Genomic DNA, 47,921 nt, shown 5'->3' with positions numbered 1-47,921 from the left:
ACACGTAGTATTTATTTATTTTTTCTTTTTGTAATTTTTTAAAGAAAAACCATAAGCTATTCTAATTCCAAGTTGATCGGTGTGGTAGTCATTATAATGTTCATAGCGCAAACTGACATCAATATACTTGTTTGCAAAGCCAATAGAAGGGCTTAAAATAAGAGTGTTCCCCATTCCTTTATGTGTACCGAAACCGGCTCCGGCTTCGCCCATCGCATAAATATTTTTGCTCATGAAATGTTTAAAACCAGCTTTGACTGGTACAAAACCTAAATCTCCATCATCTCCATTAAATAGGTGTGTGTATCCTGATGTAAGCGTAAATGATGTTTTCTTACTGACATCATATTGTAGTCGAGCATCTATACCAATGGTAGCATCGTAATCTCCATCGGTTGGGACTCCCGCATTTAAGCCTAAGCCAATTCTAAAACCTTTAGGATAATAAGGTTTGTCTTTTTTCTGTGCTATAGCTGGTGAGGCTATAAATAGAGCAGTTGTTAGTAAAGTAAAAGTAAATTTTTTACTTAATGCAATCATGAATTATTGAGTTTTATAAGTTATAATGGATACTAGTAAGCAAAAAACTTGCCGTTTGAGAATTGATTTTCGCAGATTCAGTTAAGTTAAAAAGTTTAATTCGCCTTCAAGACTGTATATTTGCAAAAAAGTACAACAATGAATTTATCTATTTATTACAAAGAATTTAATTATAACATCCGATTGGCGTATCCTATTATTTTAGCAATGTTAGGACATACAATTGTAGGTGTTGTAGATAATATCTTAGTAGGTAAAATAGGAGCAACTGAATTAGCAGCAGCTTCTTTAGCTAATAGTTTTGTTTTTATAGCAATTTCACTAGGTGTCGGATTTTCAACAGCTTTAACGCCTTTAGTCGCACGTAGTGATGCTGAAAATGACACTGAAGGTGGAAGATCTGTATTTGTCAATGGTTTGTTCTTATGTACTATAATAGGGGTGATTTTATTCTTTTTAATATTTTTTTCAAAGCCATTATTAGCCTATATGGGGCAGCCAAAAGAGGTTACTTTGTTAGCAAAACCATTTCTTGATGTAGTCGCATTATCACTTATACCGATGGTAATGTACCAAGCGTATAAGCAGTTTGCAGATGGTAAATCAAAAACAAAAAATGCTATGTATGCAACTATTATAACTAATATTACTAATTTAATATTGAGTTATTCTTTGATACATGGTGTGTGGATTTTCCCCAAAATGGGAATGCTTGGTGCAGCATACGGGACATTAATAGCACGTATTGTTATGCTTGTTTATATGCATTTTGCATTGCGTAAACAGTCGATATTTAAAGCTTTCTTATGTGATCTTAAGTTTAGTGAAATTAAAAAAGAAATGGTACAGAAGATTACAAAGATTGGTTTACCTTCTGGTATGATGAGTTTCTTTGAAGTAGCTTTATTCGTTGGAGCTGTATGGCTGTCAGGAATGATTGGAACAGTAGCGCAGGCAGCAAATCAAATAGCATTAAGTATGTCTTCTATGACTTTTATGTTTGCTAGTGGATTGAGTGTTGCAGCTATGATTAGGGTCGGTAATCAGAGAGGTTTGAAAGATTATGTACAATTAAAAATTGTGGCTAGGTCTATTATTTTGATGGCGGTTATGATATATACTGTTTTTGCCATTTTATTTGTGGTTTTTCATCAGTATATACCAATGTTATTTATGGATAATAAAGATATTGTAAATGCTGAAATCAATAGTGAAGTTATAAGTGTCGCAGGTAAATTATTACTGGTAGCAGCGATATTTCAAATCTCTGATTGTATACAAGTTGTAACCTTAGGTGCCTTACGTGGATTACAAGATGTCAATACACCTATGATTATTACTTTTGTTTCATATTGGATTATAGGATTCCCAGTATCAATTTACTTAGGACTATACACAAGCTTAGAAGCAACTGGAATATGGATAGGATTATTAGCAGGTTTAACAACTGCAGCTATTTTTTTATATCTTCGCTTTCATATACTGTCAAACAGATTAATAAGAAACAATTAATATATTTAATATGGAATTACCAAAGTTTGTTTTAGCTGATAATACTGATACTTCAGATGATATTTTTATTATCCACCTTGAGTTTCCTCGTTTTATAGTAAACTTAAACACGGATGAGATTGAGTTTTTAGAAGCAATTGAAGAGTCTGAAGAGTCTGAAATTGAAGCAGAAATGGAAACTCTATTAGTAAAAGCAGGTGAGTTTTACGAGAGAGAAATGGAACGTTATGTAGAAGATGAAGATTTAGAAGACTAATCTAATCCCCTTCTTTAAAATAAAGTTTTAAGATTTGTTGAGCAGCTGCAAAAGGTGATAATTCATTATTTTGCACTGCTTTTTTATTTACAGCAATTTGTTCTTTTATAGAAGGAGAATTGTAAAATTGCATTAATATATTTTCATTGATTGTCTCCATCATCCAATATTGATTCTGTTCTCTGCGCTTTGTATCAAAATAAGTATTTTCTTTTGTAAGGGAAATATAGGATTCAATTAATTCCCATATTTCTTGAATACCAGTATTATTAATAGCACTACAAGTACTAACTTTCGGTGTCCATCCTGATGCTTTTTTTGGGAATAAATGCAGTGCTCTATTAAAATCTAGTTTTGCTAATTGTGCTTTCTTTGTATTCTCCCCATCAGCTTTATTAATTATAACTGCATCTGCCATTTCCATAATACCTCTTTTGATGCCTTGTAATTCATCTCCAGCACCAGCAAGATTTAATAGCAAAAAGAAATCAACCATACTGTGGACAGCTGTTTCACTCTGTCCTACGCCAACAGTTTCGATTAATATTACATCAAATCCACATGCTTCACATAAGATAATACTCTCACGTGTTTTTCTAGCAACTCCTCCTAGACTATCACCTGAAGCAGAAGGTCTGATATAAGCATTCTCGTCTTTCACTAAATCTTCCATGCGTGTTTTATCGCCCAATATACTCCCTCTACTAATACTACTGCTAGGATCTATTGCTAATACAGCTACCTTTCTACCCATACTGGTTAACAGTTTACCAAAGGATTCTATAAATGTACTTTTACCTACACCAGGTACTCCAGTAATCCCTATTCTTACGGAATTATTGGCATAGGGTAGGCATCCTTGTATTATTTTTTCAGCTTGCTGGTAATGATTTGGATTTAAACTTTCAATAAGTGTTATTCCTTGGCTAAGTGCTACTTTATCCTGATTAATGATTTGCTCGATAATTTGCTCTACAGAGCGTTTTTGTTGACGTCTTAATTGAAATTTTTTAATAACATCGGTATCGGTAGTGTTTGGTTGTTCAATACCTTTGTTTTCTTTGAGCGCTGAATTGTTCTTTTCTTTATCTGTAGTAGACACTTTATAGGAATTGATAAATTGATAAAGTAAAAGTAATAAAATAAGTTTCAAATAGAAATTAAAAGGAGTAAAGAGTCATTTTTACTACTTATAAAGGATTTTTATATTAATTAAAATTATGCATGAAAACCAATGAGTAACATAACTTTCTTTGATCAGAGGATTTGTCTTTTTTGATGAAAGATTTTAATGTACTTTAATATCTTACTGTCAAGGTAGAGTTTTTTATTTTAGATGCTTGATAGTATAAGATCTAGTTTTTTTTCTTATTTGTTATTCTGTTATATGTTACTGTGTCTTAAATTGTCATAGTTAATAATGGTTGAAAACTCTCATTTATAAATCATTCTCAGACTTTTTCTTTTATAATCTTTTAAATGCTAGTGAGCTATTTTATATGATTGTTTTATCTTTAGGGTTTTTTAAAAAAAGCAACAACAAAAAACAACAACAATATGAACTCAATTTTAAGTTTACCTAAAGCTCTATTAGAAAAGGTAAATCAACAATCCCTCGCTCAAAAAACAGTATACCCTATTTTATTAGCTATTAGTTTTGGTCATTTGTGCAATGACTTTATACAAGCAATTGTACCAGCGATGTATCCAATGCTTAAAGAAAATTATACGCTTTCATTTGCACAAATAGGGATGATTACCTTTGCATTTCAAATTTCATCTTCATTATTACAGCCTTTAGTAGGTAATTTTACCGATAAACATCCCCAGCCATTTTCACAAATCTTCGGAATGATATGTTCTGCAATAGGTGTTGTAATGTTGAGTTATGCACCAAATTATGCAATTGTTTTGTGTGCCGTAGTAATGATAGGAATAGGTTCTTCTATTTTTCATCCAGAGTCTTCACGTGTATCATATGTAGCTTCTGGTGGCAAGCGTAGTTTAGCTCAGTCCATTTTCCAAATAGGTGGAAATACAGGAACTGCCTTAGCTCCCTTATTTGTAGCATGGTTAGTTATTCCAAACGGTCAGACTCATTTATTGTGGTTTGTTTTAGTTGCTGTGATAGCACAGTTTTTTTATTTCTTTATAGGTACTTGGTATAAGGGAGTATTAAATCACCCTACACACAAGAAAAAGAAAGTTATACGAATTCCTGAATTATCACAATTCAGAATAACATCTTCTATTGCAGTTTTACTATTATTGATATTCTCCAAATACTTCTATGTCGCTAGTATTTCAAGCTATTTTCAATTCTTTACAATGGAAAAGTTTGGAATAACTGAAGTGCAAGCACAGATTTATTTGTTTTATTTTTTATTATCTGTTGCTGCAGGTACACTAGTAGGGGGATTTTTTGGTGATAAAGTTGGACGTAAATATATTATCTGGTTCTCTGTATTAGGAGCAGCTCCATTTACTTTATTACTGCCTTATGCAAGTCTTTTTTGGACAGGCATCTTAATTGTTATTATTGGTTTTATTATTTCTTCAGCATTTCCTTCAATATTAGTTTATGCACAAGAGTTATTACCAAGAAAGATTGGAATGGTATCAGGATTGTTTTATGGTTTTGCTTTTGGTATGGGAGGATTAGGTTCTGCAGTACTAGGGTGGTGGGCAGATCACACTTCTATTGAAAATATTTACCATATCTGTGCTTATCTTCCTCTAATAGGTATTATTGCTTGTTTATTACCTAATATGAAAAAAGTGAAATTCAGAGAGGAAATATAAAGCAAATAAATTATATTTGCTTATAATCAATGTTTTATAAGTATGAAATATTTTGTTGTAATAATATTAGTGGCTATTTTTAGTATAAGCTGCAACAGTTCAAAACAAGTATATGCTACTAGTTTTGATGAAAATTATAAAAAAGAGTATGAAGTTAGCATTGCTGAATTTAATGAAAATGCAGATCCACAGATTTATATGAATATTGATAAAAATGTTTATTTCATTAAAGAATATAAGATGTATTCATTCAAAAAAGATTTAGTGAATAATATTAATCATTACAGCGATACAGTACGTCCTAGAGTATTTGATAAAGGAAATAAGGACGTATTCTTTATGAAAGAAAAAATTAATACAAGCAATTGATATAAAAATTAAAAGGCGTAAAAACATCAGTTTTACGCCTTTTAATTTTTTATTTAAGAAATAGAATTGTCTACAGAATTTTACCACTTAAGAACATTGCTGCAATGCTAAAGTAAATTATCAGTCCAGATACGTCTACTAAAGTGGCAACAAAAGGAGCCGATGCAGTGGCAGGGTCCATGCCAAATCTACGTAATATAAAAGGAATTAACGAACCCGATAGTGTTCCCCATAACACTATAAATAACAGCGATACTGAGACACTCATTCCTATAGCAAACCAATATTCTCCATAGTCATATATACCTGCTTCTTGCCAAATAAATATCCTGATAAAACCTATAATACCTAATATTCCTCCAAGCATAACCCCTGAGGCAATTTCTTTACGCATTACATACCACCAGTCAGAAAGTTTTAATTCCCCTAATGCCATTGCACGTATAATTAAAGAAGCTGCTTGTGATCCTGAGTTACCTCCACTAGAAATAATTAAAGGGACAAATAGAGCTAATACTACTGCTTTTTCAATTTCATCTTCGAAATGTCCCATAGCTGAAGCTGTAAGCATTTCTCCTAAAAACAATATAATTAACCATCCTGCACGTTTGCGTACTAATTCGAAAAGAGGTGTATGTGTATAGGAAAGATCTAATTCTTCCATACCCCCGAATTTCTGAATATCTTCTGTATCCCTCTCTTTAATTTTGTCTAAAATGTCGTCAAATGTTACAATCCCTACTAGAACACCTTTTTCAGTAATAATAGGAAGAGCAGATCTATCATATTTCTCGAATATATCAAAAGCCTCTTCCATTTCCGTCATTGTTTTAATTGCAACAAAGTTATGGTCAATTAATTCTGAAATTAATGTGTCTTCATCTGCTAGTAGAAGTTCACCGACTTTTAAGTCATCGATAAGAACATTGTTATCATCTACAACATAAATATAGTTTAAGGTTTCTGCCTTCTTTCCATATTTTTTGATGTGTTGAAATACTTGTTTGACTGTTCTATTAGCTTTTGATTGAATATACAGAGGTGTCATTAATCTAGCTATACTATCTTCTTTATAGCCAATTAAATTAAGAGCTATTTGTTTCTCTTTGTCATTAAGCAGATTAATAGAGTATTTTATTAATTCATCTGGAAAATTCTCAAGTAATTCGGTACGGTCATCAGGTTCAAGATTATTTAATACGTCTGCATAATCTTCTTGTGTCATGCTTCGTACAATCTCTTCTTGAATATTAATGTCTAAAAAAGAAAATACTTCAACTTTCAGATCAGGCGAAAGTTTTAGGAATTCAAGATTTCGCTCTTTTCTTTTCATTTCAGAAATAGCTTCAGCGATATCGGCTGGGTGCATATCTATAAATGTCATAGATTGAAGTTTTTAAAGATTAGAATTATATGTTTTTTACAAAGTAGTGCAAAAGTACGCTTTACTATCTTTACTTAAAAATTTCTAATGATATTATAATAAAAAAGATAGATGTTTGTGAAGTAAATACTTAAAAATTATAAGTTATGTTTTGTTTTATTTAATAAAAAACGTTTTAAAGTATTAAAATAAAGATGTTTTAGTACACAATAATGTTTTTTTGATAGTTGGTATGGGGGTTGAGTGTTTTCTAAATTACAGCAGATTAGTATCGATAAAAAAAATAAGGGAAGCTATATAGTTCCCTTATTTTTTGTTATTCATTGTTTATAATAGATTTATCAAGTAATGGTGCATCCAAGCTTTTTTTAGCTTTAGCTCCCATTTCTTTTAGCTTGTGAACGGAAGTAATTAAGTTCCCTTTTCCTTCACTTAATTTATTAAAAGCATTGTCATATTCGTTTTTAGTTTCGTCTAGCTTTTTCCCAACCTTAGTAAGGTCATTTATAAGGCCTACAAATTTGTCATATAGTAGTCCTGCTTGTCTAGCTATTTCATATGCATTTTCTTGTTGTTTGTGCTGACTCCACATTGTTTCTATTGTTCGTAATGTAGCTAATAGAGTAGAGGGAGTTACAATTACAATATTCTTTTCAAATGCCTTTGTATATAATGAATTGTCACTATTAATAGCAATAGAGAATGCTGTTTCTATTGGGATAAATAATAATACAAAATCAGGACTAGTCCCTTTATATAGCTCGTGATAGTTTTTTTCTGAAAGTCCATCTATATGTCTTTTAATAGATAATAAATGTTCTTGTAGGTAACGTTTTTTTAAAGCTTCATCTGTTTCATTAATATATTGTTCATAGGCTACTAATGATACTTTGGAATCAACGACCATGTGACGTTGATCAGGTAGATGAATAACTACATCGGGTTGTAATCGATTGCCATTATCAGAAGTATAGCTTTGCTGTGTTTGATATTCGCGCCCTTTTTCTAAACCTGATTTTTCCAATACACTCTCTAGAATCATTTCTCCCCAATTTCCTTGCATCTTATTATCTCCTTTTAGAGCTTTTGTAAGGTTAAGGGTCTCCTCGCTCATCTTTAAATTAACTTTTTGTAACCCAAATATTTGTTCGCGTAGAGCTGCATGGTGATCAATACTTTCTTTATGTGTCTGGTCTACTTTTTGTTCAAAGGCTACTATTTTTTGTTGTAGAGGATTAAGTAGCGTTTCAAGATTTACTTTGTTTTGTTTGGTGAACTTCTCACTTTTTTCTTCTAATATTTTATTAGCGAGGTTTTCAAATTCAATAGTAAAGCGTTCTTGTAGAGCAAGCGTTTCTTTTTGTTGAAGTTCTAAACGTTCTTTTAAATTGTTATTTTCTGTTTCACGTATAGAAATACGAGCAATTAATTCTTGATTGTCATGTCTTAGAATCTCATTGTTTTCTTCAATTGCTAATTTCTCGTGTTGCAGTTGTGAAATCTGTTTTGACAAGTAATTGCTTTCTGCTTGTAGCTTTATTATCTCATCTGTATTAGATGATTTCGCTTTACTAGCTTTTCCTATGATAAATGCAATGACTATTAAAACGGCTAATAGACCAATAAGAATTTCTTGTGACATACTCTAGTGATAATTTATGAAAGTGTGTATTAATGGTAAACAAAAATAGTAATTTATAGTTGTATTAGTTGAGTGAAAGTTGCTACGGTTTTTAGCAAAAAAAAGAAGGGTTAGCAATAGAGCTAACCCTTCAGATGTATTATTTAAGATTTAAAATCATTATCTACTTAAGTACATTTTTCTTCTAGAATAGATTTCGTAGAATTGGTCATCTCTTAAGTTATCGATAAATAAAATGCTTTCTCCTGTAGATTTCATTTCAGGTCCTAAAGCTTTATTTACATTTTTAAATTTATTAAAAGAGAATACTGGAGTTTTAATTGCATATCCTTTTAATTGTGGATTGAATTCAAAATCAGTAACTTTTTTCTCACCTAGCATTACTTTAGTAGCATAGTTTACATAAGGTTCACCATATGCTTTTGCAATGAAAGGAACTGTTCTAGATGCTCTAGGGTTTGCTTCAATGATGTAAACTACATCATCTTTAATTGCAAATTGAATATTGATTAAACCAACTGTTTTTAAAGCTACAGCAATTTTCTTAGTGTGATCTATAATTTGATTTAAAACAAATTCCCCTAAGTTAAATGGAGGTAACATAGCATGGCTATCTCCTGAGTGTACACCACAAGGTTCTATGTGTTCCATAATACCAATTATATGTACATTCTCTCCATCACAAATAGCATCTGCTTCTGCTTCTATAGCACCTGCTAAGTAGTGGTCAAGTAATAAAGAATTACCAGGAATTGAGTTTAATAGTTCAATTACGTGCTCTTCTAATTCTTTTTTGTTAATTACAATTTTCATTCCTTGACCTCCAAGTACATAAGAAGGACGAACTAATAATGGGAAGTCTAATTCATCTGCCAACTTATTCGCTTGTTCTGCTGTTTTTGCAACACCAAACTGAGGGAATGGTATTTGTAATTCTTCTAAGAGAGTAGAAAAACGACCACGATCTTCTGCTAAGTCTAATGCATCATAGCTTGTACCAAATATCTTAATTCCATATTTATGTAGCTTTTCTGCTAATTTTAAAGCAGTTTGCCCACCTAATTGTACAATTACACCTTCAGGCTTTTCATGTCTGATGATATCGTATATGTGCTCCCAGAATACAGGTTCGAAATATAATTTATTTGCAGTATCAAAGTCTGTAGAAACAGTCTCGGGATTACAGTTAATCATAATTGTTTCATAACCACATTCTTCAGCAGCTAATACTCCGTGTACGCAAGAGTAATCAAATTCAATACCTTGTCCAATTCGGTTAGGTCCTGAACCAAGTACTACAACTTTTTTCTTATCAGAAACGATACTCTCATTAGATACATATCTCGTACCATCAGGTCTTTCTATTTCCGCTTCAAAAGTAGAGTAGTAATAAGGTGTTTGTGCAGGGAATTCAGCCGCACATGTATCTACTAATTTAAATACACGTTGAATATTCATAGTATCACGTAAATCGTGAACTTTACTTTCAAGAGTATTTAGCATATGTGCTATTTGTCTATCTGCAAAACCTTTTTGTTTTGCTTCAAGTAACAAATCTTTTGGTAATGTGTCAATATTATATTTAGAAATTTCTTTTTCTAAAACATATAGTTCTTCATATTGTTTTAAGAACCACATATCTATTTTAGTAATTTCATGTATTCTACTTAATGGAATACCATGCTGTATCGCATCGTATATAGTGAATACTCTATCCCAGCTAGCATTAGTAAGTTTGTCAATAATTTGGTCATAGTTGGTATATCCTTTACCATCTGCACCAAGACCATTTCTTTTAATTTCTAATGATTGTGTAGCTTTGTGAAGCGCTTCTTGGAATGAACGTCCAATACCCATTACCTCACCAACTGATTTCATTTGAAGACCTAACGTGCGATCAGCTCCTTCAAATTTATCAAAGTTCCAACGAGGTATTTTTACAATTACATAATCTAAAGTTGGCTCAAAAAGAGCTGAAGTAGATTTAGTAATTTGGTTTTGCAATTCATCAAGCGTATATCCTAAGGCTAGTTTTGTTGCAATTTTTGCAATTGGATATCCTGTAGCTTTAGATGCTAAAGCAGATGAACGAGATACACGAGGGTTGATCTCAATCGCTACGATATCTTCTTTTTCATCTGGTGAAACTGCAAATTGTACGTTACAACCTCCAGCAAAGTTTCCAATGCTACGCATCATTTTGATAGATAAATCACGCATTCTTTGGAATGTTCTATCAGATAGAGTCATAGCTGGAGCTACAGTTATACTATCCCCTGTGTGAATACCCATTGGATCCATATTTTCGATAGTACATATAATAACTACGTTATCATTTTTATCGCGTAATAATTCCAATTCGTATTCTTTCCATCCAAGTAAAGCTTTGTCTATAAGAACTTCGTGGATAGGTGACGCTTCTAATCCGTAAGTAAGCAGGTCATCAAATTCTTCTGCAGTATGTACAAAAGCCGCTCCTGTACCTCCAAGTGTAAATGAAGGACGGATTACTAAAGGAAAACCAAATTCTTGTGCGATTTCCTTACCTTCTAAAAATGATGTAGCAGTTTTTGCCGGAGCTACTGGTACATCTATAGTTGCTAGAAGTTGTTTGAATTGCTCGCGATCTTCAGTAACATTAATTGCGTTAATATCTACTCCGATTAGTCGCACTCCAAAGTCAGCCCAAATACCTTTCTCATCACATTCTAAACATAGATTCAATGCAGTTTGTCCTCCCATTGTAGGTAATACAGCATCGATTTCGGGATGAGCAACAAGAATTTCAATAATTGATCTTGCAGTTAATGGTTTTAAGTAAATATGATCTGCCATAGAAGGGTCAGTCATAATTGTAGCGGGGTTGGAGTTGATCAGAATAACTTTGATTCCTTCTTCTCTTAATGATCTAGCTGATTGTGAACCTGAATAATCAAATTCGCAAGCTTGTCCAATAATTATTGGTCCCGAACCAATAATTAAAACCGTTTTGATAGAAGTGTCTTTAGGCATCTTTTTTTTGTGTTGTTATGTTAAATACTTTATTATTAGTAAAGTAAGTTTAGTGTTGTGTGTGTGATTGTGTGTGATTGCTTCCGACAATGTATAAAAAAAGGCGTTACAACTAATAGTAACACCTTTATTTATGCTTTTAATAAAACATTATTTTTTATGTCTTGTTTCACAAGAAACAGATATTTTATGTCTTCCTTTAGCTCTTCTTGCTGCTAATACTTTTCTACCGTTTGGTGTAGACATTCTTTCCATGAAACCGTGTTTGTTTCTTCTTTTTCTATTCGATGGTTGAAACGTTCTCTTGCTCATTGCTTTTATCTTTAAATCTTAAATTTTACTATTTCTCGCCAGCTTTGAAAGTGTTGTCTCAAAACCGAGTGCAAATATATAAAGTCTTTTTTCTCTTACAAAACCTTTTTTGAAAAATATTTCAAAATATCCTATTATCACTAAGAAATACAGCAGAAAAGAAAGTAGGTACTTATAGTAATATAACAAAAATCTTATTATTACTTTTGCAGCTCGCAATATAACATATAAAAAGATATGAATTTAAGTTTATTTAGAAAAGTTTGTTTAAACGGTATAAAATACTTTCTGTATTTCCTATTTGTATTTTTTATAGGACGTCTTTTCTTCTTACTTACTTATGGTAATATGTCAGAATTATCTAATTTCAAATTAGGGATAGCTGAAGCTTTTATAGTAGGAGCTCGTTTTGATGTATCTGCAATTTGCTATGGATTTTTACCCATTGCTTTACTATGGTTAATAGCTCTATTTATACCTAGTAAGTGGAATACCTCTTATATTAAGTTCTATCACTTATTTGCAAAGTACTTTTTGTTATTGGTATTATTACTCTTCGTATCGTTAATAATTATAGATTATTTCTTTTATCAGTTTTTTCAATCTCATATTAATTTATTGTTTTTTGGAATTTTTGAAGATGACACTACTGCTGTACTTAATTCTGTATGGACTGATTATCCAATTTTTAAGATCATTGGAGTCTTTATTATTGCTGTAATAGGCTTTTTATTTATCTCGCGTTTGATTAAAAAATCATTACTCAGACCTATTACTTTTCAGAGTAAGATTATCAGCCTTGTATTATTATTAATATTTCCTTTGTTTTTTGTAGGAATGAGAGGAAGTTTAGGCGTTTTTACTTTAAGAAGAGAGCATACCAATATTACTGTTAATGAGTTTGTTAATTCATTGTGTTATAATGCTCTTTATTCTCTAAAGTTTGCAAATTCAGAGCGCAAACAAAATGCAATTATACCTGATATAGATAGAGAACTTAATAATAGTGGTTTTGCAAGCAAGAAAGATGTATTAAAAGAGTATCAAGGAGATTTGCCTCCTATGTTTGATGAAGATTTAAATGTTGTAACTGCCTCTAATGAGTTTTTAGAAAAGAATCCTCCTAATGTTATTTTCCTGCAAATGGAGAGTATGAGTAATCATTATTTTGATATGAATTCAAAAGAGCTAAATCTTTTGGGTGATTTAGCAGATGAGTTACCAAATTTATATTATTTCAAAAATGCTCTTTCGGCTTATAATGGTACAATACAGACTTTAGAAAACTTTTTAATAGGAACACCAAAAACGATTATATCTCAATCTTTATATTTCAATACCCCTTTTAGCACCTCTATTGCATTACCTTTTAAATCTAAAGGTTACTCAACATATTTCTTAACCGGAGCTAGTATTTCATGGCGAAATATTGATAAAATGATTGAGCGACAAGGATATGATTTTATAGAAGGTAAAAATAATATTCTAGAAAAAAATCCAAATGCGGAAGAGTTTGCATGGGGCGTACATGATGGTTATTTGTTTGATTATATTATGGATAAATTAAAGGAAAACGAGGGTACACCTAAGTTTATCTTTGGATTGACTATTAGCAATCATACTCCATTTGAGATTCCAAAAAATTATAAAGCTTACCCAATAAAAATGTCTGATAGTCTAAAGCAGACAATTAGAGTAGATGAGGAAACAGCATATGCTAACTTTTATTCACATCAATATGCAGCTTCTGAATTAGCACGCTTAATTAAGATGATAAAAGAATCGCCTTATGGAGAGAATACTATTATTGCTGCTTCTGGAGATCATAATATTAGACAAGTTTTTGAATATACACCAGAGGAAGGTTTTTTAAAAAGAAGTGTCCCTATCTTATTTTATATTCCAGAAAAGTATAAACCTGCTTTCTATAATAATGAAGTAATAGGATCGCATAAAGATATCTTTCCTACTTTATTTAATTTGAGCCTTTCAAATGCTAAATATTCTTATACTGGTGATAATCTGTTTAGTAAAGAAGTGCCTTTCCGTTTTGGTATTAATGATTATAACTTTATTGCTGATTCAATAGGAGTAGTGTCCATAGAGAATAATCAACCTTATTATTATGAATGGGTAAATAATCAAAAAAGAAAACTAAAAGTAAGCAATAGCGATGCTGGGCATGCAAAGTATTTGTTAAATAAAATGAATTCGTTTAAAACGATGAAGACAATTAATATATACGAAGATATTCTCAAGGCTCAAGAACAGAATAAATAACATTTTTAGTGTAATTTATCATTTTAACAGGTTACTTTCTTGCAAGAAAGTAACCTGTTTTGTTATAGAAGACATCTTGCCCATTTCGTTTATTAGGACAGGTGTTAACTATTATTTCTTTACTTCTAACAATTTTTCTAAGGTTCTATGAATCAAAATCAGCATTAATAAATTAATCCTAGTAGAGGTATTTCATCATTAGTTAATTACTTAGTTATGTATGCAGAATAGAATTCTATACCTAATACATCTTTTACATATCAATAGGTTAGAAGGTTTTCTGTGAATACTTTAATTATCAAAGCACAACAAAAAAATACCTCACTTTTTTTAATCATAAAAAGCGTATCTATTTAATTTATAATGATTTATGTTAAAAATGATTTATTGAGGTAAAATTGGAATACTTGTCAAGACTAGTATTCATAAGGGTTCGAGCGAAATGCTTCAACACTTCTTCAACACTTTCCCATGATTGCTCCATATAGAGGGTTATTTGTTGAAGGAATCTTGAAGAAGTGTTGACGCATTGTTGAAAAAATCATTTTATCTATAGTAATTAAGGCGCATGTCTACTGTAATAAAGGCATCTATGAAATCAAAAATTCTATGAATTATTTTAGTCACTTCTATTCAAAAAAGGCCTTTGAATAATTAAACGGTTATAATGAATTGGATGAGTAATAATAAGATGAAGTCACCTTGATTTTTTTGTTTTCTGAAATTTCTATAGTTCTGCTTTATTTTACAAAATTCAAGACAACTTCATAGTTATTTTCTTATGAGAACTTAAAAATCAGGATAGTTCCATTTGTTATTCAGCCAGTTTTTATATCACTTAGTAATTAAAGTTGTGATATAAAGCAGTGTTAATGTGTTTTTTAGCAAATAAGTACTATGTGTATTTATTTTGCTCATTAAATGTAAACTGCTGTTCATTTAATAAATGTATAGTGTAAAAACTCAGTACAGTGTTTTAGAATAAATTACTATTTTACATCAACGATATTCAATACAGTTGTGTGAAGAAGCTAGACTGTGACAATTTACTATAATAAAAATAAGAGGTAGTTAATAAAGTTTTACTTATATTCGCAGGGTAATTCTTAAAAAAAATAAGGATTACAGACGAAGATAGGTTATACTTAGTTGTATATGAAAAGGGAATCATGTGTAAATCATGAACTGTCGCGCAACTGTAAGTAACACAAAAGATTTTTATCCATAGTGTTCCACTGTTATTTATAATGGGAAGGACGATAAAAGTTGTTACAAGTCAGGAGACCTGCCTAATTCTTTTAAAGACTATGCTTTCGCGGTTTAGAGCTTAATGTCAAGTTGAATACGTAGATTAGTTATTTACTCTCTATTTTTTAAGAATAGAGCAATTTATTTTATTGTCCAATACTTGTTGGATATTGCGTATTTATCTTTTCGTTAAATCATCTTTTCCTATCATTTTCTTTTAAAAGTTTTAGTGCTATATACCATTAAGATTTATATAAGTATTATTCGTTTTTTAATTATTAATTATAAAAACAATTATAGCGTTGAGTGATTTAATGGTTTTAGAAGAATCTGTAGATGCCCGCAAAATAAAAGCGGAAACACATGTGTTTAAAGTGGTTTTTCCTGATACGACGAACCATCATAATACAATGTTTGGTGGTAGAGTAATTATGATGATGACAGAAACTGCTTTTATGACAGCAACTCGCTTTTGCCGTAAGAATTTCGTAATTGTTAGTAGTGATAGAATTGATTTTAGTAGACCAATACCGGCAGGTTCATTAGTTGAATTAGTTGGTAATGTGGAGTCAATAGGTAATACTAGCATTAGAATTAAAGTCGATGTGTTTAGAGAAAAGATGAAAGAGGAGTATCGACAAAAAGTTGTTTCAGGTATTTTTACTTTAGTAGCTTTAGATGATGATTTTACACCTATCCCAATATTGGATAAGGTAGCACGATAATAAATTTTGTAAGCATCTTACATTTTTTAGTTTTTGGTAGAAAATAGCTCTTTAATTAGAGCTATTTTCATTTGTATTAATTTTTGTTACTTTTCTTCCTCCTTGGTTTTATAGTTTTTAAATACTTATATTTAAGTAGATAACATTTTTTTTTAATTCGTATTGTAACTTTAACAGATGTGTAATTGAAAACTTTTATGGATAAGATATTAGTATTGCTAGATTTTAGTTAACTAGAATAGAAGATAATGATATAGTGATAAAATCATAAATCTGTGGTTTGTGCTATTTAATCTCCTGAAAGAATAATATATAATGATTAGAACGCAATTAGTTTTGTAGTATCAAAATAATAGCGTTTTTTTATACTATACAACGTTATTGTTTTTTAATTAAAATTTAGAAATGGAAAGTACTTTAGATTTCGATAATTTAGAACGACCAGTTTTATTACAATTTTATGCTGATTGGTGTGTTCCATGTAGGACATTATCTAATGTAGTTGATCATATAGAAGATGATATTAGAGCGTATGTTGATTTTGAACGTATAAATATAGACGAGAATAGAGAGTTGAAAGAAGAATTCTTTATACGTTCTGTTCCAACGATAATTTTATTAAATACTAGCGGGGATATTTACTGGAGATATACGGGTATAGTGACTCCTCAAGAGATAATGAAACATGTAAGGTCGGTAGGTTAGTAATAAACTATATTATCTAATTTTTTAATTATCTAGAACTAGTGAGGGAATTGATTTATATAATAAAAACAATCCTATCTGGTGAAGATAGGATTGAATTAAAAAACTATAGAAAACTAAAAATAAAATAATAAATCACAGAATAGCTAAATAATGGTTGATTTACTATGTGGGACATTATCTTGATATCTCAAACCTGTTCTGTATTTTATATGATGACATATAAAATCTCCTACTTGAATAGTTGAGTATTGAGATGATTTATTTAAATCGGGTGTAAGTACGCCTGCATAAATACAATATTGTACTGCATCTCGGATTGCTTCTGCTGCTTCTTGTTCACCTAAATAGTCTAGCATCATAGCGCTACTTAATATTGAGGCAATTGGGTTAGCAATTCCCTTACCTTTTGCCTGTGGATAAGAACCGTGTATTGGTTCAAATAAAGCAGTCTGCTCACCAATAGAAGCAGAAGGGAGTAAACCTATAGATCCACCAATCACACTTGCTTCGTCAGATATAATATCGCCAAACATATTTTCGGTTAGTATAACGTCAAATTGTTTAGGGTTTAATATTAATTGCATTGCAGCATTATCTACAAACATAAAATCTACTTCTACATCTGGATATTCAATAGCAATAACTTTTACTACTTTTCTCCAAAGTCTAGAAGTTTCTAAGACATTTGCCTTATCTATTAATGTAAGTTTTTTATTTCTTTTTTGTGCTGATTTAAATGCTAAGTGTGTAATTCTTTCTATTTCTTCTTGATGGTAAGTACAAATATCAGTGGCTGATTTACCATCGTCAGAAGTATATTTTTCTCCAAAATAGATACCACTGATTAATTCTCTATAAATGATCAAGTCTGTATCTTTTATAATTTCTTCTTTTAATGGACTTAAGCTGCTTAATTTACTGTACGATTTTATTGGTCGAACATTAGAAAAAAGACCTAATTCTTTTCTCAATGCTAATAAACCTTGTTCTGGGCGTACTTTTGCATCTGGGTTGTTATCATATTTAGGATCACCAATAGCACCAAATAAGATTGCATCTGCACTTTTACAAATTGCTAAGGTTTCTGGAGGTAATGGTTTATCTGTTTGATCAATTGCTTGTGCTCCTATTAAGGCATAATGATAGTTTAATTGTACAACGTATGTTTGTGCAACTGTCTTTAATACTTTGATTGTTTCTTCTATTACTTCGGGACCTATCCCGTCACCTGGAAGAACTGCTATTTGGTATGTTTTTGTCATAATTTTAGTTTTTTAGTTTGTTCTCAAAGGCTTCAATTTTACTTTTTTGACTTAGTAAATAATCTATATCATCGTATCCATGTAATAAACATAGTTTTTTATATGGATCAATATCAAAGTGTTGTTTCTGGTTATTTACTTCAATATATTGTTGTTTGACATCTACAATAATTTTAGTTGCAGGGTTTTGTTCTATTTCTGTTAATAAGTAATTTAGATACTCAGTGCTAACAACAACAGGGAGTAGTCCATTATTTAAAGCATTTCCTTTAAATATATCGGCAAAATAACTACTTACCACAACTCTAAAACCGTAATCAGTTAATGCCCAAGCTGCATGTTCTCGACTACTACCACAACCAAAGTTATTACCTGCTACAAGAATTTTTCCACTGTATTTTAAATTATTTAAAGGGAAGTTTTGTTTAATTGCTCCATTGTTTTCATATCTCCAATCCCTAAATAAGTTTTCACCAAAACCAGCTCTATTTATACTTTTTAAAAAGCGAGCAGGAATGATTTGATCAGTATCTATATTTTCTATAGGCAATGGTACCGCTGTTGATTCTATTTTAATTAATGCTTGCATATTCATTTAGTTTTTGGTAGGTAATTTTTCCTTCTATTGCTACTATTGCTGCTGTAAGGGGACTCGCTAATAACGTACGAGCTCCTTGTCCTTGTCTACCTTCAAAATTTCTATTAGAGGTCGAAACGCAATAATCGCCAGCAGGTATCTTATCATCATTCATTGCCAAACAAGCTGAACATCCTGGTTGACGAATTTGAAAACCTGCCTCTTCAAATATCTTATCTAATCCTTCTTCTTTTATTTGTTGTACAACTTGCTGTGATCCCGGAACTATTAATGCGTTTATTTCTTTAGCTATTTGCTTTCCTTGGATATATGATGCCGCAACTCTAAAATCCTCAATTCTGGCATTGGTACAACTTCCTATAAAAATATGTCTGACAGGAATACTTTCTAGAGATTGCCCTCCATACAAATCCATGTACTGGAGTGCTTTTTTTTCAGATTCGCTACTACTTTTTGGAATAGCGTGATTGATTGAGATCCCCATGCTAGGATTTGTTCCATATGTAATCATAGGTTGTATATCCTCAGCATTAAAAACATATTCTTTGTCAAAAACAGCTTCTTTATCAGTCGGTAAAGTTTTCCAGTAGGCTACTTTTTTATTCCATTCATCTCCTTTGGGTGCAAACTTACGTCCATATAGATAATCAAATGTTGTTTGATCAGGTGCAATCATTCCACCACGAGCACCCATTTCAATACTCATATTGCAGACAGTCATTCGTCCTTCCATACTCATTTCTGTAAATACGTTACCAGCATATTCGCAAAAAAATCCAGTTCCTGCGTCTGTGCCTACTTTGGAAATAATGTATAGAATAATATCTTTTGGCTGTACAAAATCATTAAGCTTTCCATTAACTGTAACTCGCATCGATTTAGGTTTATTCATTAGCACACATTGACTAGCAAATACTTGTGCTACTTGACTTGTACCTATTCCAAAAGCAATAGTACCAAAAGCACCATGAGTAGAGGTATGACTATCTCCACAAACCATACTCATACCAGGTTGTGTAATTCCTAGTTCAGGAGCTATAATATGAACAATGCCTTGATAAGGGTGGCCTAAACCATAAAGTTCAACACCATTTTCGCTGCAATTATCTGTTAACTGTTGAACTTGTTGTTTTGATAATTCATCTTTTATAGGTAATTCCTGATTTAGTGTTGGAACATTATGATCTACAGTTGCTACAATCTGTTTTGGTCTAAAAAGCTTAATATTTCTTTTTCTTAGTTCATCAAATGCTTGTGGACTTGTTACTTCATGAATTAGGTGTTTGTCTATATATAAAATTTCCGGTCCATCTTCTATACGCTCTACAACGTGAGCGTCCCATACTTTATCAAATAAAGTTTTAGGTAGATTATTCATCTTTACTATTTGTTATGCGTGGTTAATTAATTGCTTTTTACTATAAGAATTCATTAATGTAAAAAGATCTTTTTCTGTTACTTCTTTCTTAGTATCTGCCAACATTAAAAAATGTTGATACAAAATATCTAATTCTGTTTTAGTAACGTCATAACCTATATTCTTAAATCGATAGGCTAATGCTGAACGTCCGCTTCTGGCAGTTAATACTATTGAAGATTCATTTATCCCAACTTCTCTAGGATCAATAATTTCATAAGTATCTCTTCTCTTGATTACACCATCTTGGTGTATACCAGAACTATGTGCAAAGGCATTAGCACCAACAATTGCTTTGTTGGGTTGTACAAACATTCCCATTGTCGTGGATGTAAGTGTACTTAATTCATTTAGCATAACTGAATTAATATCTGTATGAAATCCCAACTTTTCATGTTGTTTGATAATCATTACCACTTCTTCTAAAGCTGTATTACCAGCACGTTCTCCAATTCCATTAATGGTACATTCAATCTGTCTAGCACCATTTATAATTCCAGCAATTGCATTTGCTGTTGCCATTCCTAAATCATTGTGACAGTGACAAGATATAATAGCTTGTTCTATATTCTTGACATTATCTTTTAGAAACTTAATCTTTTCTCCATAATCAGAAGGAAGACAATAACCGGTGGTGTCCGGAATATTTACTACGGTAGCGCCAGCTTGAATTACAGCTTCACATACTTTAGCTAAAAATAGATTATCTGTTCTACCAGCATCTTCAGCATAAAATTCTACGTCATCAGCAAATTGCTTTGCATAAGTGACAGCTTCAACTGCGCGTTCGAGAATATCATCTTGAGTCGAATTGAATTTATATTTAATATGCGATTCAGATGTTCCTATACCTGTGTGAATACGTGGTTTTTTTGCATATTGTAATGCTTTAGCTGCCGCTTCAATATCCTTTTTATTCGCTCTAGTTAATGCACATACTTTTGCATTTTTTACAATTTTGCTGATTTTTTGCACAGCTTCAAAATCACCAGGACTTGAAATAGGAAAACCAGCTTCGATAACATCCACACCAAGTTCATCGAGTTTGAGGGCAATATTTATTTTTTCTTGTTTATCTAGTTTACAACCAGGTACTTGCTCTCCATCTCTAAGGGTAGTGTCAAAAATCTCTATTTTTTCCGTTTTCATACTGTGTGTTTTAAAGTAACTTTGGACAAAAGTGGTTATTCGCTTTTTTGTTTTTTTATATTTGTTTTTTTTTACAATGTCAAACTAAAAACGAAATAAATTAATTTGTTGATTTTTAGTGTTTTAATAATATTTTTTATACAATGTCAAATTCAAGTAAAGAGTCACTTTTTGTACTGATTAAATCAATGACTAGGTCTGAAAAAAGACAATTTACGTTATACGTAAATCGTCTTCAGAATAACTATGATGCAAAGTTTATCTCTTTATTTAATCTCATTGATAAAATGGAAGTCTATGATGAACAGTTAATCTTGAAAAAAAATATAAGTAGTAAACAACAGTTATCTAATTTAAAGGCAAATTTATATCGCACTATATTAATTAGTTTGAGAATGAATCCAAGTAAAAAAAATACAAGGATACAAATTCGAGAACAGTTAGATTTTGCAACTATTTTATACCAAAAGGGATTGCACAAACAGAGTTTAAAAATATTAGATAAAGCAAAAACTAATGCTTTAGACTTACAAGAGAAGACATTAGCCTTAGAAATAATTGAATTAGAAAAAGTGATTGAATCTCAATATATAACACGTAGTATTAGTGGAAGAGCAGGAGAATTAATAGCACAATCTGAATTGTTAAGCGAACAGTATCTTTATGCTACTAAGCTATCTAATTTGTCTCTTGAGTTTTATAATGAGATGCTTACTTCAGGATATGCCAAAAGTAAAGAAGATAAGAAAAGGATCACGAGATTGTTTCAAGAAAAATTAACAACGATTAAGATTGATGATTTAAAGTTTAGAGAGAAACTTTGGTATTATAAAGCGCACGTTTGGTATTGTTTTTTGGTGCAAGATTATAGAGGCGCTTATAAGTATAGTACTTTATGGGTGCAACTTTTTTATGATCATCCAAAGATGATTATTAGTAATCCTATATGGTATTTGAAAGGAAACTCTTACTTATTTAAGTTGATTTTATTATTCAAATCAGTTGATCGTTTTTTAGTTTGGAATGAAAAACTTGAAAAAGTATTGAATAGCGGTATGTTTCCTCAGTCAAGTAATATTGATTCACAAGTATTTTTATTACAGTTTAATAATAAATTGAATCATGAATTTATTAAGCAAGATTATAATGGTAGTTTGTTGTTTATAAAGCAATTACAAAGAGGGGTAAAAGAATATCAAAATATGATAGATGAGCATCACTTTTTAGTACTTTATTTTAAAGTAGCCGCTTTGTATTTTGGTTATAAGAGCTATGAAAATACCATTGTTTATTGCAACCAGATTCTATATAAAACAAAATATTCTGTTCAAGAGGACCTTTTGTTTCATACACGAATATTATCACTAATGGCTCAGTTTGAATCAGGAAAAGATGAAAAATATGAAGAATATATCTTAGCGAATAAACTACTAATGTCAAAAATGAAGAATCAAACGCCTATTCATGAGTCATTTATGAAATTGTTTGAAGGCTTAGTTAAATGTTACCCACAAGAGCGCAATCAAGTTTTAATTGAATTTGCGGAGGAGGCAAGAAGTTTGTTTAAAAATAAATATTATAGACGAAGTATTCTTTATATAGATGTACTAAGTTGGGCAGAACGAAAGATTGTAAAATAAAAAAGCTCCATTGCAAATTTGCAATGGAGCTTTTAAATTATTTTTTGCTTCCTCCTGATAAAAAATAATAGATTACATATAGCCATCCTAGAACAAAGTGAATAATTGCCCATAGAATAGATTTATTTTTAGTCCATGATAAATATGCAGCTAAGATAGATCCTATACTTACTCCAAATAATCCTCCGCCATACAATTTGATAGAAGGACTAGAAGCTAATGCAAAACTAGTAGTGAGTAATGCAAAAGCAACAAAAAGTGTTTTTGTGTTCTTCATAATTATTTTATTGATTAAGTTTTGGTAATTAATTTGAAATAAAGTTAAATATAATTGTATTTAAATAATAGAAGAATAGCGTTTTTTTACTTTTTGTTAAAGTTGTAGACAAGAATAATCTTTTATTCTAAGGAAGAATAATAGGTAGAATAAAGAGTTTAATTGATTTTAGAATCGCTTGATGAAATAAAAAAGCGAAACATAATTGTTTCGCTTATATTTTTAATGCTTGTGTAGAAAAGCTTGTCGCTCTAGAAGCGTTTCTTCACTTTCGACATGATTGTCATCTGGTACACAACAGTCTACTGGGCATACCGCAGCACATTGTGGTTCTTCGTGAAAACCTTTACATTCTGTACATTTCGAAGGTACTATATAGTAAAACTCGTCAGAGATTGGTTCTTGAGCTGCTTCTGCATCAACTTCTGTCCCATCAGGAAGAACTATCTTACCAGATAGAGCAGTTCCATCTTTATATCTCCAATCATCAGCTCCTTCATATATCGCTGTATTAGGACATTCAGGCTCGCAAGCACCACAATTAATGCATTCGTCTGTTATAATGATTGCCATAGCTTATATTTTGTTTTATATGTATTAACTTTGTTGCAAATTTACACCCAAAAGTATTCACAAACAAATCAATATGAATTTAGATATTAAAAAAAATTCATTCGTAAAGTTAGGTGATTTTTTACGCCAATTTGCTGCTAATGAATTCGTAATAAACAATGATGTTTGTCATAATAATGAATTTTATAGTGAGTTTGAAAGATTAATTTTAGACTCTGTTCATTATAATGGTTGGTTTACTAAAGAACAAGTCGTTATTGCAATCAGATCGTGGTCAGATGCTTTGACAGAAGAAAATCTAAATAAGTGGATAGCTAATTATGATTTTTCTAGAGAGCCATTAAAAAAAGTAGCATTAATCTTAGCAGGAAATATTCCATTAGTAGGATTTCATGACTTTCTATCTGTATTAATATCGGGTAATATTGCTCTTGTAAAAACATCTTCTAATGATCAAAAGCTTTTGCCCTTCTTGGCGAAGTATTTAGTTGCTATTACTCCTGAATTTGAAAGTAGAATTGAATTTGTAAAAGGTAAATTAGAAGGCTTTGATGCTGTTATTGCTACAGGAAGTAACAATACTGCAAGATATTTTGATTACTATTTTAGTTCAGTTCCTAATATCATTAGAAAGAATAGAAATTCAGTTGCTGTATTAGAGGGTAATGAGAGCCATGAGAATTTAATAAATTTAGGAAAGGATATTTTTACTTACTACGGATTGGGCTGTAGAAATGTTTCAAAACTTTTTGTACCTAAAGGTTATAATTTTGATTCTTTTTATCAGGGAATGTTTGAGTATAAAGATGTGTTAGAATATGAAAAATATACTAATAACTATGATTATAATAAAGCAGTTTTCTTGATGAGTGATTTCAAGATATTAGATAATGGGTTTTTAACTGTCAAAGAGGATTTAGGGTATTCTTCACCGATTTCATCTGTTTTTTTTGAATATTATAATAATATTGATGAGGTTAAGAATAAGCTAAAAGAAGATAAAGATAAAATTCAGTGTATAGTATCTAATAATATTATAGAGGGGAGTATTGCTTTTGGTCAAACACAAGACCCTCAATTATGGGATTATGCTGATGATATCGATACTTTAGCTTTTTTGCTTAACTTGTAATATATTATGCAAACGATACATAACTTTTGTGCTGGTCCATGTTTATTACCTTCAGAGGTTTATCAAGAGGCTGCTAAGGCTGTATTGAACTTTGATAATAGTGGATTATCTATTTTATCTATTTCTCATAGAAGTAAGGAATTTTTAAGTGTTTTAGAACAAGCAAAACAATTAGCTTTAGAACTTTTAAATTTAGAAGGTAAGGGGTATACTGTATTATTTTTGCAAGGAGGAGCGAGTATGGAGTTTTTACGTATCCCTTATAATTTATTAGATAAAAGAGCGGGATATATTAATACTGGTACTTGGTCAAGTAAAGCAATTGAGCAAGCAAAATTGTTTGGAGAGGTTAAATTAGTAGCATCTTCCGAGGATAAAAGATTTACTTATATTCCTAAGGATATAATCGTAGATGAAGAGCTGGATTATCTTCATTTCACATCTAATAATACAATTTATGGTACTCAGTTTAGAAGTGTTCCAAGAGCTGATTGTCCTATTGTATGTGATATGAGTTCAGATATTTATTCCCGCACATTTGATTATGATAAGATAGATTTGATTTATGCTGGTGCCCAAAAAAATATAGGACCTGCTGGATTAAGTGTTATTATTGTTAAGGATGAGATATTAGGAAAAGTAAAACGTTCTATTCCAAATATGCTTAATTATCAAGAGCATATCGATAAAGAAAGTTTATATCATACTGCTAATGTTTTTGGGATTTATACCTGTTTACTAAATTTTAAATGGTTAAAGAATTTAGGAGGTGTTTCAGAAATTGAAAAGCTGAATAATGAAAAAGCTGCAACCTTATATAATGCTATAGATAATTTAGAATATGTAAAAGGATTTGCAAATCTAGATTCTCGATCTAAAATGAATGTCACTTTTTCATTTGAGAATGACAAAATAGCTTCAATATTTGATGAATTATGCCGAGAGGAAAATATTGTAAATATAAAAGGACATCGTTCAGTGGGAGGTTATAGAGCATCTCTATATAATGCTCTTTCTCTGGAAAGTGTCCAAGTTCTTGTTTCTGTTATGGAAGCACTAAAAAGTAAAGTTTAATTAAATTGTTTTTTATGAAAGTATTAGCAAACGACGGTATTCCTACAGAGGTAAAAGTAGCTTTAGAAGAAAAAGGTTTTGAAGTGAAGGAGGTTAGAGTTGCTGGTGAGCAGCTTGTTAACTATACTAAGAAAAACGAGATAGATGTTTTATTAGTTCAGAATGGGACTTTGTTTAATAAACCTATGATTGAAAAATTAGATCATTTAAAAGCTGTCGTTTTTGCAGGTACTTTAATTAATATAGAATATATAGATACATTTAATCAAGCAGGTATAAAAGTTATTTGGGCTGAAGAGTCTTTGGCAAATGCGACTGCGGAGATGGTATTTGCTCATTTATTATCTGGATGTAGATTATTACAAGAGTCCAATAGAAATATGCCTTTAGAAGGAGATTCCTCATTTAAAATGTTGCAAGAGTCTTATAGTCATGGAATAGAGCTAGCAGGTAAAACGTTAGGTATATTAGGTATGAATAAAGCCGGTGAGTTAGTAGCGCAAAAAGCTTTAGCTTTGGGAATGCATGTTATTTATCACGATGACGAAGTAGAGGAACTCAATGCAGATTACGTACTTCCAAATGGTATTCATTTCAGAGTTAATTTAAAGTCTTCTGAAAAAGAAAAAGTTATTCATGATGCTCAATTTTTAACGATTCATACAGGTCATTTTGTGCCTTATTTAGTGGATAAAAAAGCATTTGAACATGCACACCATTTATTGGGTATTATAAATTGTGCCTATCCAGAGGCTATTAATGAAGTAGATTTAGTAGATAAAGTTAATGAGAAAGCTTTATTGTTTGCCGGTCTTGATCGCTTTGAGGAAGAACCGAAACCAGCAATTCAAGTTTTAATGCAGCCTGAGTTTTCACTTTCACCAAATATAAATACATCTACAGATCAGAGCAAAGTGTTAATTTGGGATGAAATTTTTGAAAAAATGCAAGTTTTGAGAAATTAAATAGTAGTTTTAGCTTTATAAAAAAATATGTTATGATAGAGCAAATTACAAAATTAATTGAACAAGTTAGTTCTTCAGAGATTAAAGACAATGGTATATCATCAGATATAGCAAGTAAAGTAACTGAAGAAACAGGGCAAAGTATTATTAGTGGATTTAAGAATAGTTTGTCTGCTGGTGATTTAGGAAGTTTGACTGGTTTACTTGGAGGATCTACTTCTAGTTTAATGTCTAACCCTATTGTTAAGAGTATTATAGGAAGTTTGATAACTAATCTTACATCTAAGCTAGGATTATCAGAAGGAATTGCAGGAAATTTTGCAAATTCTGTCATTCCAAAAATAATTGGTGCAATAGCTACTAAGTCTCAGAATGGTGATAAGGGATTTGAAGTTTCAGATTTACTTAGTGCTTTAGGCGGAGGAGAATCCAAAGATTTATTAGGTTCTCTAACTGGCGGAAAAGCTAATTTAGGAGGTGCAATTGATGCATTGAAAGGACTTTTTTAACAAAATATAAAACACATATAATGAAACGGTTACCTTTAATTAGGTAACCGTTTTTTGTTTTATTTATAATAAGTATAAATAAAATTAACAGAAAGTTATTATGTATAAAAAAAATATTCTACATTTGCGACTATGTAAAATAAATCTAAATAAAAACAATCATGAAAAAATACATTAAATCACTTTTTGTCTTGAGCTTAGTAGCTAGTTTTGCGTCATGTAGTAGCGATGATAATAGCACTCCTGATACGAATGGTGGAGAAAATGGTGGAGAAAAAGTGGAAAGATTTGTAATAGCAGCTGCATCTACAGAGCATGTTGGAGTAGCAGATTACTTATTAACTGTAGATAATATTGATAGTGGCACTGTAAGTATAAAAAATAATGGTGTGGAACAAGATGGAGCCTATCGTTATTATTTAACTACAAAAAATAAGTTTTACAGTTTGTTATATGGTCAAGGCAATCCAGGAGCTGTTACTGTATATACTTTAAATGAGAAAGGTGAGCTTGTTAAAGGTAATAACTTTGTTACTGAAACTGTTCAAGTTTATGGTGCAATGAATAATGATTTTATCATGTGGAAAGTTCCAAGATCTGGAGTAGAAACAGCACCTTGGTATATTGTAGATACTGATAAAGATTATATTACAAGTGAAGGGATAATTAATACTGTTGAATTAGCTAATAATGGAGAACGTGCTCATTTTAGTGGTTTAACTCAAATGGGAAATAAACTTGCAGCTCCTTATTTTTCTATGAGAGGGATTTCTGGAGATGTTTGGGGCACATCTTTTCCTAATACTGCTTGGGTTGCAATATATGATTATCCTAGTATGAAATTAGAAAAAGTTATTACTAGCGATAAAAGTTCTTATATAGGTGCTTATTTTAAAAATGGATTAGTGCAAGATGAGAAAGGTGATGGATATGCTTATTCTAGTGCAAATGTAAAAGGAGATAAGGATCAATTATTATCTAAAAATCCATCAGGAATTTTAAAAATAGATGGTAAGACTTTAGAATTTGATAATAATTATTTCTGGGATATTGAAAAAGCTACAAATGGTTATATCGTAAATAACTTTGTATATGCTGGAAGAGGAAATTTTATTGCACGTTTAGAGAATAGATCAAGTCAAGAAATTAAATACGCTTCTTTAAATGTTTATACTCAAAATTATAAATGGATTGAGGGGTTACCAGCTGGTCTTAAAGATTTAGGATTTGATGATAAAGGAAGTTACTCTGAAATGGATGGAAAAACCGTTTATATTGCAATTACAACAGGCGAAGGAAGTTTCGTTTATAAAATAGATGCTGATAAAGCAACAGCAACAAGAGGAGTAAAAGTAGAAGGAGGTAATGTTACATCAATTACTAAATTATCTTCTAAGTAGTTAGTATATATTAGAAAATTTAAAAGACAATCTTGTAAATTATTATAGGATTGTCTTTTTACTATAAAGCCTATAATAGATGAGAAAAATTTTACTATTGTTTTTTATTTTTTCTTTAGGAACTATTCAAAATTCTATAGCCCAGGAGTATGCACAAATTATTGGGACTATTAAAGATGCTGAAGGTGAACCATTACTAGGAGCTACGGTTGTGGTTAAGGAAAATAATAAATTTAGTCAAGCAGATTCTAAAGGGAATTTTGCTATAACTAAATTAAGTAAGGGGAAAAGTTATACGTTAGAAGTAAACTATGTAGGTTATGAAGTTTATTCAAGAAAGATAATCATAGATAGTGCTACTATGGATTTGAATATTGTATTAAAGCCAGATAATTACAATTTGGCAGAAATAAGTATTCAAGCTAAAACTAAGGTACAACAAGTAAAAGAAAAAGCCTATAATGTTGCTGTAGTAGATGCAGTAAAGTTACACTCTAGATCTATGGATTTAGGTCATGCTCTTGGAAAAACAAGTGGTATCCGAGTACGTGAAGATGGAGGTGTGGGGTCTAATATGAATATATCTCTGAATGGTTATTCTGGTAATCAAATAAAGTTTTTTATTGATGGTATCCCAATGGATAATTTTGGTTCTGCATTTCAATTAAATAATATACCTGTAAATCTTGCGAATAGAATTGAAATATATAAAGGAGTAGTACCAGTAGGTTTAGGATCAGATGCATTAGGTGGGGCAATTAATATTATTACTAATACTTATGATAAGACAACATTAGATATGTCTTATTCTTATGGCTCTTTTAATACGCATAGAACGAATGTGAACTTTGTATATGTAGATAAAAAGACTGGTTTCTTTACTCAATTAAATGCTTACCAAAATTATTCAGATAATGATTATAAGGTCAGCGCAGATGTAAATAATATATCTACAGGTCAGATAATTGGTAGAAATATAAAGGTAAAGCGTTTTCATGATAAATACCATAATGAAAATTTTGTAGGACAAATTGGTTTAGTAAAGAAATCTTTTGCAGATAAAATAGCCGTAGGAATTAATTTAGGGCAATCATATAAAGAAATTCAAACAGGAGCTCGAACAGTAGAGATTTTTGGAAATTTACATACTAGAGGCGATATCATAATGCCTACGTTTGTATATGAAAAAAAGAATTTATTTGTAGAGGGACTTGATGTACGCATTAATGCGAATTATAATTTAGGAAGTGACCAAGTAATAGATACAGTTTACCGACGCTATAATTGGCTTGGTGATTATATTGATTTTGAGGATAAGTATCATGTAAAAGGAGGTGAGCGTAACCGTACGATGTATAAATACAAAAATAACAATGGAATGGTAACTTCTATTGTTAATTATAAACTTGGTGATAAGCACAATTTTTCCTTTAGTAATACTATAAACTTTTTTAAGCGAAAAGGGAGTGATAAATTAAATCCTAATGATCTTGTAATTGAGAAACCAGCGGAAGTGTTGAAAAACATAAATGGTTTAAGTTATCAGTTTACTCCTAATGCAACTTGGAGTATTACAGGTTTTGGGAAATATTATTATCAACGTATAAATTATACAGAATCATATAATCCTAGTGGAAATTGGGGGGATTATGCTTATAAAGGATATAATGCGGATCATAATTATTTTGGTTTTGGTGCTACTGGGTCAGTCTTTGTTTTAGATAACTTACAAATTAAAGCTTCTTATGAGAAAAGTATAAGGTTGCCAAACTCAAATGAGATGTTCGGTGATAAAGTAAGTATAGCTGGTAATAACAAGTTGAAACCAGAATTAAGTTATAATTATAATTTAGGGGTTAGTTTTAATCCCAAATTTGGTAAACATCATTTGTTAAATATAGATATTAATGGTTTTTATAGAGATTCGAGAGATTTTATTAGACCTGATTTAAATACACATCAGACGCATACTACTTTTGTAAATGAGTCTTCAGTTAAGAACACAGGAGTAGAAGGAGAAATAAGATATTATTTTAAAAATAATTTTAACATCGGAGTAAGTGGTACCTATCAAAATTTAGTAAATGCCTCAAAGGAAATTAAAGGTGGTAATAATATTCTTTATAAAGATAGGTTGCCTAATATTCCTTATATGTATGGGAATGCTGATGTTAATTATACATTTGATAAAATATTTAAAGATGATAATTTAACATTAGGTTATGTTTTATTTTATGTGAAGGAATTTTATTTATTTTGGCCTTCGTTAGGATCTAAAGGTGGTAAGTTTACTGTTCCCGATCAGATAACACACGATTTTTTAGTTACTTATACTTTTGGTAAAGAGCAAAAGTTTCAGTTTACTTTTGAAGCACACAATGTATTTGATAAAGCAGTTTACGATAATTTTAGTTTGCAAAAACCAGGCAGAAGTTTTATGGGGAAATTCCGTTATTATTTCTAAAAAGATATTATCTATAGTTTAGGTTAGTTAAAGCAGTAGTCTTCTTGTAAAAAGAGGCTACTGCTTTTTTATTATTTATTAATATTGGTGGAGATTTAATTAGCGATTGGTAAAGCAAGATTATTTTAATACAGTATATTTGTTATCAGCTCTTGACGTTGTGTATTGCTAATAAAATTTTAAATCTTATTAGTTAACTACTATTGCTTAACAAGCATATTTTGAGATGCGATGTTATATAGATATTCGTCTGAGAGCGACTAAAAAGAAATAATACATGGAAATTTATACAAAGAGAAAAGAAGTATTTGAAAAAAAATATAATAAGATTAGAAGTAAATATAGGATAGTAGGAGCAATCCGATTAATAGTTTTCTTCGCAATAGTTTACTTTTTTTATTTAGCAGTTTCTAGAGCAGATAGTACTTTTTTATATATAACAGGTGCGGGTATAGTTGCTTTTATAATCTTACTTAAAATTCATGCCGAGTATTCATGGAGGATGAGATATGTGCAAGCTCTATTGGATATTAATAAAGATGAAGTCGCGTTTTTAGAGAAAGATGAACGACCTTTCGATGATGGTAGTGAATTTATTACTACAGATCATCCTTATGCGTTTGATTTAGATATTTTTGGTAAGAAATCTTTGTTTCAATATTTGAATCGCACGTCTTCTTATATAGGGAAAGATAAGTTAGCTACTTTGTTGAAATATAAATTAGACAAAGAAAATATTCTTGAAAATCAAGATACGATTAAAGAACTATCTCAAAAAGTAGAGTGGAGACAAGAAATAAATGCTTACAGCAGAATTTCAAATCTAGATAAATTAGCTTATGAACGTTTAAAATCGTGGAGTAATTCATCTGTAGAGTTATTGAGTAAAAGTAGAATTGTTTTAGCATATGTGTTTCCTATTCTCTTAGGTTTATCAATTATAGCTTATTTTATTAGTAGTGATAGTACTTTATTTGGCTATTTAATCTCTTTTTTATTTTCAATTAATTTAGTAATTGCCTCTAGTAATGTAAAGGCTATTCAAAAAGAATTAGGAGGAGCAGATAAAGTTCATGAAACGATTAATAGTTATAGTTCTATCATTAAAAGAATTGAGAAAGAGCATTTCACAACTAATAAAATGACAGGTTTCTTAAAAGAATTAAAGAAAGATTCTTTTCATGCGAGTAAAGAGTTAAAAGTTCTTTCAAGATTATTTGAGCAATTAGAAACAGTAGCCAATTTATTTGTAATGGTTGTCTTTAATGGTTTTGTACAATATCATGTTCATGTATTAAATAGATTTTTATTGTGGAAAAAAGAGAAAGGACATTTGGTTCAAACTGCTATAGAAATTGTAGGTGAAGTGGAAGCACTAAATTCATTAGCAAACTTTTCTTATAATAATCGTACATATACTTTTCCTACAGTAAGTGAAGAAGGAGGGGAAATGTATTTTAACGAGCTAGGGCACCCTCTCATTAATGAACAAAAAAGGGTGTGCAATGATATTAGTTTTAATAATCAACGATTTGTAATTCTTACTGGCTCTAATATGTCGGGTAAAAGTACTTTTTTAAGAACCGTTGGTGTGAATTTAGTATTGGCTAATATAGGTGCTCCTATTTGTGCAAATCAAGCTGCTTTTTTTCCATTACCTCTTTTCGTCTCTATGCGATTAACCGACTCGTTAGAAGATAGTGAGTCTTATTTCTATGCTGAGGTTAAACAATTAAAAATGATAATTGAAAAAGTTCAGGTTGAGCCTTGTTTTGTTTTGCTAGATGAAATTTTAAGAGGTACTAATTCAGACGATAAACAAAGTGGAACAATAGGAGTGATACATAAATTGATAAGAGAACAAACCTATGGAGTTATAGCAACCCATGATTTAGAAGTATGTAATACTACCCATGTCTATCCAGAAGTTCTAATTAATAAATGTTTTGAAGTTGAAATCAAAGAAGATGATTTGAATTTTGATTATAAAATCAGAGATGGAGTTTGTCAAAATAAGAATGCAACTTTTATAATGAAAAAGATGCAGATAATTGATTAGCCTTTTTTTAAAAATCTTAGCTAAAAAATAAGAAATGTTACTTGTTCTCTTTCTCATTAAAGTGAATAAGGGAGTATCTAAATTAAATATATTGGAGATTTAGCATTCTTATGTATTTCTTCAATGTCGATTAAAGCTCTTTTAACAAACATTTTTTGAGTTGAAGAAGACATCATGGACTATTAAAACGATAATGTAAAATTTGCTTATACGTTATGGCAGTAGTAATATAGAAGTAAGTTTATTACAGTTTATTGCAATTTTTTTAATTAATAGTACTAATGGTTGTTTTATATTGAGTTACGTTGGTTAAAGTGATGAATTTAATATTTGCCTACAAAAGACTATTTAATAAAAAGATAAAGAATAAGTCAGTCGTGATCAATAACCTCTCTTAGTATGGGCATATGTATAATTATATACTTACGTGGATTATAATGTTTTTTGCAGATACAACTCATTTACTTCATATTTAAATTCTATATAAATGTTGCTTTCTATAATCCTATTAGTGAGAGCTTTATAGAAAATCATTGTACTTATTTACTTATAAGGTAAATAATGGCTTAAAATGACCTTTTTTAGGTATTTATGTAATTATGATTATTGTGTAAAACACTGTGTTTACAGGGGGTAAGATATGGTTCAGGTAATGAGATAGCTGATTTGTTGCAGTACTGTTCGGGTAGAGCCCCATTTTTACAGTGTTTACCAAAAGAGTACCCGAATAAAACTGCTACCGTACCCAAACAACATTGGGATGAGCACTGTTTAAAATTTAAAAAAACTGGAAAAATAGTTGAAATAAGATTGACTTTTTTACAGTCAATTAGGGAGAGAAATCAAAATTTGATTTGTGTAATTTTGTTTTAGTTTATCAGTAAGAGCACTGATTTACAGTACAAAATTACAATTTATTTTGTTATTTATTCTATTATCTCGCTCATTAGTGTTGTATTAAATAATTTTTGAGTTAATAATTTTTGTGATATTAAAAAATAAAAGGCTAATCACATATTGCATTTAGTAACAATCTTACTGATTAATTAAATTGAACAATTTTTAGATATACTCAAATGATAATAGATTAGTCAAGAAGTCAAATTTTATATTAATGCATTGATCATACCGAAAACAAAGTATTTATACCAATTAGAAAGATAGAGTATGCAATTAATTAGAAACTACAGTCAGAATAAGAAATAAATTTTTTGTACATAAACAGTTGACTTATCAATATAATTTTACAAGTCAAAATAGGATAGTTCTCTGTTAAGTAGAGGAGGCGTTATTTGTTTTCTACATAATTTAAACATGTTTTGTAATGATAGAGATAAGCAATATCGAAAACCATAAAGAGGTAATTTTATTAGCTGTAAAAATAAGAAATGGAGGTTTGAATACAAACCTCCATTTCTATAATATATAAACACAAATTCCAAACTTATTAGATTCTGGCAATTAATTCATTGATTAATCCTCTGGCAATTGGCTCAGCAGCTTCTACTGCTTTTAATACTTCTTCGTGATGAGCTTCTACAATTCCGTCTTCATTACCCATATCTGAGATTACTGAAATACCAAATACATTCATATCCATATGACGAGCTACAATAACTTCTGGCACAGTTGACATTCCAACACAATCCGCTCCAACAGCTCTTACCATTTTATATTCAGCTAATGTTTCGAATGTAGGACCTTGTAATCCGTAATAAACTCCTTCTTTTATATCGTAGTTTTTATCTTTTGCAACTTCTTTTGCAACTTTGATTAAACTACCTGTATATGCATCATTCATATTAACAAATCTAGGACCAAAACGTTCATCATTATGTCCGCGTAGTGGATGGTCTGGGAAAGCATTAATATGATCTGTGATAATCATAATATCTCCAACTTTAAATGAAGGATTTACACCTCCTGAAGCATTAGAAACAATTAATGTTTTTACTCCCATATATTTCATTACTCTAATAGGAAAAACAGTCTTAGCTATTTCATACCCTTCGTAATAATGAAAACGACCTTGCATCGCAACTACTTTTTTACCACCAATAGTACCAAAAATTAAAGCTCCTTTATGTCCTTGGACAGTGGATACTGGAAAATTTGGAATTTCTGAATACGGAATTTCGTAATCAATTTTAATATCAGCGGTTAAATTTCCTAACCCAGAACCTAATACAATACCTATTTCAGGGTTGAAATGATTTGTTTTCTCATTAAGATACTTAACTGTTTCTTGTACTTGCTCCCACATAGTTTAAAAGTTTTAAATCAAACTCTTCTTTATCGTTAATAAAAGAAGTTTGAATTGGTAAATAATACAATTGATCAGAAGGTATTAAGTCTTTTAATCTGACATAATCCTTTTCTGTTGTTATAATTTTATTGCCTTTTGCTTTAGACAAGATAAGCTTTATATCTGTAGAAGTAAAGTTATGATGGTCAGGATAGGTTAAGCACTGCGTTTTTTCATTCTTTAAATGATTAAAAAAACTTTCTGGCTTAGCTATTCCAGCTACCAAGATGAATGTTTCTTCTTCTAACTTATCTACATCTATTGAAGCTGTCTTTGAATATGCAATGTTACTGAAATCAATATACGTAAAAAAAGACAATTGTCCTGTTTTTAAATTTAATTTTTTAGTAATATCTCTCTGATTTTCTTTACTTAAGCCTTTTGGACATTTAGTTACGATAACGATATCTGCTCGTTTAGCACCTTTTCTTGTTTCCCTTAAATTTCCAGTAGGTAACATATAGTCATTATAATAAGGTTCGTTATAAGTTGTTAGTAAAATATATAATCCAGCTTTCACTGGGAGATGCTGAAAAGCATCGTCTAATACTACAGCTTGTGTTAGTGGTTTTTCTTTTAGAATTTGTTGGATTCCATTTACTCGCTTTGAATCAACAGCTACTGAAATATTTGAAAATTTAGTGTGATATTGGAAGGGTTCGTCTCCTATATCTTCCATTTTTGTAGTGTTATCTGCCATTTTAAAGCCTTCACTTTTTCTTTTATAGCCTCTACTTAAGGTAGCAATATTGTATTGAGTACTTATTAATCTAATAATGTATTCTACCATTGGTGTTTTCCCTGTTCCACCCACACTAAGATTTCCAACTACTATTGTTGGTATTGAAAAGGAAGTTCTTTTAAAAAGGTTTATTTTATAAAACCAATTCCTTATATCTGTAATTATCCCATATAATATTGAAAATGGGAAAAGTATTATTCGTAGTATTTGCATAGTACGAAATTACCATTTTTTTATCTTTGAGAAAATATATAAGTTTGATAAAACATTTTAAAATAATAAAATGAAGATTAAAGAAATTATTCCAGTGTTAGAAGAACTAGCTCCATTAGCTTATGCTGAAGATTTTGATAATGTAGGTCTTTTAGTTGGTAGCTATGATTTAGAAGTAACTGGAATATTAGTATGTCACGATGCTCTAGAGGAAGTAGTAGAAGAAGCAATAGATAAAAAATGTAATTTTATAATTTGTTTTCATCCAATATTATTTAACGGATTGAAGAGTATTACTGGGAAAAACTATGTAGAACGCTCTATAGTTAAGGCAATTAAAAACGATATTGCTATATATGCTATTCACACAGCATTGGACAATCATCAAGAAGGTGTAAACAAAATTTTTTGTAATACGTTAGGTATTAAAAACTGTAAGATATTAATCCCAAAGCAGAATTATGTTTATAAACTGGTGACTTTCGTACCTATTAATGATTTAGTGAAAGTAAGAAAAAGTCTATTTGAAGCGGGAGCTGGTGCAATTGGTAATTACGATCATTGTAGTTTTATTTCTAATGGTAAAGGGAGTTTTAGAGGAAATCAAAATAGTAATCCAGTGATAGGTGAGCCATTTAAAGAAGAAGTTGTAGAGGAGGTTAAACTTGAAGTTACATTTGAAAAACATTTACAACAAAAAGTATTAGCTAATTTATTCAATAGTCATCCATATGAAGAGGTAGCTTATGAAATTTATTTATTAGAGAATAAACTTCAAAATGTGGGCATGGGAATGATAGGAGAATTAGAAGAAGAGATGGATGAGCAGGCTTTTCTAAAAATGGTAAAAGAGAAAACACAGACAGGTGGAATTAGACATAGTAAATTTTTAAACAAGAAAATAAAAAGAGTTGCCGTATTAGGTGGATCTGGTGCATTTGCCATTAAAAATGCTATTGGACAAAAGGCAGATGCTTACATTACAGCAGATTTAAAATATCACGACTATTACTTGGCTGAAAATCAAATTGTTTTAGCAGATATCGGTCATTTTGAGAGTGAGAGATATATAAAAAATTATATAGTTGACTATCTTTCAAAAAAATTGACTACTTTTGCAGTTATTTTATCAACAGTAAATACGAATCCAGTTAACTACTTATAAGATGACAAAGAAAAAAGAATTAACCGTTGAGGAGAAATTAAGAGCAGTATATGATTTGCAATTAATAGACTCTAGAATTGACGAAATTAGAAGTATGAGAGGAGAATTACCTCTAGAAGTTGAAGATTTACAAGATGAGGTAGCTGGACTGAACAAACGCTTAGAAAAGTTACATGTAGATTTAAACAACATTGAAGCTGGGATCAAAGATAAAAAGATAGCTATCGAGGAGTTTAAAGAAGCTATTAAGAAATATACTGAACAGCAAGAACAAGTTAAAAATAATAGAGAATACAATTCTTTAGAAAAAGAAATTGAATTTCAAAATTTAGAAATTGAACTTGCAGAGAAGCATATTAAAGAATTAAAAGCTAGTATCGAACACAAAAAAGTAAGTATTAGTGAAACAGAAGCTAAATTAGCTTCACGCAAGGAGCATCTAGCTCACAAAGAAGCTGAATTAAATAGCATAATGTCTGAAACAGAACGTGAAGAAAAATTATTGCTAGAGAAATCAGAAGAGTTTAAAGCTGAAATCGAAGATCGTTTATTGACAGCTTATACAAGAATTAGAAATGGTGTAAGAAATGGATTAGCAGTTGTTTCAATCGAAAGAGGAGCTTCAGCAGGATCATATTTTACAATTCCACCTCAAACGCAAGTAGAAATTGCAGCTCGTAAAAAAATTATTACAGATGAGCACAGTGGAAGGATTCTTGTAGACAGCGCTTTAGCAGCTGAAGAAAGAGAAAAAATCGACGCGTTAATCGCAAAAATATAAATGATTAAAAAAGCCTCTTCTTAAGAGGCTTTTTTTTAATATGAAAAAAATTATAGGTTGTCTTCTTAATATCTTTTCCAAGTTTAATAAAAGGAAAAGCGTGTTTATTGCTTTTGATTTGTTTTGTAAACCAAGAGCAGGGAAGTTACATGGAGATTTACCACAAATATTAAAAGAATCTGATATTAACCGCTTTGATTATAAAGATAGTTTTATACAGTATTATTTGTGGAATAAAGATCTAGAAAATAAACCTTTAATTTTGTTGATACACGGTTGGGAAAGTAATGCAGCGAGATGGGAACCCTTAATTAGATATCTGGGTAAGAATTATCGTATTATCGGGTTTGATGCTAGAGGATTAGGAGCAAGTCCTGGAAGACGATTTAATGTTCCTGAATTCTCTGAGTTAATCGGTACTGTAATTTCAAAGTTTCAGCCTACTATTATTGTGTCTCATTCATTAGGATCTTTTGCTTTACTTGCCCAGTTAGCAAAAGAGCAATACAAGTTTATTTCAAAAGTTGTCTTAACTGGTTGTTTGGATAAATTTGGCGATGTACTTTTGAATTATAGTAAAATGATGGGCTATAATAAAAAGTTAGAAGATGGTATATTGAGGTATGCTGAAAGCTTGATTAATATGCCAATCGATAGTTATGCAAGTCATTTATTTATTAAATCTGCTAAGGCAGAATTTTTATTAATTCATGATAAGCGAGATGAAATTGTCTTGTTAGAAGAATGTGAAATTTTTCACAAGGTATTTAAAGAATCTAATCATACAATTGTCTATACAGATTTATATGGGCATTCTTTACAGGGAGTTGAAGTATATCAAACTATTGGTAATTTTATATCATAGTTGTTGTATTTCATTTCTTATCCTTAATTATAAATAGCTATTTTTGCGCTATGGAAGATAATAAATTAACTAGGTTAAATAAGTACTTATCCGAAATAGGATATTGTTCACGAAGAGAGGCAGATCGTTTAATTGAAGAAGGACGCATTGTGGTTAATGGTGTTGTTCCTGAGATGGGATTAAAGGTCAGCGAAGCAGATGAAATTATAGTAGATGGCAAATTGGTTAAAAATACCAATGAGAAACCTATTTATCTAGCTTTTTATAAACCTGTAGGTATTGAGTGTACGACTAATCAAGATGTGCGAAATAATATAGTTGATTATATAAACTATCCTAAAAGAATATTTCCAGTAGGAAGACTAGACAAGGATAGTGAAGGATTAATTCTTATGACCAATGATGGTGATATTGTTAATAAAATTCTTCGTCAAAAAAATAATCACGAAAAGGAATATATTGTTACTGTTAATAAACCTGTTACAGAACGCTTCTTACAAAGAATGGGAGCTGGTGTACCTATATTAGATACGATTACTAAAGAATGTCGTGTAGAACCTATAAGTAGAAATGTCTTTCGTATTTTTTTAACGCAGGGCTTAAATAGACAAATCAGAAGGATGTGTGAATATTTTGACTATGATGTTGTCGCTCTTAAGCGAGTTAGAATTATTAATATCTCTTTAGATATTCCATTAGGGAAATATAGAGAATTAACTTCTGCAGAATTACAAGAATTAAATAGATTGATAGAGCCTTCAATTATGACTCAGGAAGGGAGTTTGGATGAGAATCAAGTCAGTCAACAATCTATTAGAAAAAAACAAAGTTTAGCGAAGCAGACGGATAGTCAAGGTGTAAGGAAAAGTAAAAAGAATTTCGATAGGGAGAAAAACAATAGTAAACCTCGTGAAATTAAGCTCAAAAATGAGCGTTTAAATAGAAGAAGGGAGAATTAGAAGTAATTCTCCCTTTTTTTATTTAAAAAATTGAGTTTTAATTGTAGCTGTTTAGTTTTTCATTATAACATAATATAAGTGTTATTTTTTTGTGTTTTTATTATGACTTTTTTAGTCATTATTATGTTTTTATTTTAATTTATTCTTGATAAATATTTGATTTGTATATATACTCATTATATTTGCCTTTAATTTATAACAAGTCTAAATTAATTTATTAATAACACTACTACTACAATTTTGACCAAATGAAAAAAGTTCTTCTTTTATTTATTGCGTTTATATGTTGTTTAACAATGGGTTATGCACAAAATGGACCAATAGTGATTTCAGGTACTGTCAAAGATAGCAAAGGTAAACCTATAGATTTTGCTACAGTATCTTTACAAAATACACGATTTAATGAATTAACTGACGATTCGGGGGCATTTAAGTTTAAAATGGGAAAACCTGGAAAATATAAGTTAATTATACAACACGTTAGTTATGAAACCTCTGAGTTTTCGTTTGAAGTTAAAGAGGGTGAACATTTTAAAAAAGATTTTGTTTTAACTGAAAATTCTGAGTTTCTAGATAATGTTGTACTTAACGTTAAGAAGCCAATTGAAAAAGTTAGAGAATCTGCTTATAATGTTGTCGCTATTGATGCAAAGCCTCTTTATAATTCTTCTCTAGATGTTTCAGGGGCATTAGACAGGGTTTCGGGAGTAAAAGTTAGAAAAGATGGAGCAGAAGGATCTGATTATACTTTTTCTATGAATGGATTCAGTGGACGTCATATTCGTTTTTTTATTGATGGCGTACCAATGGAAGGTTTTGGTAATGAATTCAAGATAAATAATCTGCCAATTACTATGGTTGATAGAATTGAAGTTTATAAAGGAGTTGTTCCTGTGGAATTTGGTTCTGATGCATTAGGAGGGGTTGTAAATATTATAACTAATAAATCGAAAGAAACTAAAATCGATGCTTCTTTTACAACCGGGTCTTTTAATACTTATAAAAGTCATTTAAATGTAAGTAAGGTATTTGATAATGGCTTAACATTTCAAGTTAATGCTTTTCAAAATTACTCAGATAATAATTATAAAGTATTAGTACCAATAGTTGATCTTCAATCAGGAATATATTCCAAGGAAAAACATTGGGAAAAACGTTTCAATGATCGCTTTCAGACAGCTACAGTTGTCGCTAAAGTAGGAGTTGTAGATAAATCTTACGCAGATCGATTATTAGTAGGTTTTACCTATGGCGAGGGGAAAAAAGGAGTGCAAACGGGGACTATAATGAATAAAGTTTTTGGACAAAAAAAACGTCGTTCAGTTACAATTATGCCTTCGTTAGAATATAGTAAAAAGAATCTATTTTTTGAGGGATTAGATGTAAGTCTTACCTCTAACTATAATGGAGGTTATAACCAAAATATTGACACTTCTGCTTATAAATATAATTGGGCGGGAGAAAGAGTTAAGACTCAGAAAAAAGGTGAATCAGGTGGTGGACCTTCAATGGTTAAATTCTTTGATCACAATGGAACTACATCTTTTAGTGCTTCATATAAAATAAATGATAAACATTCATTTAGTGCAAATACTGTACTTTATTACTTTAATAGAAAAACGGAAGATCCATTAGCTGTTAAAGAAACAGAAGCAGAAAAAAATAGTGAGTTGACTCGTAGAAGCATGAAAAATATTTCAGCTTTATCTTATAGATATAATATTCTAGATAATCTTAATGTTTCTGTATTTGGTAAACATTATCACATAAAACATACTTATCAGGGAGAGTCAACTACTGTAGATGAAAACGGATATGGTATTGCTGCAACTTATTTATGGAAAGATTTTCAAGTAAAATCTTCATTTGAAAGAACTTTTAGATTACCAACAGATAGTGAATTATTTGGAGATGGTGATTTAGTTTGGGGAAATACTGATTTAAAGCCAGAACATGGAAATAATTTCAACTTTAACTTAAGTTATGCTGGAGTAGTTGATAAAGTTCACTCTGTTTTTGCAGATGCAGGTTTTGTATATAGAAAAACAGAAGATTATATCAGAAAAAATCCTTATGGAATGGGGTCTAGAGCGAATAGTGTCAACATAGGTGGAGTAGAGAGTATAGGAATGAATTTTGAAGCACGTTATATATATAATGATTTCTTACAAGTAGGAGGAAGCTTGACAACGCAAAATATTCGAAGTAAACAAAAATACACTATCGGAGGTTTTGGAGTTAAAAATCCATATTATAATGAACGCGTTCCTAATGAACCTTACTTCTTTGGAGCACTTGATGCAGGTTTAATCTTTAAGGATATATGGAAGAAAAATAACACATTAAATTTTGGCTATAATCTTCGTTACATCGATCATTATAGTTATGATTTTGCCGGTATTGGTGAAAATCCTGAATGGATTCCATCTCAAGTAGTACACGATTTTAATGTTTCTTATAGTTTATTAAACAATAAAATACACTTAAGTGTAGAGGCAAACAATGTCTTCGATAAACTAGCTTATGATAATTACAGTTTCCAAAAACCAGGTCGTAATTTCATGTTTAAAATAAGATACACTTATTAAGAAAATAAATATTAAATATAATATATCAAAACACGTTTAAAATGAAAAAAAGGTTATTTACAGGAGCATTCTTAGCTTTAGTATTTTCAGCATTTAGTTTAGTATCATGTTCAAGTGATGATAATAGTTCATCAAAATCAAGCACAGGTGGTGAAGAACCAGGCACAGATCCTGATACAGAATTAGTAGAACGTTATATAATTGGGGCTTCTGCTTCAAGTACTAATTTACTTTTGACAACTACAGATTTAACTAAAGGTAGTATTTCTGTTAGTGGTAATGGACAAAAGTCCTTAGGAACTACAATTTTTACACATGGTGGAAATAGAGCTTATGTTTTTGAATATCGTAAAGGTGACCCTGCTGGATCTCAAAGTTGGTTATTAACTCCTGAAGGAAAATTAAAAGAAAACGCAACAATTGATCTACCAACTAGAGAGGAGTTTATCGCGAGCTTTGGTAAATATATGATTGCTACAACTGGAGGAGTATTGACTGATGATAATAAAAAAGCGCAAGCGTTTAATTTTATTAATGGTCAAACAGGTGGAGTTGCATTTACTTCTAATGTTAATGTAGAAGAAATTGCAGAAAAAGGAGAATATGCGAACTTTGCTGGTTTAGAAATTATCGATGATACTCATTTTTTAATGGCTATTGAGCCGATGAAGTTGAAAGGTGAGGATACTACTTCAGATTTTAGAGATAGAGTATGGTTAGCAATTTTTAGATTTGATGAAGGAGCATCAGATGCTAATAAAAAAGTTGTACTTGAAAAAGTTGTTAAAGATGATAGAATGAGTTTTGCAGTTGCACGTTACCGTTCTAGCCGTGTATCAACAATTGGAAAAGCAGGTGATGGTAATATTTATGCTTTTTCACCAAATGCAACTCAGAAAAGTGGGCAAGACTTTTCTTCTAAGCCAAGTGCAGTTTTAAAATTTGACGTTAATAAAAAAGAATTTGATAAAAATTATTATTTTGATCTTCAAGAAATATCAGGTACTAAAGTTTATAAAGCATTTGCAATAGGTGGTGATTATTTCTTACTTAATATGTTTGCAGATCCTAGTAATGCTTCAAATATGGCAGGTGCAAACAAATTAGCTGTTTTTAACGTTAAAAATGGTGATTTTAAATGGATTAAAGGCTTGCCAGCTTCTGAAAATATTGGAACAGCAGGTACTCCTTTTGTTGAGAAAGGAAAAGTTTATTTACCTATTACTGCAGAATCTAAGTCAAATGTTTACATTTTAGATCCAGGAACAGCAGTTGCAACAGCTGGTTTAGAAATTAAAGACCTAGGTGATGGAAGTATTGGAACAATTGGAAAAATAGCTAATAAATAATATTGATTATAGTTATCGTTAGTTAGATGTTTTATACGAGAAAAGGCTGTGTTTTTTAACACAGCCTTTTCTTATTTTACAACTATTCATATGAGGAGTATTGATTAAATTGATTATATACTCATTAGTTTTTAACTAGGCATGTTTTTTGACTTAATATTAAAGTAGTAAATAAACTACTAATTAGATAAACTATTAAATGTGTATAATTTAAGGATCAATTATATACACTCATTTTTATTATTAAAAGATAATATTTTGAGTTTTTTCTTCTTTCGTGATTTTTGAAAGGTAATTGATTTCTACTGCTTTAGTTTTTTTCTAATTAGTCACAATTAGTGAATAATTTTTTATATGAATATTGTTTTTGAGATTTTACTAATAATGTTTAAATGTTAAAAAATATTTGACATGGTAATTTTTATATTAAATGATGGTATAATGTACTGTTTTTATATAAAATTATATTTTTTTGTTTGTTTATTGGATTTAAACACTCTGTGATAGAATTCAAGTTATAAATTGCGCAAAATAATTATAGAGAATTTTATTTATTTAAATATAAAAGAATCATTATAAGATGTATTGTTGTTTATTGATATAAAATTATGCAAAATGATAGTTAATATGTGTTTCGGTATATAAAATTCAAAATTATACGCTAGCAATGCTGTTTTTAAGTATTATTTATCTAATAATTTTAAGGGTTTTGATGTATAATATGTTTATATAACTTAATTATTTAAGTTTGTTTTCTTTATAATGTTAAAAAATGTTTTTTAATTACTTTAAAATTGTTAATTTTGTTTTTAATATTTAGGTGTGTTAAATGTTTTTGGTTGGTGCTGCTTGTACTTGAATAAAAAAAATAATAATAAATAAAGAGTTGTTATAGATATGAAAGTAAGAAAAGTTTATAGTGGATTGCTCTTTACTGGTATGCTTTTAGGTAGTTATATCGTTCAAGCTCAGGAAGTACAAACTTCTGAAGTAGTTAGTAATGCTGGAGTTTTTTATATAAGTCCAGGCACAATAGTATCCAGTAAGTTTAATTTGGAGAATGTCGATGTTGGTAATTTTGAGAATAATGGTGAATTATTTTTGTTTAACAACTTTCATAATGAAGGAAGTTTTAGTTATGCACCAACTTTAAAGACAGGTAAAGTTTATTTTGAGAAGAGTGGAGAGAAGGTTTTGATTACAGGTGGAGAGAATCCTACTTTTTTCAACAATGTATCTTTTGATAGTGAGAAAGGCATAGATGTTCAAAACGCTATAAGTATTGCTGGTCAAAGTGATTTTGAGCGCGGTCATGTAGTTGTAAATGTACCATTATCAGGGACTATTACTTATTTTGAAGGAGCTACTATAAGTGGAGTTAACGATGATAGACACGTTGTAGGACCAGTTGAACGCGAAGGAAAAACAGAGCGCGAGATGCCCGTAGGAGATGGTAGTCATTACCGTCCAATAACTTTAGGAGATAGTAAAGGTATAAAGGATTTGTTTAGTGCAGAATATAAGCATGAGAATCCTTTAACTAGTCGCCCTCATACTTCAGGAAAGAATCCCATAGTAGAGATAGATAATGCTGAATATTGGGATGTAAATACCTCAGTTAAAGATGGGGCTGTAATCTTAACTTTGAGTTGGAATGAGGCAACCACACCAAGTAGTATTTATAACAAAGCTGATGGTCTAGCTTTACATGTTTTGAGTTGGGATGAGTCAAACAAGCAATGGAAAGATGAGGGGGGAGTAGTAGATGTTCAGAATAAAACAGTAGTTACACCTATAGCAGTAAATGCGACAGGAGTATTTACTTTGGGATTAGTAGATGAGCATTACAACGATGAAGTAATTATTTATACGGCTGTAACGCCAGGAGCTGGGACAAATGAGTATTTTAGAATAGAGAATATAAACCGTTATCCAAATAAAGTAGAGATTTATAACCGTTGGGGATCGAAAGTATATAATACAAATAATTATGACCGCAATGGCGATGGTAGTGAGAATGTCTTTACAGGAAAAGCAGAAGGAAAAGGAGTCATCGGTAATGGGAAATTGCCATCAGGGACTTATTATTATATTGTTCAATATGAAGTACAAGATGCAAGTGGATCACGTTGGGTTAAGAAAGCAGCATACTTACATTTAGAAAACAATTAAAAGGAAGAGCAATGAAAGTAAAAGGAAATTTAAAAATAGGTGCTTTAATTCTAGGAATGCTATTTTTTGGTACAACAGATATGTTAGGACAACAAGATCCACAATATACCCAGTATATGTATAATACATCTAACATTAACCCCGGTTATACAGGTTCACGAGGAGTATTAAGTATTTTTGGATTATATCGTACTCAGTGGGTAGGTTTAGATGGAGCGCCGAAAACAGCAAATATTTCAGTAGAATCTCCAATAGGTGATTCAGGATTATCTCTAGGGGTAAATTATACAAATGATCGAATAGGAGCAATGGATGAGAATACATTTAGTTTAAATATCTCCTATACTATAGATGTCAATCAAGACTATAAGTTAGCTTTTGGATTAAAAGGTACTGGTAATTTATTGAGTATGGATTACACAAAATTATCATGGTATGAATCAATTGGTATGCCAGATAATGTAAATAATAAGTTTAATCCCAATATTGGAGCAGGATTATTTTTATATTCAGATAAAGCTTATTTAGGTTTTTCGATACCTCATTTTTTGAGTACAGATATTGGAGAAGAGGATGGTACGAAGTTGCTTAAAGAAAAGATGCATTATTATTTAATAGGAGGTTATGTTTTTGATTTGAATCCTAGTTTGAAATTCAAACCAGCTTTTTTAGCTAAAGCAGTTGAAGGTGCACCATTGCAGGTAGATTTAACAGCAAACTTTTTAATAATAGATAGATTCACAGTAGGAGGATCTTATCGTTGGGATGCATCAGTAAGTGCGTTAGCAGGTATTCAAGTAACAGATAATGTGTTTGTTGGTTATACATATGATGCAGATACTAGTAAATTAGGAAGATATAATTCAGGTTCACATGAAGTGTTTTTGAGATTTGATTTATTTAATCGTACTAGTAAAGTAACAACTTCTCGTTTCTTCTAAAGGTTGATGATTTTATTTAATATATTTGAAAACTATTTAATGTTATAGTTTTAAAACGATTTATTTTTATTTTGTTATAGAGTGTTGTTTTAAATGGTGTGTTTTTTGCTTAATTTCGTAAAAAAAATTCAATACGATATTAGTTTAAAATCAGAATTATAAAATGTAAAATAATATTGGATAAAATATATCAACTAAGTTTTTAAAAGGTACAATATATATTATGAAAAAAAATATTTACAAGATTGGAATATTAGCTGTGCTAACTTTGTTCTTTAATGTAAGTTATGGGCAAAATGCATTAGTAAAAAAAGCTAATGAGCAAATAGAAAGATTAGCTTATGCTGATGCAATTAAAAGTTATGAAAAATTAGTTGAGAAAGGTGAACGTTCTACAGATATTTTATTAGGACTTGCAAGTTCTTTTTATGATAATGGATTGTATATTGAAGCAAATCATTGGTACAGTCAATTGTATAGTGATATTAGTACAGCAAGTGAAATAGAAGATATAAATAATTATTATAGATAA

General features: G+C 30.4%; 38 protein-coding genes and 1 riboswitch. Of the genes, 24 read left to right on the top strand and 14 right to left on the bottom strand.

The window, feature by feature from the left end; all coding sequences use genetic code 11:
- Positions 1–15: 15 nt before the first annotated feature.
- The gene (locus RH98_RS03895; RefSeq protein ID WP_010250713.1) at positions 16–540 is read right to left on the bottom strand and encodes a hypothetical protein; all 525 of its coding nucleotides are present in this window, start codon (positions 538–540) and stop codon (positions 16–18) included.
- A 138-nt stretch (positions 541–678) separates the two neighbouring features.
- Here RH98_RS03895 and RH98_RS03890 point away from each other — a divergent pair, with 138 nt between their 5' ends.
- Entirely contained in the window at positions 679–2,052 is a 1,374-nt protein-coding gene (locus RH98_RS03890) for an MATE family efflux transporter (protein WP_010250711.1), read from the top strand.
- A 10-nt stretch (positions 2,053–2,062) separates the two neighbouring features.
- On the top strand, positions 2,063–2,308 hold the full coding sequence (locus RH98_RS03885; protein WP_010250709.1) for a DUF8828 family protein: 246 nt from the start codon (positions 2,063–2,065) through the stop codon (positions 2,306–2,308).
- 1 nt (position 2,309) lies between these two features.
- Here the strand turns inward: RH98_RS03885 and meaB are convergent, their stop codons facing one another.
- Positions 2,310–3,410: a methylmalonyl Co-A mutase-associated GTPase MeaB gene (gene meaB / locus RH98_RS03880; RefSeq protein ID WP_010250707.1), complete on the bottom strand. Its 1,101-nt coding sequence runs from the start codon at positions 3,408–3,410 to the stop codon at positions 2,310–2,312.
- A 455-nt stretch (positions 3,411–3,865) separates the two neighbouring features.
- Between meaB and RH98_RS03875 the strand changes: the two genes are divergently transcribed.
- On the top strand, positions 3,866–5,110 hold the full coding sequence (locus RH98_RS03875) for an MFS transporter (RefSeq protein WP_010250705.1): 1,245 nt from the start codon (positions 3,866–3,868) through the stop codon (positions 5,108–5,110).
- Positions 5,111–5,152: 42 nt separating this feature from the next.
- Positions 5,153–5,479 carry a hypothetical protein gene (locus RH98_RS03870; protein ID WP_010250703.1) on the top strand — a complete coding sequence of 109 codons (327 nt, stop codon included), beginning with the start codon at positions 5,153–5,155 and terminating at the stop codon, positions 5,477–5,479.
- Between the two features lie 70 nt (positions 5,480–5,549).
- On the opposite strand, the gene mgtE is transcribed toward RH98_RS03870, so the two are convergent.
- The 4 genes from mgtE to rpmH all read right to left on the bottom strand — a co-directional run bounded on the left by mgtE (position 5,550) and on the right by rpmH (position 11,829).
- Positions 5,550–6,863 carry a magnesium transporter gene (gene mgtE / locus RH98_RS03865; protein WP_010250701.1) on the bottom strand — a complete coding sequence of 438 codons (1,314 nt, stop codon included), beginning with the start codon at positions 6,861–6,863 and terminating at the stop codon, positions 5,550–5,552.
- A 316-nt stretch (positions 6,864–7,179) separates the two neighbouring features.
- Positions 7,180–8,505: a DNA recombination protein RmuC gene (locus RH98_RS03860; RefSeq protein ID WP_010250699.1), complete on the bottom strand. Its 1,326-nt coding sequence runs from the start codon at positions 8,503–8,505 to the stop codon at positions 7,180–7,182.
- 159 nt (positions 8,506–8,664) lie between these two features.
- Positions 8,665–11,517 (bottom strand): carbamoyl-phosphate synthase large subunit, encoded by a 2,853-nt coding sequence (gene carB / locus RH98_RS03855; RefSeq protein ID WP_010250697.1) that lies wholly within the window; start codon positions 11,515–11,517, stop codon positions 8,665–8,667.
- Between the two features lie 150 nt (positions 11,518–11,667).
- Positions 11,668–11,829 carry a 50S ribosomal protein L34 gene (rpmH, locus tag RH98_RS15395; protein WP_081498613.1) on the bottom strand — a complete coding sequence of 54 codons (162 nt, stop codon included), beginning with the start codon at positions 11,827–11,829 and terminating at the stop codon, positions 11,668–11,670.
- Positions 11,830–12,066: 237 nt separating this feature from the next.
- On the opposite strand from rpmH, the gene RH98_RS03850 reads away from it, so the two are divergent.
- The 3 genes from RH98_RS03850 (at position 12,067) to RH98_RS03840 (ending at position 16,787) form a co-directional block, all read left to right on the top strand.
- Positions 12,067–14,109, top strand: a complete 2,043-nt coding sequence (locus RH98_RS03850; protein WP_010250693.1) for an LTA synthase family protein — start codon at positions 12,067–12,069, stop codon at positions 14,107–14,109.
- Positions 14,110–15,228: 1,119 nt separating this feature from the next.
- Positions 15,229–15,416: riboswitch (cobalamin riboswitch) on the top strand.
- Between the two features lie 255 nt (positions 15,417–15,671).
- The gene (locus tag RH98_RS03845) at positions 15,672–16,082 is read left to right on the top strand and encodes an acyl-CoA thioesterase (protein ID WP_010250691.1); all 411 of its coding nucleotides are present in this window, start codon (positions 15,672–15,674) and stop codon (positions 16,080–16,082) included.
- Between the two features lie 405 nt (positions 16,083–16,487).
- Entirely contained in the window at positions 16,488–16,787 is a 300-nt protein-coding gene (locus RH98_RS03840; protein ID WP_010250689.1) for a thioredoxin family protein, read from the top strand.
- A 146-nt stretch (positions 16,788–16,933) separates the two neighbouring features.
- Here RH98_RS03840 and leuB read toward each other — a convergent pair whose 3' ends face one another.
- Genes leuB through RH98_RS03820 form a run of 4 tightly spaced genes read right to left on the bottom strand, consistent with a single transcriptional unit; the run spans position 16,934 to position 21,216 of the window.
- Positions 16,934–18,052 carry a 3-isopropylmalate dehydrogenase gene (leuB, locus tag RH98_RS03835; protein ID WP_010250687.1) on the bottom strand — a complete coding sequence of 373 codons (1,119 nt, stop codon included), beginning with the start codon at positions 18,050–18,052 and terminating at the stop codon, positions 16,934–16,936.
- A gap of 4 nt (positions 18,053–18,056) precedes the next feature.
- Positions 18,057–18,641, bottom strand: coding sequence for a 3-isopropylmalate dehydratase small subunit (leuD, locus tag RH98_RS03830; RefSeq protein ID WP_026038729.1), 585 nt, complete (start codon positions 18,639–18,641; stop codon positions 18,057–18,059).
- Positions 18,625–20,028: a 3-isopropylmalate dehydratase large subunit gene (gene leuC / locus RH98_RS03825; protein WP_010250683.1), complete on the bottom strand. Its 1,404-nt coding sequence runs from the start codon at positions 20,026–20,028 to the stop codon at positions 18,625–18,627. Before leuC ends, leuD begins: the two co-directional genes overlap by 17 nt.
- Positions 20,029–20,040: 12 nt before the next feature.
- Positions 20,041–21,216 (bottom strand): 2-isopropylmalate synthase, encoded by a 1,176-nt coding sequence (locus RH98_RS03820; protein ID WP_010250681.1) that lies wholly within the window; start codon positions 21,214–21,216, stop codon positions 20,041–20,043.
- 143 nt (positions 21,217–21,359) lie between these two features.
- On the opposite strand from RH98_RS03820, the gene RH98_RS03815 reads away from it, so the two are divergent.
- A complete protein-coding gene (locus RH98_RS03815; protein WP_010250680.1) occupies positions 21,360–22,856 on the top strand; it encodes a hypothetical protein in 1,497 nt (498 codons plus the stop codon).
- Between the two features lie 37 nt (positions 22,857–22,893).
- Here RH98_RS03815 and RH98_RS03810 read toward each other — a convergent pair whose 3' ends face one another.
- A complete protein-coding gene (locus RH98_RS03810) occupies positions 22,894–23,133 on the bottom strand; it encodes a hypothetical protein (protein ID WP_010250678.1) in 240 nt (79 codons plus the stop codon).
- A gap of 222 nt (positions 23,134–23,355) precedes the next feature.
- Positions 23,356–23,706, bottom strand: a complete 351-nt coding sequence (locus RH98_RS03805; RefSeq protein ID WP_010250676.1) for a 4Fe-4S dicluster domain-containing protein — start codon at positions 23,704–23,706, stop codon at positions 23,356–23,358.
- A gap of 73 nt (positions 23,707–23,779) precedes the next feature.
- Between RH98_RS03805 and RH98_RS03800 the strand changes: the two genes are divergently transcribed.
- The 7 genes from RH98_RS03800 to RH98_RS03770 all read left to right on the top strand — a co-directional run bounded on the left by RH98_RS03800 (position 23,780) and on the right by RH98_RS03770 (position 33,309).
- Positions 23,780–24,838 carry an acyl-CoA reductase gene (locus RH98_RS03800; RefSeq protein ID WP_010250675.1) on the top strand — a complete coding sequence of 353 codons (1,059 nt, stop codon included), beginning with the start codon at positions 23,780–23,782 and terminating at the stop codon, positions 24,836–24,838.
- A gap of 6 nt (positions 24,839–24,844) precedes the next feature.
- The gene (serC, locus tag RH98_RS03795) at positions 24,845–25,912 is read left to right on the top strand and encodes a 3-phosphoserine/phosphohydroxythreonine transaminase (protein WP_010250673.1); all 1,068 of its coding nucleotides are present in this window, start codon (positions 24,845–24,847) and stop codon (positions 25,910–25,912) included.
- A 14-nt stretch (positions 25,913–25,926) separates the two neighbouring features.
- Complete coding sequence (locus tag RH98_RS03790; protein WP_010250671.1) at positions 25,927–26,877, top strand: NAD(P)-dependent oxidoreductase; 951 nt, start codon at positions 25,927–25,929, stop codon at positions 26,875–26,877.
- A 32-nt stretch (positions 26,878–26,909) separates the two neighbouring features.
- A complete protein-coding gene (locus RH98_RS03785; RefSeq protein WP_010250669.1) occupies positions 26,910–27,386 on the top strand; it encodes a hypothetical protein in 477 nt (158 codons plus the stop codon).
- A 161-nt stretch (positions 27,387–27,547) separates the two neighbouring features.
- Positions 27,548–28,786 carry a DUF4374 domain-containing protein gene (locus RH98_RS03780; RefSeq protein ID WP_010250666.1) on the top strand — a complete coding sequence of 413 codons (1,239 nt, stop codon included), beginning with the start codon at positions 27,548–27,550 and terminating at the stop codon, positions 28,784–28,786.
- A 79-nt stretch (positions 28,787–28,865) separates the two neighbouring features.
- The gene (locus tag RH98_RS03775) at positions 28,866–31,250 is read left to right on the top strand and encodes a TonB-dependent receptor (RefSeq protein ID WP_010250664.1); all 2,385 of its coding nucleotides are present in this window, start codon (positions 28,866–28,868) and stop codon (positions 31,248–31,250) included.
- 277 nt (positions 31,251–31,527) lie between these two features.
- Positions 31,528–33,309 (top strand): MutS-related protein, encoded by a 1,782-nt coding sequence (locus tag RH98_RS03770; RefSeq protein WP_010250663.1) that lies wholly within the window; start codon positions 31,528–31,530, stop codon positions 33,307–33,309.
- A gap of 1,447 nt (positions 33,310–34,756) precedes the next feature.
- On the opposite strand, the gene RH98_RS03760 is transcribed toward RH98_RS03770, so the two are convergent.
- The gene (locus tag RH98_RS03760; protein ID WP_010250661.1) at positions 34,757–35,572 is read right to left on the bottom strand and encodes a purine-nucleoside phosphorylase; all 816 of its coding nucleotides are present in this window, start codon (positions 35,570–35,572) and stop codon (positions 34,757–34,759) included.
- Positions 35,544–36,569 carry a tetraacyldisaccharide 4'-kinase gene (gene lpxK / locus RH98_RS03755; protein ID WP_010250659.1) on the bottom strand — a complete coding sequence of 342 codons (1,026 nt, stop codon included), beginning with the start codon at positions 36,567–36,569 and terminating at the stop codon, positions 35,544–35,546. Before lpxK ends, RH98_RS03760 begins: the two co-directional genes overlap by 29 nt.
- A 70-nt stretch (positions 36,570–36,639) precedes the next feature.
- On the opposite strand from lpxK, the gene RH98_RS03750 reads away from it, so the two are divergent.
- The 9 genes from RH98_RS03750 (at position 36,640) to RH98_RS03710 (ending at position 47,921) form a co-directional block, all read left to right on the top strand.
- On the top strand, positions 36,640–37,734 hold the full coding sequence (locus RH98_RS03750) for a Nif3-like dinuclear metal center hexameric protein (protein ID WP_010250657.1): 1,095 nt from the start codon (positions 36,640–36,642) through the stop codon (positions 37,732–37,734).
- Between the two features lies 1 nt (position 37,735).
- Positions 37,736–38,515, top strand: coding sequence for a zinc ribbon domain-containing protein (locus RH98_RS03745; RefSeq protein WP_010250655.1), 780 nt, complete (start codon positions 37,736–37,738; stop codon positions 38,513–38,515).
- Positions 38,516–38,555: 40 nt separating this feature from the next.
- Positions 38,556–39,380: an alpha/beta hydrolase gene (locus RH98_RS03740; RefSeq protein ID WP_026038727.1), complete on the top strand. Its 825-nt coding sequence runs from the start codon at positions 38,556–38,558 to the stop codon at positions 39,378–39,380.
- A gap of 50 nt (positions 39,381–39,430) precedes the next feature.
- Positions 39,431–40,339: a 23S rRNA pseudouridine(2604) synthase RluF gene (gene rluF / locus RH98_RS03735; RefSeq protein ID WP_010250651.1), complete on the top strand. Its 909-nt coding sequence runs from the start codon at positions 39,431–39,433 to the stop codon at positions 40,337–40,339.
- Positions 40,340–40,587: 248 nt separating this feature from the next.
- Positions 40,588–42,927 (top strand): TonB-dependent receptor, encoded by a 2,340-nt coding sequence (locus tag RH98_RS03730; RefSeq protein ID WP_010250649.1) that lies wholly within the window; start codon positions 40,588–40,590, stop codon positions 42,925–42,927.
- A gap of 41 nt (positions 42,928–42,968) precedes the next feature.
- Positions 42,969–44,276, top strand: a complete 1,308-nt coding sequence (locus RH98_RS03725) for a DUF4374 domain-containing protein (protein ID WP_010250647.1) — start codon at positions 42,969–42,971, stop codon at positions 44,274–44,276.
- A gap of 897 nt (positions 44,277–45,173) precedes the next feature.
- The gene (locus tag RH98_RS03720; protein WP_010250645.1) at positions 45,174–46,448 is read left to right on the top strand and encodes a T9SS type B sorting domain-containing protein; all 1,275 of its coding nucleotides are present in this window, start codon (positions 45,174–45,176) and stop codon (positions 46,446–46,448) included.
- An 11-nt stretch (positions 46,449–46,459) separates the two neighbouring features.
- On the top strand, positions 46,460–47,389 hold the full coding sequence (locus tag RH98_RS03715) for a PorP/SprF family type IX secretion system membrane protein (protein WP_010250643.1): 930 nt from the start codon (positions 46,460–46,462) through the stop codon (positions 47,387–47,389).
- Positions 47,390–47,612: 223 nt separating this feature from the next.
- Positions 47,613–47,921 (top strand): OmpA family outer membrane protein, encoded by a 309-nt coding sequence (locus RH98_RS03710; RefSeq protein WP_010250641.1) that lies wholly within the window; start codon positions 47,613–47,615, stop codon positions 47,919–47,921.

The sequence above is a fragment of the Myroides injenensis M09-0166 genome (assembly GCF_000246945.1).
Classification (GTDB): domain Bacteria; phylum Bacteroidota; class Bacteroidia; order Flavobacteriales; family Flavobacteriaceae; genus Flavobacterium; species Flavobacterium injenense.
Note: the sequence above shows the minus strand (reverse complement) of the source record. Positions and strands in the feature narration are given on the sequence as shown.

Bases quoted from the DNA above. Each gene is read 5' to 3' on its own strand.
- RH98_RS03730 (WP_010250649.1), top strand. From the start codon at position 40,588: ATGAAAAAAGTTCTTCTTTTATTTATTGCGTTTATATGTTGTTTAACA.
- RH98_RS03710 (WP_010250641.1), top strand. From the start codon at position 47,613: ATGAAAAAAAATATTTACAAGATTGGAATATTAGCTGTGCTAACTTTG.
- RH98_RS03805 (WP_010250676.1), bottom strand. From the start codon at position 23,706: ATGGCAATCATTATAACAGACGAATGCATTAATTGTGGTGCTTGCGAG.
- RH98_RS03895 (WP_010250713.1), bottom strand. From the start codon at position 540: ATGATTGCATTAAGTAAAAAATTTACTTTTACTTTACTAACAACTGCT.
- RH98_RS03870 (WP_010250703.1), top strand. From the start codon at position 5,153: ATGAAATATTTTGTTGTAATAATATTAGTGGCTATTTTTAGTATAAGC.
- rluF (WP_010250651.1), top strand. From the start codon at position 39,431: ATGGAAGATAATAAATTAACTAGGTTAAATAAGTACTTATCCGAAATA.
- RH98_RS03845 (WP_010250691.1), top strand. From the start codon at position 15,672: ATGGTTTTAGAAGAATCTGTAGATGCCCGCAAAATAAAAGCGGAAACA.
- RH98_RS03820 (WP_010250681.1), bottom strand. From the start codon at position 21,216: ATGAAAACGGAAAAAATAGAGATTTTTGACACTACCCTTAGAGATGGA.
- serC (WP_010250673.1), top strand. From the start codon at position 24,845: ATGCAAACGATACATAACTTTTGTGCTGGTCCATGTTTATTACCTTCA.
- RH98_RS03780 (WP_010250666.1), top strand. From the start codon at position 27,548: ATGAAAAAATACATTAAATCACTTTTTGTCTTGAGCTTAGTAGCTAGT.
- RH98_RS03815 (WP_010250680.1), top strand. From the start codon at position 21,360: ATGTCAAATTCAAGTAAAGAGTCACTTTTTGTACTGATTAAATCAATG.
- leuC (WP_010250683.1), bottom strand. From the start codon at position 20,028: ATGAATAATCTACCTAAAACTTTATTTGATAAAGTATGGGACGCTCAC.
- RH98_RS03750 (WP_010250657.1), top strand. From the start codon at position 36,640: ATGAAGATTAAAGAAATTATTCCAGTGTTAGAAGAACTAGCTCCATTA.
- RH98_RS03810 (WP_010250678.1), bottom strand. From the start codon at position 23,133: ATGAAGAACACAAAAACACTTTTTGTTGCTTTTGCATTACTCACTACT.
- RH98_RS03885 (WP_010250709.1), top strand. From the start codon at position 2,063: ATGGAATTACCAAAGTTTGTTTTAGCTGATAATACTGATACTTCAGAT.
- RH98_RS03720 (WP_010250645.1), top strand. From the start codon at position 45,174: ATGAAAGTAAGAAAAGTTTATAGTGGATTGCTCTTTACTGGTATGCTT.
- rpmH (WP_081498613.1), bottom strand. From the start codon at position 11,829: ATGAGCAAGAGAACGTTTCAACCATCGAATAGAAAAAGAAGAAACAAA.
- RH98_RS03840 (WP_010250689.1), top strand. From the start codon at position 16,488: ATGGAAAGTACTTTAGATTTCGATAATTTAGAACGACCAGTTTTATTA.
- leuB (WP_010250687.1), bottom strand. From the start codon at position 18,052: ATGACAAAAACATACCAAATAGCAGTTCTTCCAGGTGACGGGATAGGT.
- RH98_RS03745 (WP_010250655.1), top strand. From the start codon at position 37,736: ATGACAAAGAAAAAAGAATTAACCGTTGAGGAGAAATTAAGAGCAGTA.
- RH98_RS03785 (WP_010250669.1), top strand. From the start codon at position 26,910: ATGATAGAGCAAATTACAAAATTAATTGAACAAGTTAGTTCTTCAGAG.
- RH98_RS03775 (WP_010250664.1), top strand. From the start codon at position 28,866: ATGAGAAAAATTTTACTATTGTTTTTTATTTTTTCTTTAGGAACTATT.
- RH98_RS03875 (WP_010250705.1), top strand. From the start codon at position 3,866: ATGAACTCAATTTTAAGTTTACCTAAAGCTCTATTAGAAAAGGTAAAT.
- RH98_RS03860 (WP_010250699.1), bottom strand. From the start codon at position 8,505: ATGTCACAAGAAATTCTTATTGGTCTATTAGCCGTTTTAATAGTCATT.
- RH98_RS03725 (WP_010250647.1), top strand. From the start codon at position 42,969: ATGAAAAAAAGGTTATTTACAGGAGCATTCTTAGCTTTAGTATTTTCA.
- mgtE (WP_010250701.1), bottom strand. From the start codon at position 6,863: ATGACATTTATAGATATGCACCCAGCCGATATCGCTGAAGCTATTTCT.
- carB (WP_010250697.1), bottom strand. From the start codon at position 11,517: ATGCCTAAAGACACTTCTATCAAAACGGTTTTAATTATTGGTTCGGGA.
- RH98_RS03770 (WP_010250663.1), top strand. From the start codon at position 31,528: ATGGAAATTTATACAAAGAGAAAAGAAGTATTTGAAAAAAAATATAAT.
- RH98_RS03715 (WP_010250643.1), top strand. From the start codon at position 46,460: ATGAAAGTAAAAGGAAATTTAAAAATAGGTGCTTTAATTCTAGGAATG.
- leuD (WP_026038729.1), bottom strand. From the start codon at position 18,641: ATGCAAGCATTAATTAAAATAGAATCAACAGCGGTACCATTGCCTATA.
- lpxK (WP_010250659.1), bottom strand. From the start codon at position 36,569: ATGCAAATACTACGAATAATACTTTTCCCATTTTCAATATTATATGGG.
- RH98_RS03760 (WP_010250661.1), bottom strand. From the start codon at position 35,572: ATGTGGGAGCAAGTACAAGAAACAGTTAAGTATCTTAATGAGAAAACA.
- RH98_RS03890 (WP_010250711.1), top strand. From the start codon at position 679: ATGAATTTATCTATTTATTACAAAGAATTTAATTATAACATCCGATTG.
- RH98_RS03790 (WP_010250671.1), top strand. From the start codon at position 25,927: ATGAAAGTATTAGCAAACGACGGTATTCCTACAGAGGTAAAAGTAGCT.
- RH98_RS03800 (WP_010250675.1), top strand. From the start codon at position 23,780: ATGAATTTAGATATTAAAAAAAATTCATTCGTAAAGTTAGGTGATTTT.
- RH98_RS03850 (WP_010250693.1), top strand. From the start codon at position 12,067: ATGAATTTAAGTTTATTTAGAAAAGTTTGTTTAAACGGTATAAAATAC.
- RH98_RS03740 (WP_026038727.1), top strand. From the start codon at position 38,556: ATGAAAAAAATTATAGGTTGTCTTCTTAATATCTTTTCCAAGTTTAAT.